Genomic DNA, 56,169 nt, shown 5'->3' on the forward strand with positions numbered 1-56,169 from the left:
TGCAGACCCTGGCTCCGAAGCGTGCTCCGAGTTACCGTGGCCCGCGCTGTCGGCCGTTGCGACGCTCGGTTGGACGATCTCGGCTGCTTCCGATGCGTTTGCTGAGGTCGAGGGTAAATCGTGCCCCGAATTGCCGTGCGCCACGACGGCCGGCTCTGTCGCCTGCACTGCCGCTGACACGCTCGCAGTGTCCGCAGCCGCAGCGTGGTTCTCGGCGCCCTTGCCGACGCCGTTGCCCGGTGCGGAATCAGCTTCAGCCGACTCCGTGGCTGCAGCCTTTGCAGACCCTGGCTCCGAAGCGTGCTCCGAGTTACCGTGGCCCGCGCTGTCGGCCGTTGCGACGCTCGGTTGGACGATCCCGGCTGCTTCCGATGCGTTTGCTGAGGTCGAGGGTAAATCGTGCCCCGAATTGCCGTGCGCCACGACGGCCGGCTCTGTCGCCTGCACTGCCGCTGACACGCTCGCAGTGTCCGCAGCCGCAGCGTGGTTCTCGGCGCCCTTGCCGACGCCGTTGCCCGGTGCGGAATCAGCTTCAGTCGACTCCGTGGCTGCAGCCTGTGCAGACCCTGGTTCCGAAGCGTGCTCCGAGTTACCGTGGCCCGCGCTACCGGCCGTTGCGACGTCCGGTTCGACGATCTCGGCTGCTTCCGATGCATTTGCCGCGTGCGCGGAGTTGCCGTGTTCCACGCCGCCTGCTTCCGCCTGCTTCGCTGACCCTGGCGAAGCCTCCGCAGCCGCAGCGTGGTTCTCGGCGCCTTTGCCGACACCGTTGCCCGGTGCGGAGTCAGCTTCAGTCGACTCCGTGGCTGCAGTCCTTGCAAACCCCGGCTCCGAAGCGTGCTCCGAGTTACCGTGGCTCGCGGTGTCGGCCGCTGCGACGCTCTCGGCTGCTTCCGATGCGCTTGCCGCGTGCGCGGAGTTGCCGTGTTCCACGCCGCCCGCTTCCGCCTGCTTCGCTGACCCTGGCGAAGCCTCCGCAGCCGCAGCGTGTTCGGCGCCATTGCCGACACCGTTGCCCGGTGCGGAGTCAGCTTCAGTCGACTCCGTGGCTGCCGCCTTTGCAGACCCCGGCTCCGAAGCGTGCTCCGAGTTACCGTGGCTCGCGCTGTCGGCCGCTGCGACGCTCTCGGCTGCTTCCGATGTGTTTGCCGCGTGCGCGGAGTTGCCGTGTTCCACGCCGCCTGTTTCCGCCTGCTTCGCTGACCCTGGCGAAGCGTCCGCAGCCGCAGCGTGGTTCTCGGCGCCTTTGCCGACGCCGTTGCCCGGTTTGGAGTCAGCTTCGGTCGACTCCGTGGCTGCAGCCTTTGCAGACCCTGGCTCCGAAGCGTGCTCCGAGTTACCGTGGCTCGCGCTGTCGGCCGCTGCGACGCTCTCGGCTGCTTCCGATGCGTTTGCCGCGTGCGCGGAGTTGCCGTGCTCCACGCCGCCCGCTTCTGCCTTCTTCGCTAACCCTGGCGAATCGTCCGCGGCCTCAGCGCGATGCTCGGCCCCATTTCCGGCGCCGTTGCCCGGTGCGGAGTCGGCTTCAGCCGACTCCGTGGCTGCAGCCTTTGCAGACCCTGGCTCCGAAGCGTGCTCCGAGTTGCCGGGGCCCGCGCTGTCGGCCGATATGACGCCCGGTTGGACGATATAGTTCTGCCCAGTCGGCGAAACGCCGGTGGCCGCATTGACCGGCTCACTCTTCGACGTGAGATTTTCAACAGCCGTGGCCGCCGCGCTATGAGCAAGTTCGATCGACGATACGTGAGCCGACACGCCAGAGGCGCCGTCGCTCTCGTCTGTGGCATTCGCCGAATCGTCCGTGGAAGTTCTGCCCCTCGTCGACGCCCCTAAGCCGGTCCGAGTCTGCCCGAATTGGAACCCGAAGCCGTCGTCGGACAGAACGCTCCAAACTCCAGCCGTCCCCAGTGTGCTCTCGCTCGCCGCGCCCATGGCATGGACTTTGTCCGTGCTCAGAGCAGTCTCATCGAGTGCGGTCGCCGATTTCAGCGCTTCTTCGAGTTGCTCCAGGGTGATCGCGACAGCCGCGGCTTCCGGCTGGGAGGCGGCATCCGACTCCGCAATGGATACAATCCCCTGCAGATGGACTTCCAGCAGGCCGCGATCCCCGATATCGAGAACATGATCGGTCGGATTCACGTAGACGATCGTCTCATTGCTTGCGGCGTTGTAGATCCAGGCAAGGGTATGTGGCGGTATGGACTTGATTGCTGCCGTCATTTGCAGCCAGGCAAGCACTCCGAAAGCCGCAAGATTGATCCTGCTCGCCCCGGATGCGAAATCGAAGCCAGACTGGGAAGAGGTCGAAACGGAATCGATCGAGGAACGATGAACAACGTTTTCATCAACGTTGCCGCCCGCCAGTTGATCGCTGCCATCTCCGGCAATACTGGCGTCGTGTCCAGGGTCCACCAAGCCGGGGGTTTTTTGGAGGTTGTCACCCGCGGCGCCATCCACAGTGCCGTGGCTCATCTGGCTCCGAGCGCCTTCTTCAGCGACGCTTTGGTTTCCAGTGGTCACAAGCGCGGAAGCCAGGCCGGCATCGTGCGCAAGGAAACCCGGGGCTGAGCTGTCGACATGATGAGCGTCAGCATTGGCGATCGCGGCCAGTTTTGTGGCCGCATTCTCTCCAGTGACGGCCAGGAGACTGTCGATCGGCGCTTTACCCGCCTCATGCGCCTGTGCGGCGATATGGGGGTCGTGCAGTGCGTAGATCAACGCACCGGCGACAGTGGCGAAGGTGCCATACCCTCCGTGAACCGATATCGGATTGGAAGCAAGCCGCGGGAGTTGATGTTCCGGGATCGGGTCACCTCCGATCTGTGGGTCGCTGGTTCCTCGCAGGAAAAGCGAGGGAAGATTGGGCGTGCTCGATCCAACAGGACCGTAGTCTTTCCACGGTTTCGGGCCTGCGGATTGCTCGGCCGCGCGCAACGCTTCCATTGCCGCCGCCGGGTTCGCGACTTGACCCATCTTGGCAAAGAAGTCTCTCAGTGTGGGCGGAGGCGTCTCGCCGGATTCCGAGACGATGAGGTGTCGGAGAATGGCTTTTTTCCAGGGCTCATAACCGGCGTGCTCGCCCGCGTGGCCGAAGCTGTTGTCATTCGGAAGCATTGCGTTCGCTTCCGAGGCCTTGAGTTCGTCCGCAACTACGAGCGCCAAAAGGGCCAGCGAGAGCGTGCTGAAGGCGGAGGTGCGCTGCAACAATGCGATGGTCGCGAGCACCGTCCTGTTGGTGATCTCAAGCTTCTGAAAGATATTGTACAGGTGGACTTTGACTGTCCCTTGGGAAACGTTGAGCTGGCGCGCGATCTCCTTGTTCGACATTCCTTCCGACACCAGTCGTGCTATTTGACGTTCCCGGCCCGTCAATAGCTCCAGCATCTTTTCAATTTTGCCGCCGCCGTCAGCGTCCTTGCCGATTGGCCAGAGATCGGACCGCTCCAGCGACACACCGCGCTTCGTCATCAGCCGCAGTGATTGCAGCATGGTGTCGGGCGAGGCGTACTTCGAAATTACGCTGCAGGCGCCGGCAGCAATGGCTGCAGTCAGATCGTGGTCGGTGTCGGACTCGGTAAAGAACACCAGGCGCGTGGGAAGCTTCTCGGCTTTCACGATCGCGAGGAGCTCGGATACCGTCAGATCCGGCAGGGTGTCAGCAAGAAGCGCGACGTCGGGTATCAAATTCCGAATTGCCTCGAGGCAGCCCGTCCCGTCGCTGGACGAGGCGACGACGTCGAAGTCCTGCTGTGCCCCGAATACCGACTTCAGCCCCTGCAGGACGATCGGTTGTCGATCCACGATCACAAGCCGGATGCGTGCGGTTATCCCCTGCTTCGCAGTCACGTCTAACATGGACTTTGCCTCGGCCCGGCGATCTATGTCCTTCGGCATATGGCCGGGGGCCGGGTCAGGGTATTAAATTACAATTAATCGTTTGGAGAAAGAGGCTTAGCGGGGTTAACCCGACCTAAAATTGCAGGATTTGACGGTATGCAGGTAGGAATTGTCTCCTTTGACCCGATGGGCGTCGCTGTTGACTGGCTCGATGCCTACCGCGCGGGCGATATCGAAGCGCTCTTGGACATGCACGCCGACGATGCCGTGGTTCACTGCGGCTGCGGCGGCGGCAAAACCATTACCGGCCGCGAGGCACTTCGCGCCTATTGGGTCGATCGCCTCCGGGAGTATCCGGCGAGCTCGCTGGACGATCTCAATCCCTGGCACAACGACGGGACCATTCTCTCTTACGTCACGAGTGCTGGCGTCATGAGCGCGCTTTTTGCGTTTGACGAGGTGGGCAGGATCAAGGAGCTGGACTGCAGTCCACCCCACTAGACCCGCGGCGTGATCCAAACCGGCAGCGGGACACGCGCAGGTTGACTACACGACCTGCCTCGCAGCCGCCGAGATCATCACCAGCCCGCCGGTGACGACGGCAACATCGAGGATCGCGGTGTGGATGTGCACCGGCATCCGCTCGACGAAGGCTTTTGCCAGGAACGCGCCGGGGATCGCAATCCCGCCGATCAGCAGCGCAAAGGCGAGCACCTGTGCCGTCACCACGCCGGCAAGACCGAACACCGAGATCTTGATGAGGCCGGTGCCGAGCGAGATCATCGCGTCGGTCGCGATCACGGCGGCGCCTTCGAGGCCCGCGGCCATCAGCAGCGAGAGCAGGATCACGCCGGAGCCCGACGTGCCGCCGACCAGCACGCCGTAGCCGACCGAGCCTGCGGCAAGACCGGCGTCTCCGATCCTGACCTGGCGACGGCGCAGCACGCGGCGCAGCGGCACGCTCAGGATCAGCATGGTGCCGATCACAAGCGCGGCGCCGGCATTGGTGAGGCGCGTATAGCCGTAGGCGCCGAGCGCAGTCGTCAGCGCCGCGCAGGCGAGCACGATCAGCGCCCGGCGGCGATCGGCATGGCGCAGATAGGCGACCGCGCGGCTCGCATTGGTGAAGATGGCGGAGATCGCGATGATCGGCACCACCGGTTCGGCGCCGACCAGCGGCACCAGCACCAGCGGCATCAGCGCCCCGGTGCCGTAGCCGGCGAGACCACCGATAACGGACGCAAACAACGCCATCAACGCGACCAGCAGGAGCTGGAAAATCGAGATGTCGGCGAAGCCCGAGACGATGGTCACGTTCTCTCATCGCGGCCGATGCGGGCCGCTGCTTGATCGGCGATGGAAGCGAGTGCGGCTTCCTCTAGGGGAAAATCCGCCGCAAGCCAAGCGTCCTCGGCCAGCGTCAACACATGCCCGAGCGCGGGTCCTTCCGCCAGGCCGCGCGCGATGAAGTCGGCGGCGCGGAGCGGAAATTTCGGCGCGGTCCAGCGCTGCGGCAGCTCGGCGAGCGCACGCCATCGCGGCGAGCCGACGTCGGCGCCGCCTCTCGCCCAGCTCAGCAACACACGATCGTGATAGCGCTCGGGGCCAAGCCGGTAGAGCAACCGCCGCGCATTGGCCTCGTCCTTGGCGGCGAAACGCCACCAGCGATGTCCCATCGAATCCAGCGCCTTGGTTTCCGCATTGGAGAGCCTCAGGCGCGTGGCGACGCGCTTGGCATCTTCGGTCACGGCGACCGTCAGCGCGGCGAGCCGCCGCGTGCTGCTTGCGGGCAGGCCGAGCTCGCGCTCGATCGCGATCATCGCCGCCAGCGGCCCGGTATAGGCGACGCCGCCGGTCAGCGCCTGCAGCAATCCGCCATCCGCCATGGCGAGCGCGGCGTCGGACGCACCGTGAGCGACCAGCAGCTTCAGCATCTCCATGCGCAGCCGCTCGGCCGACAGGCTGGCCAGGCCGGCGCGGCCGCGGATGCAGGCGAGATAGCCGTCGCGGTCTGGATCGCCGGCGCCGAACGCGGCGTGGATGCGGAAGAAGCGCAGGATGCGAAGATAGTCCTCGGCGATGCGCCGATCGGGGTCGCCGATGAAGCGCACGCGCCGCGCGGCGGCATCGGCGATGCCGCCGACATGGTCGTACACGATACCCGTTGCGCCGGCCGACAGGCCGTTCATGGTGAAGTCGCGCCGCTCGGCGTCCTTCACCCAGTCGCGGCCGAACGCGACCTTGGCCTTGCGGCCGAAGGTTTCGGTATCCTCGCGCAGCGTCGTGACCTCAAAGGGCTTGCCGTCGATGACCAGCGTGATCGTGCCGTGGTCGATGCCGGTCGGCACGCTCTTGATGCCGGCAGCCCTGGCGCGCCGCATCACCTCGTCCGGCAGCGCCGTGGTCGCGATGTCGATGTCACCGGGCACCAGACCGAGCAGCGCGTTGCGCACGGCGCCGCCGACCACCCGCGCCTCCTCGCCATCCGCATTGAGCAATTGCAGGACACGCGCGGTCCCGCCTGAGATCAGCCAGGGCGCATCGGCGAGTAACGGCTCCGCGCTCATCGTCCGGCCCTTATTTTTCCCTGCCCGGCACCAGCTTGCCGTTCTCGATATGGGCTGGAATGTAAGTCGAGTCCGGCGCCGCGCCGGAGAAATGCGCAAAGCCGATCAGTCCCGCGATCACCAGCACGAGCGCCGCCAGCATGAGGCGCGCGACGATGGTGATCGGCCAGGAGGATTGCACGAACAGGCCGGAACGGGTCGCGGCCAGGAACAGCGCATAGACGGCAAAGGGAACGAGGAAAATTCCGATCTCGGTCAGGATCGGCCGGATCATGACGAGTAGATCCGCTCATAAAGCACGCGCAGCATTCCGGCCGTCGCACCCCAGATGTAGCGTTCCGCGAATGGCATCGCATAGTAGGACCGCTCCATGCCGCGGAATTCCTTGCTGTGCACCTGGTGGTTGGCCGGGTTCATCAGGAAGGATAGCGGCACCTCGAACGCATCATCAACCTCGGAATGGTTGATGGTGAGCTCGAAGCCGGGCCGGACCCTTGCGACCGTCGGCAGGATGCGGAAGCCGAAGCCGGTGCCGTAGAGATCGAGATAGCCGATCGGCTCGACGAAGTCGCGCGACAGCCCGACCTCCTCCTCCGCCTCGCGCAGCGCCGCATCGAGCGGCGAGGAATCGGTCGCGTCGATCTTGCCGCCGGGAAAGGCGATCTGGCCGGCATGGTCGTTCAGATGCGCCGACCGCTGCGTCAACAGGATGGTCGGCTCGGGATGGTCGACCACCGCGATCAGGACCGCCGCCGGCCGCACCGGCTGCTCGCGCGCGATGATCTCGAGCATCTTGTCGGTGCCGGGATCGCCCGAAGCCGGAATGATGTTCGGATCGTACAGGCCGGGTGGAACGTCGAAGCCCAATCGCGCCGTGGTGCGCGCGAAGAAATCCGCGGCGCCGATCGCGACGGGCTCGTTCTTCAGGATAGGCTTGTTCAAAGCGCGGCCCTCACCTGCTCTGCGTCGGCCATGGCGAAGAATTCGCCGGCCGATTCGACGCCGAACATCGGCTGGCCATCGACCATCCGCTCCTCGCCCATGTCAACCAGATCGTAGTAGAGCGCGCGGGTGACCTTGGCCCAGAGCTCGGCGCGAACATGCAGGTATGGCGTCAGTCCGCCGTCTTTGGCCTGCTCGAAGCGCAGCCGGTGCGCGGCGTCGCAGGTGACCCAGTCGTCGACATTGGTGCGGAAGCGGAGCACGCGATGGTTGTCCTCGCCCTCCTTCTGCATCTCGACCGCCATGAACGGCGCATCGTCGACGCGAATGCCGACCTTCTCCACGGGCGTGACGAGGAAATGCTTGTCGCCTTCGCGCTTCAGCACCGTCGAGAACAGGCGAACCAGCGCAGGGCGGCCGATTGGCGTCCCCAAATAGAACCAAGTACCATCCGAGGCGATTCGGATATCGAGATCGCCGCAAAACGGCGGATTCCACAGATGCACCGGCGGCAGGCCCTTTTTGGCACCGTCGGCATCGGCAGCGCTTTTGGCGGCGGCAGTCAGCCCTTCGAGACCGCGATCGGCGCTCTGCCCTTGGTTCGCCATGGTTTGCCCTTTGTCATTTGGCACGATTGGTCATTTGGCACGATTGGTGCAGGTTTACGTTGTAGCCGGGTGCACGGTTCCACCCCGCATTAGTCCGGTGTGGAGGTCGCCACTTCGTGATGCCCTACATAACCCCAAGCCGATAAGGTGGGGATAGGTTAATTCAACGAATACATGGCCTTCGTGCAAGTCTAGCATAGGGCCCATGTGATGACTTGTGACGACATGACGATGCAAGCGAGCCGCATGGCAGGCTGAAGGAGCTAACGGATGGCGGAGAGTGTCGAGAAGCTCGAAGACGGAATCGTCCGTTCGGCTGAGCAGGTGTCGAGCCAGATTCGCGCGGCAAAGGAAGCGATCGCATCCGTCATCTTCGGTCAGGATCGTGTGATCGAGAACACGCTCGTCACCATCCTCTCCGGCGGCCATGCGCTGCTGATCGGCGTGCCGGGCCTCGCCAAGACCAAGCTGGTCGAGACGCTCGGCGTCACGCTCGGTCTCGACGCCAAGCGCATCCAGTTCACGCCCGATCTGATGCCGTCAGACATTCTCGGCGCCGAAGTGCTCGACGAGAGCACCACCGGCAAGCGCGCCTTCCGCTTCATCTCCGGCCCCGTGTTCGCGCAGCTCCTGATGGCCGACGAGATCAACCGTGCCAGCCCGCGCACGCAGTCGGCGCTGCTCCAGGCGATGCAGGAGCAGCACATCACCGTCGCCGGCGTGCGTCACGATCTGCCGAAGCCGTTCCACGTGCTAGCCACGCAGAACCCGCTGGAGCAGGAAGGCACCTATCCGCTGCCCGAAGCCCAGCTCGACCGCTTCCTCATGGAGATCGACGTCGATTATCCCGATCGCGACGCCGAACGCCGCATCCTGTTCGAGACCACCGGCGCGGACGAGACGCTGGCGCGGGGATCGATGAGCGCGGATGCGCTGATCACGGCACAGCGCCTGATCCGCCGCCTGCCGGTCGGCGATTCCGTGGTGGAGGCGATCCTGTCGCTGGTCCGTTCGGCCCGTCCGGGAGCGGAGAGCGGCGAAACCGGCAAGTTCATCGCCTGGGGTCCCGGCCCGCGCGCCAGCCAATCGCTGATGCTCGCGGTGCGCGCACGCGCGCTGATCGACGGACGCCTCGCGCCGTCGATCGACGACGTGCTCGATCTCGCCGAGCCCGTGCTGAAGCACCGCATGGCGCTGACCTTCCAGGCGCGCGCCGAAGGCCGCACGATTCCGGACGTGATCCGGCAATTGAAAACACGGATCGGTTGATGGCCGCAGAGAACGGGCACGCAGCGAAGGAGATCATCGCGATCCGACGTGCCGATGGCGAAAGCCGCACGCTCGCCGCTTCGCTGCCGCGCCTGGTGCTCGAGGCCCGCCGTGTTGCCGCCAACGTCATCCACGGCCTGCACGGCCGGCGCCGCGCCGGCTCCGGCGAAAATTTCTGGCAATACCGCCGCTTCGTCTCCGGCGAGCCGTCGCAGAACGTCGACTGGCGGCGCTCGGCCCGTGACGACCATCTCTATGTCCGCGAGCTTGAATGGGAAGCCTCGCACACGGTCTGGATCTGGCCCGACCGCTCGCCCTCGATGGCGTTCGCCTCGAAGACGGCGCGCGAGTCCAAGCTGGAGCGCACCCTGATCGTCGCCTTCGCGCTGGCCGAGCTGCTGGTCTCGGGCGGCGAGCGCGTCGGCATTCCCGGGCTGATGGCGCCGACCGCGAGCCGCAGCGTGATCGACAAGATGGCGCAGGCGATGCTGCATGACGATGCCGAGCGGCCGAGCCTGCCGCCGTCCTTCGTGCCCTCGGCGCTCGCCGAGACGATCGTGCTGTCGGATTTCTGGTCGCCGATCGACGAGATCAGAACGACGCTCGCCGGGCTTTCCGCGTCCGGCGCGCACGGCACGCTGGTGCAGGTCGTCGATCCCGCCGAGGAGTCGTTCCCCTATTCCGGACGCGTCGAGTTCGTCGAGCCCGAAGGGTTCGGCGTGATCACCGCCGGCCGCGCCGAAAGCTGGGCGCAGGATTACACCGCACGGCTGGCGCTGCACCGCGACCAGATCCGCGCCGAGACCTCGAAGCTCGACTGGCTTTTCACGACGCATTCGACCGACCGTTCCGCCGCCGAACTGCTGCTGTTCCTGCATGCCGGCATGCAGGTGAGCAAGTCGGGCGGGCGCACCGCGACGATCAAGGCAGGGCCCGCCGCATGATGGGATTCCCGCTCGCCTTCACCGAACCGCTGCTGCTGATCGGCCTCGTCAGCCTGCCCGTGCTGTGGTGGCTGCTGCGCGTGATGCCGCCGCGGCCGCGCCGCATCGAGTTTCCACCCACGCGCCTGTTGTTCGACATCGCGCCGCGCGAAGAGACGCCCTCGCGGACGCCGTGGTGGCTGACCGCGTTGCGTCTCCTGGCTGCGGCGCTCGTCATTTTCGCCGCCGCCGGTCCGATCTGGAATCCGCAAACGGGCATCGCCTCCAGCAAGGCGCCGCTGATGATCATGTTCGACGACGGCTGGAGCGCGGCCGCGAGCTGGGACGTCAGGATCAGGGCCGCCGACGAGCTGATCGCCAATGCCGACAACGACCGCCGCGCGATCGCGCTGGTGCCGCTGTCCGAGCCGGCCCGCGACATCACCTTGATGCCGGCGGGGGCCGCGCGCGTCGCGCTGCGGCAGCTCACGCCAAAACCCTATTCGATCGACCGCGTCGAGACCCTGACGGCGATCGATCGCTTCCTGAAGGCGACCGGCGACTGCGAGATCGCCTGGCTCTCGGATGGCGTCGACACCGGCCGTGGCGAGGAATTCGTCGCCGGCCTCGGCAAGACCATCGGCGATCGCAGCCTGACCGTGTTCGAGGGCGGGACCTCTTCGCCGCTGGCCCTCGTCGCGGCCGAGAACGCCGCCGCCATGATGACGGTGAAGGTGCTGCGCACCGACAGCGGCATCGCCGTCGGCACCGTGCGCGCGCTGGACCAGAAGGCCTCGCCGATCGGCGAGGCGCGCTTCTCGTTCGGCCCGCAGGACAAGGAAACTGAAGCCGCGTTCGACCTGCCGGTCGAGCTGCGCAACGACATCACCCGGCTGGAGATTGCGGGCGAGCGCTCTGCCGGCGCGGTGCAGCTGCTCGACAAGCGCTGGCGCCGCCGCGCCATCGGCATCGTCTCGGGCTCGACCAGCGAGACCGCGCAGCCGCTGCTGGCGCCGACCTTTTACCTGACCCGCGCGCTGTCGCCGTTCGCCGACGTGCGGCTCGCCGACAAGGGCTCGCCGCAGCAGGGCATCACGCAGTTCCTCGACCAGAAGCTGCCGATGATCATCCTCGCCGATGTCGGCACCATCGCGCCCGAGCTGCGCGAGCGTCTCAATGCCTGGATCGACCAGGGCGGCGTGCTGGTGCGGTTCGCCGGGCCGCGCCTGGCGCAGGCCGAGGACGATCTCGTTCCGGTCAAGCTGCGCAAGGGCGGCCGGACGCTCGGCGGCAGCCTGACCTGGGAGAAGCCGCAACATCTCGCCGCCTTCGCGGCCGACGGTCCGTTTGCCGGCATCGCGGTCCCCAAGGACGTCGCCGTAAGCCGCCAGGTGCTGGCCGAGCCCGACGCCGTGCTCGCCACCAAGAGCTGGGCCTCGCTCGAGGACGGCACGCCGTTGGTGACCGGCGAGCATCGCGGCAAGGGCGTGGTCAGCCTATTCCACGTCAGCGCCGACATGCGCTGGTCGGATCTGCCGATGTCAGGCACCTTCGTCGAAATGCTGCGACGTGTCGTCGACATGTCCGGTTACACCGCGAAGCCCGGCGCTGGTGTCGCGAGCGAAGCGACCGCCGAGACGGTGGCGCCGCTGCACATCCTCGACGGCTTCGGCGCCTTCGGCCCGCCGCCGGCCACCGCAAAGCCGCTGCCCGCGGATTATCGCGACCGCGCCACCCCCGATCATCCGCCGGGCTTCTATGGTCCTGCAGAAGGACCGCTCGCCGTGAACACGCTTGCCGCCGCCGACCGCATCGCAGCCTTGAACACCGCGAGCCTGAACGCCCGGCACGCCACCTACACCAATGCCGAGCCGCGCGACCTGCGCGGCTGGCTGCTGTCGACGGCGCTTGCGCTGTTCCTGGTCGACGCCATCATCGTCGCAGTGCTCGGCGGCGGCCTCGCAGCGCTGCTGCGCCGCCGCGCCGCGCCCGCAACGATCGTTCTGTCCATGGTGCTCGCCGGCCTGTTGTCGTTCGCGCCGACGCCGTCGCGCGCCGACAGCGCCGCGGACGATTTCGCGATGAAGGCGACGTCGCAGACCCGCCTCGCCTATGTCGTGACCGGCAATGCCGACGTCGATTCCATCGTCAAGGCCGGCCTGTCCGGACTGACGCTGTTCCTGGCGCAGCGCACCGCGCTCGAAGCCGGCGATCCCGTCGGCATCGATCCCGCGCGCGACGAGCTCGCCTTCTTCCCGCTGATCTATTGGCCGATCGTGCCCGGCGCGCCCAAGCCGCCGCAGGATGCCATCAACAAGATCGATGCCTACATGAAGCAGGGCGGCACCGTGCTGTTCGACACCCGCGACGCGATCGAGGCCCCGCCCGGCGCGAACGGCGCCGCGCAGACCCCGGCCATGCAGACGCTGCGCGAGATCCTGTCCTCGCTCGACGTCCCCGAGCTCGAGCCGGTGCCGCGCGAGCACGTGCTGACCAAGACCTTCTATCTGCTCCGCGACTTCCCCGGCCGCTTCACCACCGGGCAGACCTGGGTCGAGACCTTGCCGCGCGAAGAGGACGATGACAGCGCACAGCGGCCGGCGCGCGGCGGCGACGGCGTCTCGCCCATCATCATCACCTCGAACGATCTTGCCGGGGCCTGGGCCGTGCGGCCCGATGGCCAGGCCATGCTGCCGGTGACCGGCGGCGACCCCCGCCAGCGCGAATTCGCCTACCGTGCCGGCGCCAACATCGTGATGTACACGCTGACCGGCAACTACAAGGCCGACCAGGTGCACGCGCCGGCCCTGATCGAACGTCTGGGGCAATGAGCATGATCCGGAAAAGTGGAAGCCGGTTTTCCCTCGCGACAAACGCGGAACGCGTTTGCGCGGAGATCGCGCTCACAGCTAGTAGAAGCACAATATGAATTACGGCATCGCGTTCACGCCGCTCGTTCCAGCGATCGTCCTGTGGCTCGCACTGGCCGCGATCGTCGTCATCGCGCTCGTGCTGCTGCTTGCGCGTGCCCGCGGCGCTGCCGTGCGCGTCGCCGCGCTGGTGCTGTTCCTGCTGGCGCTCGCCAATCCCTCCTTCACCCGCGAGGACCGCGATCCCCTCACCTCGGTCGCCGCCGTCGTCGTCGACAAGAGCCCGAGCCAGAATTTCGGCAATCGCACCCGCGAGGCCGCAGCTGCGCAGGAAGCGCTGGTCGACAGCCTGAAGAAGATCAAGGGGCTCGAGGTCCGCGTCGTCGACGCCGGACAGGCCGACGGCGAGACCGACGGCACGAAGCTGTTCGGCGCGCTGGCCTCGGCGCTGTCGGACGTGCCGGTCGACCGCGTCGCCGGCGCTTTCCTGATCACCGACGGCCGTGTCCACGACATCCCGGCGAACGCCGCGGCGCTCGGCTTCCAGGCGCCGGTGCACGCGCTGATCACCGGGCAGAAGGACGAGCGCGATCGCCGCATTGCGATCACGGCCGCGCCGCGTTTCGGCATCGTCGGCCAGAGTCAGACCATCAGCTATCGCCTCGACGACCAGGGCGTCAGCGGCGAGCGCGCCAAGGTCACGGTGCGCAGGGACGGCGAAGTGATCAACGAGCGCACGCTCTCGAGCGGCCAGGCCGCCAGCGTCGACGTCGACATCAAGCATGCCGGCCCGAACATCGTCGAGATCGAGGCTTCCCCGCTCGAAAGGGAGCTGACGCCGGTGAACAACCGCGCCGTCGTCGCCATCGACGGCGTGCGTGACAAGCTGCGCGTGCTGCTGGTCTCGGGCGAGCCGCATTCCGGCGAGCGCACCTGGCGCAACCTCTTGAAGTCCGACGCCAGCGTCGACCTCGTGCATTTCACCATTCTGCGTCCGCCGGAGAAGCAGGACGGCACGCCGATCAACGAATTGTCGCTGATCGCGTTTCCGACCCGCGAGCTGTTCCAGCAGAAGATCAACGAATTCCAGCTGATCATCTTCGACCGCTACGCGCGCCAGGGCGTGCTGCCGATTGCCTATTTCGACAACATCGCGCGCTACGTCCGCTCCGGCGGCGCGGTGCTGGTCTCCGCAGGCCCCGACTATGCGTCGAATACCAGCATCTGGCGCACGCCGCTGGATTCGGTACTGCCGGCAGAACCCGTCGGCGTGACAGAAAAGCCGTTCTATGCTCACCTGTCCGACGTCGGCAAACGCCATCCGGTCACGCGCGGCCTCGAAGGCTCCGCCAGCGAGCCGCCGCGCTGGAGCCGGTTCTTCCGCACCGTCGATACGCGCAATGCCGTCAACCCGCCCGTCATGACGGGCGTCGACGGCAAGCCGCTGCTGTTCCTGTCGCGCTTCGGCGAAGGCCGCGTCGCGCTCTTGCTCTCCGATCACATCTGGCTGTGGGCGCGCGGCTATGAGGGCGGCGGGCCGCATCTGGATCTGCTGCGGCGGATGTCGCATTGGCTGATGAAGCAGCCGGATCTCGATGAAGAGGCGCTGCGCCTCCAGGTGCAGGGCAAGGATCTCGTCGTGGTGCGCCAGACCATGGCGGACAGCGTCCAGCCGGTCAGCGTGACCTCGCCGTCGGGCGTGTCGCGCGATCTGACGCTGAACCCGGGCGATCCCGGCGAGTGGCGCGCCAGCCTGCCGGCGAGCGAGCTCGGCCTGTGGCAGGCCACCGACGGCACGCTGAAGGCGCTGATCAATGTCGGCCCGACCAATCCGAAGGAGTTTTCGGAAGTCACCTCCACCATCGAGACCTTGAAGCCGCTGACACAGGCGACCGGCGGCAACGCCGTGCGCGTGGTCGACGGCACCAGTGTCGAGCTGCCGCGCATCCTGCCGGTACGCTCGGCGAGCGTCTTTCATGGTGACGGCTGGATGGGCGTGCGGATGCGCGACGCCAGCGTCGTCAAGGGCGTCGGCGTACTGCCGATCTTCGCCGGCCTGATCGGCCTCTTGCTGCTGCTCGGCGCGTTTGCGGCGACCTGGGTCCGCGAAGGGCGCTAGTTGCCCGAACGACACATCGCGCGGCCACCCACGCGAGATCGTCTGACTTCCGTTGACATGAGCCGATCGTTCCTGCGATGTTACATTATAACATCGCAGGAAGCCGAGAGGCTTGGCGCCTGGCGATGTGGAGTGGCGTTTCCAGATGAAGTGGTTCCGGTCGAATATCAGGCACGGTGCCCGGCTCGCGTTGTTCGCGCTGCTGGTGCAGTTCGCGCTGACGTTCGGCCACAGCCATTGGTTCGCCCAGGCCGCTCCCCTCGCCCAGGCATCGCTCCAGCAGACCGACAGCGCCAAGGGTTCGGCTGCGATCGACCGCGCCGCGGTCCAGAAGCAATCGCCAGGGAGCCACGACCGGGAGCATCCGGGCGACGACAATTGCGCGATCTGCGCACTGGTCGCGATGGCAGGCACCGTTCTGTTCTCGACGCCGCCTCTCCTGGAGCTGCCGCAGGCGATCGAACTGCTCTACCGCACCACCGATGCCGAATTCATCCACCTGAAATCGGCCGGCACGGCGTTCCAGCCCCGCGCCCCTCCCGCGTCCTGACTTTCAACATCGCTTGATCACGCCCGGGCTCGCCGCATGTCGGCGGCTGCCCGGGAGCAGTTGAAGTCGAATTCCGTCGCGCAGCGACGGCAGGCCGCCTCCGATCAACAATCACACATGCGGACGGCGCCTGACTGGAATCAGGACCATGTCATTTGAATTGCGACGCGTGCAGCATCTCGCCGGAGCAAGCCTGCTCCTGCTCGGCGCCGCCGCCACATCGGCGTTCGCCCAAGAGGTGGCGCAGGACAAGCTGGCCCAAGACAAACCCGCGCAGGACAAGTCGTCGACCGAGATCCCGGCCGTCACCGTGACGGCCCCGAGTCCCATCGTGCGTAGAGTGGTGCCGACCCGCAGCCCGGTCCGCGTCGCGCGCACCGGCCGGGCACGCAGCCACGAACGCACGGCGGATGCGACGCCGGGAACGTCCACGCCCGCCGCGCCTCAGCAAGGCGTGCTGCCGGTCGTGACCAACCAGTTCGCCACCGTCACCGTGGTGCCGAACGAGGAGATCCGCCGCGAGGGCGGCGGCCAGCTCGGCGACCTGCTGTTCTCGAAACCCGGCATCACCGGCTCGAGCTTCGCGCCCGGCGCCTCCAGCCGGCCGATCATTCGCGGCCTCGACGTCAACCGGGTCGGCATCGTCGAGAACGGCACCAATGCCGGCGGCGCCTCCGACCTCGGCGAGGATCACTTCGTTCCGATCGATCCGCTCGCGACCAACCAGGTCGAGGTGGTGCGCGGGCCTGCTGCGCTCCGCTACGGCTCGACCTCGATCGGCGGCGTCGTCAGCGCCACCAACAACCGGATTCCGGATGCGCTGCCTTCCTGCGCTCCATCGTTCCAGGCTTACGGCATGCCGACCAAGGCGCCGCTTGCGGCCGCAGCAACATCGCCTTGCGTCATGGCCGAGACGCGCAGCGCGTTCAGCTCGGTCGATCGCGGTATCGAAAGCGGGGTGCTGCTCGACACCGGCGGCGGCAATTTTGCGTTCCATACCGACGTCTACGGGCGAAACACCACCGATTACAGCATCCCGAGCTATCCGTATCTCGCCGACCAGACCCGCTCGGTCGCCAACGGGCGCCAGCCCAATTCGGCAACGCGCTCGGACGGCGCATCGATCGGTGGCTCCTACTTCTTCCAGGGTGGCTATATCGGTGCGGCCATCACCCAGAACGACTCGCTCTACCACATCCCCGGCATCGACGGCGCCGACCACAACACGCGGATCGACGGCCACCAGACCAAGATCAACGTCAAGGGCGAGTACCACCCCGACGCGGCCGCGATCGACGCCATCCGCTTCTGGGCCGGCGCGACCGACTACCGGCACAACGAGATCGGGCTTGCCGATCCCGCGGACCCCAACACCGACGGCGTACGGCAGACCTTCACCAACAAGGAGCAGGAGATCCGCACCGAGGTGCAGCTGATGCCATTCAACGCGCGCTTCGCCGAGGTGACGACGGCGCTCGGCTTCCAGGTCGGTCATCAGGAACTGAGTGCGCCGAGCCCGGACAATCCCGGCACGCTGTTCAACGGGCTGTGGGACCCCAACAACAGCACGCGCGTCGCTGGCTACGCCTTCAACGAGTTCAAGTTCACGGAGGCGACGCGGGCGCAGATCGCCGGTCGCATCGAGCATGTCGAGCTGCACGGCACGACGCCGGATTTTCCCGCCGACTTCCTGCCCGACGGCACGCCGCAGGCCGGCATCGCGCGCAATCCGTCCTACACGCCGAAGAGCGGCAGCATCGGCCTGCTGCAGGACCTGCCGGGCGGCATGGTCGGCAGCATCACCGCGCAATATGTCGAGCGCGCGCCGAAGGCGGCGGAACTGTTCTCGCGCGGCGCGCATGATGCGACAGCGACGTTCGACATCGGCAACCCGAACCTGACCATCGAGACGGCAAAATCCGTCGAGCTCGGCGTGCGCAAGGCGACAGGGCCGTTCCGGTTCGAGGCGACCCTCTACTACACGCACTTCAACAACTTCATCTATCGCCGTCTCACCGGCGTGATGTGCGGCGACGACTTTGCCTCGTGCGGCACGCCCGGCGCCGAGGTGAACCAGGCGGTCTATTCGCAGCGGGACGCGAACTTCCGCGGCGGCGAGTTCCAGTCGCAGCTCGACGTCGGCGCATTCCAGGGCGGCATCTGGGGCATCGAGAACCAGTTCGACCTGGTCCGCGCCACCTTCACCGACGGCACCAACGTGCCGCGGATTCCGCCCTTGCGGATGGGTGGCGGCCTGTTCTGGCGCGACGACAACTGGCTGATGCGCGTCAATCTGTTGCACGCCTTCGCGCAGAACAACGTCGCCGTGATCGCGGAGACGCCGACGGCGGGCTACAATTTGCTGAAGGCCGAGGTCAGCTACAAGACCAGGCTCGACCGCAACTGGTTCGGTGCGCGCGAGATGATTGCCGGCGTCGTCGGCAACAATCTGCTCAACGAGAACATCCGCAACTCGGTGTCCTACACCAAGGACGAGGTCTTGATGCCCGGCATCGGCGTCAGGGCATTTGCCAACTTCAAGTTCTAGCCTTGCTGCAGTCGGGGCCAAACGGCCTCGACTGCATTCGCCAACCTTGGCGCTGCCCTATCCTTCGATAGACGCGGCGGCCTTTGCGATGAATTCCCCGACGGCCTCGGGCTGGGACAGCATCGGCACATGCGAGCTCTGGAGCACGAGCGTCTCTCCGGTCATGCGACTGGCCGAGTCCCGCTGCACCTCCGGCGGAATGGTCTCGTCCTGTGCCGCGACGATGTACCATGACGGCTTCGAGCGCCAGGCCGCCTTGGAGATCGTGTCGCCGAAGCATCTGACCGCGAGCGGTCCCTGCGTTGCGTAGACGATGTCGGCTTCGTCCGCCGGGACATCCTGGACGAAGTGCTTGCGGACGCCCTGCTGCGTCAGCGCCACATAGCCTTCGCCATAAGGCCTGATCTCGGCCGCGCCGGGCGCCGGCTTGTAGGGCTTCCACCACGCGTCGAACGACTGACCGCTGTCCGGCGCACCCGCGGCGACATAAACGAGACCTTTGACCTTGGGATGATTGCCCGCCTCGGTGATCACGGCCCCGCCCCAGGAATGTCCGACCATGAGCACCGGCCCGTCCTGCATGTCCACGACGCGGTGGGCCGCCACGACGTCATCGGCAAGCGAGCTCAGGGGATTCTGAACGGCGAGTGCCCTCAGCCCCCGTTTGGTGAGAAGAGGAATGACCTTGGCCCAGCAAGAGCCATCCGCGAAAGCTCCGTGCACCAGCACGACGGTCCCGATTGCCATGGTGTGTCTCTCTTTCTTTCAAATTGGACGAGCCGGACTCGCGTCTTTTTGCGGCCGCGCACAGCGTCGGATTTTCGCGCTGTCGTCGTCCCGGTGAGTGCAGCAACATGCGTGGCCTGCGCGACAATACCGCTTGGGATTTATTGGTGAAGCCGCGCAAGCAGAGCGCGAAGCCTTTTCCGTGCGAACAGACAAAGGAAGGCGGAAAGAAGGGAGCGCGTCGCAGCCGGATGGCTGCCTGCGCACCGTCATTGCCGGAATATGTGGCGCAGCCGCGGGACTTCCAATTCACGGGGCTATGCGCGCTACGGCTAGCCCCGCGCCTTGCTCCAGTCGGGACCAACCTGCCCCGACACCCCCTCGAACGCGCCGTCGACGAGTTCGAACACCAGGACGCGCGCGGCGTCGACCGGGCCCGGCATGGTGACGCGGCCCTTTTCTACCCGCTTGAAGCCGACGCGGCTGTAATAGGGCTCGTCCCCGACCAGCAGCACGATGGCATGGCCCTTTGCCCTGGCGTCCTTCAGCGCGCGCTCCATCAACAGACGGCCGACCCCGTGCCTGCGGAACGGCGGCTCGACGGTGAGCGGTCCGAGCAGCAGCGCCGGCGTCTCACCGATCAGGATCGGCAGCTGCCGGACCGAGCCGACCAGGAGGGTGCCGATGCGGGCGGTGAAGGACAGGTCGAGCAGATGGTCGACGTGCTCGCGAATCCGGTAGGCGCTGAGCACGAAACGGCCAGGGCCGAAGGTGCGTTCGTGCAGCCGCTCGATCGCCTGGGCGTCTCCGGCGGCTTCGGGAAGGATGGTGAGCGAGAGATCGGTCATGTCAGCATAGCGTCTTCGAGCGAAGTGGATCCCGGTTCGCGTTAAGAAAACGCGTCAATGCAGGAAGCGGAGTAGCATCTGCGATTGTGGAGGTCCATGGGCGCGGTCCCCAAGTTCAACTCCTTTTCGGCGCGGGCTGGGACAAATAGGCCAGCATCTTCATCTCGCGCCGCCCCCGCGTCACGGTATCGAGCACGAGCCCGGACGAGACCGACAGCATGGCCATGATCATCAGGCCCATCGACAGGATGGCGGTCGGGAATCGCGGCACCAGCCCGGTCTCGACGAAGGTGATCACGATCGGGATCGAGAGCACGATCGATATCGCGGCCAGCAGGATTCCAATGGCGCCAAAGAAGCGCAGCGGCTTCTCGGCGCGATAGAGCTTCAGCATGGTGCCGAGGATGCGGGAGCCATCGCGCCAGGTGTTGAGTTTGGAGAACGAGCCCTCGGGCCGCGCGTAATAGGGCGTCTCGACCTCGGCGACCGGCAGCGACAATTCCAGCGCATAGACCGCGAGCTCGGTTTCGATCTCGAAGCCGTCCGACAGCACAGGGAAGGATTTGACGAAGCGGCGCGAGAACACGCGGTAGCCGGACAGGATGTCCTGGAAGTCCCGGCCAAACGTCCACGCCAGGAAGCCGGTCAGCATGCGGTTGCCGGTGCGGTGACCGAGACGATAGGCGGCCTGTGACTGGTCGATGCGAAGCCCGACCACCATGTCCAGATGCTCGTCGAGCAGCCTGTCGATCATGCGCGGCGCGCTCGGGGCGTCGTAGGTCGCATCACCGTCGACCAGCACGTAGATATCGGCCTCGACATCGGCGAACATGCGGCGCACGACGTTGCCCTTGCCCTGCCGCCGCTCGCTGCGCACGATCGCGCCGGCCTCGCGCGCGACGGAGGCCGTGCGGTCGCGCGAATTGTTGTCGTAGACGTAAATCTCGGCCGAGGGCAGCGCCGTCCGGAAGCCGGCGACGACGCTCGCGACCGCCGCCTCCTCATTGTAGCAGGGCACCAGCACGGCGATGCGAGGTTGCGCCGGTGTCATCGCGGCAGCGCTCCCAGATTGGCCGGCTCACGCCGGAAAGACGCGGCCTCGTACGCATCCGCCGGCTGCATCAGCCAGGCAAACGACAGGCTCCACAGCGACAGCATCGCGATCGGCAGGATGTAATAGGGCGTGAAGATCGGGTGGCTCAGGAAGAAAACGAGGTTGACGAGAAGATTGCCGGCGGCAACGAGGGCGACCTGCCGCGCGCTTGCCTCGCCCGCCCGCAACAGCCACGCCGTCAAACCGATCGCCAGCGCGATCAGCACGAACTGCATGTCGCGCAGATATTGGCCGAGCACGGCCAGGTCGAGGCCCGGGGCGACCACGTCGGCGCTGCCGTAGGTGGTCGCAAGCGGACTGCCGGCGTTGACGGCCTGGGCGATCAATGTCGGCGCCATGCCGACCAGCACGCCTGCACCGAAGCCGAGGCCTTGCACGAAATTGGCCGGCGTGCGCGACCACAGAAAGCGAATCCCGAGGAAGATGAAATAGCCGGCCGCGAGCAGCGCATTCGGCACTCTGAAATTGACGGACGCGCCGAGCAGGAGGCCAACCAGGACGATCGACGGTACGCTATACCTGCTCCTGATCAGCCATAGCGCCGTCAGGAATCCCGCGATGGCGCAGATCGCCAAGGTCGGCGGAATCGAATAGCTCGCCTTCGCCGGATTGATCATGAGATACACGGCAAGGGCGCCGAACACACCCGCCCCCACGATCGAGAGCGACGTTCGCGCCATCAAGATGCCGAGCAGCGCAAGGCCGCAGACGATCAGGCTGGCGGCAATGCAGAGCGGCACCACCTGGTGCCCTTCCGGAAACAGCGCCAGCAGCCATCCGGTGCCCGGCGGATATTGGATCACGATCTTGCCGTTCGGCATCGGATTGTGACAGGGCCAGCGGATCGGGTCGCGCCATTCGGGGAAACCGATCTCCTTCATCTTGCCTTCGAAATAGCGATCGTCGTCCCGGGCTGCGTCCGTGTTCAGCCCGTCGGCGCCGAAGCGCTGGAACAGATGCGCCTGCCGGAGATAGCAGATGTCGTCATAGACCCCGCGCGCCTCGCTCCAGCGTGACATCGTGACGATGTTGCTGGCGAGGATCGCGAGGCAGATCAGGCCGAAGGCGAGTTTGGCGATCTTCATCCGGTTTCCGTGGCGCGCCGTGCGGCGATTTACTAGCACAGGCCGTCCTCAGCGCCACGTCGCAATCAGGGGCTTTCCGTCGAGCACTTCCGCGATCCGCAGCCGCGTGCCGGGCGTGGTCCCCTCGGGCAGCGCGGTGACCGCGAAGAATCTGCATTCGACGATCTCGTGGTTGGGCGCGGGCTTGCGATCCTGCCTGAACTGCCTGACGACGTAGACCGCGACGTGGTCGCGGCGGGAGACGTGGTTGTTGAGGAAAATGCCGTGCAGCACCGCCTCGCCGGTGAGATCGATATCCCCCTCCTCCTTGAGCTCGCGCCGCATCGCCTGCTCCATGGTCTCGCCGAGATCGACGCCGCCGCCGGGCAGGTACCAGCCGGGAATGTAGCTGTGCCTGACCAGGAAGACCCTGCCGTCGGCATCCAGCACCACGGCGCGGACGCCGAGCGTCATGCCGCGGACGAGCAGGAAATAGGCGTGGAAGATTCGCCGCAGCAGCGGCTCGAATGTCCGTCGGACGTGATTCAGACGTTCCCCCATCAGGCTCCCAAGAGGCCCCCGCCCGGGCCCCGCTTGCACGGAGCCTGCGACCTTGCCATTACAGCGGTCGAATAGCGAGGCAATCGCGCGCCATGGCCCCCTTCACGCTCGCCCATCTGTCCGACCCGCATCTGCCGCCGCTGCCGCAGCCGCGGCTGATCGAGCTCGCGGGCAAGCGCGTGCTCGGCTATGTCAACTGGACGCGCAACCGCCACAAGTACCAGCGCCGCGAGGTGCTCGATGCCCTCGTCGCCGACATGCAGGCACAGGCGCCCGACCACATCGCGGTCACGGGCGATCTCGTCAACCTGGCGCTGGAGGCGGAGTTCGCGCCGGCGCGCGCCTGGCTCGACGGCGTCGGCCCGCCCGACCGCGTCACCACGATTCCCGGCAATCACGATGCCTATGTCCGCACTACCTTTCACCGCTTCGGCGAGACCTTTGCGCCCTATCTTGCGGGCGACGACGGCCGCATCGGCTTCCCCAGCCTGCGCCGGCGCGGACCGCTCGCGCTGATCAGCCTGTCCACGGCAGTGCCGACATTGCCATTGATGGCGACGGGCACACTCGGGCGCGATCAGCTCGCGTCCCTCGAAGAGATGCTCGAACGGCTCGCGGCCGAGGACGTCTTCCGCGTGCTGCTGGTGCATCATCCGCTCAAGTCCGGCGCGCGCCACAAACGGATGACCGATGCTGCCGCATTGCTGGCGCTGATCAGGCGCCACGGCGTCGAGTTGATCCTGCACGGTCACGACCACATTCATTCGACGATGTGGTTCGAAGGTCCCAACGGCAACATTCCGGCGCTCGGCGTGCCGTCGGCCTCCGCGCTCGCGCACGGGCACTACCCGGCGGCGGCCTACAATCTGTTCACGATCGAGAAGGACAATGCCGGCTGGCGCTGCGAGCAGACGGTGCGGGGCCTGGGGGCCGGATTTCAGATCGGGCAGATCAAGCATGCGCGGTTGATCTAGTTCGCCGTCATTGCGAGCGCAAAATTCACCAGCTTCGCAGCGCCGCCATTACGGCAACTCCGAACAGCGCGGCGGCACCGAGCACGAACCCCAGCACGAACGGCCAGACGCGCGAGCGGCGCGGCGGCTCGACGGCCGCGGGCTTCGGCTCGGGCGGGACCACCATCGCATGCTCGCGCTCGATCATGCGGCGCGCGACATAATCGGTCACGGCCTCGACGATGACGGAAGTGTCGTGGGATTCGGCGAGCACGATGCGGCCGAAGCGGGTATCCTGGACGAAGCGGTACATCCGCTTGTCGCGCCCCATCACGATGTGGGCGACGACGTCGATCCAGAGCCTGGGTGTGTCGCCCTGGCTGACGCCGCGGTCGAACAGGTCGATCTTATCCGGCACCTGGGCGAACAGCGGATCGAGCGCGTCGTTGAGGATCTCGAGCCGCGCCACCTCGGCATCGCGCAAATCGACGACCACGCCGGTCCGGTCCGCGGCCTCGATCCGCGCCCGCAACAGCGCATCGCGCAGCCGCACCGGGCGCGGCTGGCCGGGATGGGTCCCGCTGGTCTCGGGCTCTGACATGGTCGGCCTCGTCCTCACTTACCTCCATTAACCTATCAGCAACCAATCCCTCCGCAAAGGGTCCACAATTCCAGTCACTTACGGCGCCCACAGCTCCCTTCACCTGTGCCAAAAACAGACGATCCCACCCGGCTTGCGCCGGATGGGACCATCCGTCCTTGGACGTCTTCTTAATTCAGGCCCGCGGCAACGCCGTCAGGCCGAGACCCGCGACGGCTCTTCCACGATCGAGAAGCGGACGCCGGCCTTGTGGCGGTTCTCTTCCGAGACCGAGCGCCAAGCGTCCTCGGCCTCCTTGCGGGTCTTGAACGGACCCTGCACCTGGGCCGAGCCTTCGACGAGCTTGTGGAAGTTCATCGAGCCGAACTCGCCGCCGATCACCCAGAAATTGCTGCCTTTGGTCATTGTCGCTCTCCTCTCAAGAAGCCGTTCTGTATTAGCCGAACTGGTTCATCGTGTTGTGGGCGCCGCCCGCCTTCAGGGCAGCCTCGCCGGCGAAGTATTCCTTGTGGTCGTCGCCGATGTCGGAGCCGGCCATGTTCTGGTGCTTGGCGCAGGCGATGCCCTGACGGATTTCCGCGCGCTGGACGTTCTTGACGTAGCCCAGCATGCCCTGCTCGCCGAAATATTCGCGGGCCAGATTGTCGGTTGACAGCGCCGCCGTGTGATAGGTCGGCAACGTGATGAGATGGTGGAAGATGCCGGCACGCTTCGCCGAGTCGGCCTGGAAGGTGCGGATGCGCTCGTCGGCTTCGATGGCCAGGGGCGTATCGTCGTATTCCGGCTTCATCAGCTCGGCGCGGTTATACTTGCTGACGTCCTTGCCCGCTTCCTTCATCGCGTCGTAGACCTGCCAACGGAAGTTGAGCGTCCAGTTGAACGACGGCGAGTTGTTGTAGGCCAGCTTCGCGTTCGGAACCACCTTGCGGATCCGATCGACCATCTTGGCGATCTGCTCGATATGCGGCTTCTCGGTCTCGATCCAGAGCAGGTCGGCACCGTTCTGCAGCGAGGTGATGCTGTCGAGCACGCAGCGATCTTCGCCCGTTCCGGCGCGGAACTGGTAGAGATTGCTGGGCAGGCGCTTCGGACGCAGCATCTTGCCGTTGCGGTTGATGATGACGTCGCCGTTGCGGGCATTCTCCGGCGTCACTTCCTCGCAATCTAGGAAGCTGTTGTACTGATCGCCGATATCGCCCGGCTTGTGGCTGACGGCGATCTGCTGCGTGAGGCCGGCGCCGAGCGAGTCGGTGCGGGTCACGACGACGCCGTCTTCGATGCCCAGTTCAAGGAACGCATGGCGGCAGGCCCGGATCTTCGCCAGGAACACCTCGTGCGGCACGGTGACCTTGCCGTCCTGATGGCCGCACTGCTTCTCGTCCGAGACCTGATTCTCGATCTGCAGCGCGCAGGCGCCCGCCTCGATCATCTTCTTGGCGAGCAGATAGGTCGCCTCGGCGTTGCCGAAGCCCGCGTCGATGTCGGCGATGACGGGCACGACATGGGTCTGGAAGTTGTCGATCTTCTCGATCAACTCCTTCTCGCGGGTCTTGTCGCCTTCCTTGCGCGCCTTGTCGAGGTTGCGGAAGATGTCGTTGAGCTCGCGCGAGTCGGCCTGACGCAGGAAGGTGTAGAGCTCCTCGATCAGGGCCGGCACCGAGGTCTTCTCGTGCATCGACTGGTCGGGCAGCGGTCCGAACTCGGAGCGCAGCGCGGCGATCATCCAGCCGGAGAGATAGAGGTAACGGCGATCGGTCTTGCCGCCGAAGTGCTTCTTGATCGAGATCAGCTTCTGCTGCGCGATGAAGCCGTGCCAGCAGCCCAGCGACTGGGTGTACTTGGTGGGATCGGCGTCATAGGCCGCCATGTCGCTGCGCATCAGCGCCGCGGTGTAGCGGGCGATGTCGAGGCCGGTCTTGAAGCGGTTCTGCAGGCGCATGCGCGCGACAGCCTCGGCCGTCACCCCGTTCCAGGTCGGCTTGGTTTCAAGGAGCGCCTGAGCCGCCTCGATCTCGCTCTGATACGAGGCCGGGCGCTGGAGGGCGTTGATGCCACGGGGCTGGTAGTTCATCTGCTCGATCCTTTCGCTGATGACAAAGTTCTTGGCGTTGTCATCGACATTTTTGACAGTGCATTGCGAAATGCGTGTCTTGAGCTAAACGCGAGAAAGGGAAGTTCGTATAGAGGGCTTGTATTTGAATGGTGATGTCATGTAACATCAGAACATGTAATAGATGTTAATTTGTAATTATTGTCATAATACAGGACAGCAAGACTGCCCTATATGCCGCTGGGAGACCCGAGAATGCCCGCCGAGTCCGGGAAGAAGCTGTTCGTCGGCCCGCGCTTCCGGAGGATCCGGCAGCAATTGGGGCTGTCGCAGACCCAGATGGCCGAGGGGCTCGGGATCTCGCCGAGCTACGTCAACCTGATCGAGCGCAACCAGCGTCCGGTGACTGCGCAGATCTTGCTGCGGCTGGCCGAGACCTACGACCTCGACCTACGCGACCTCGCCACCGCCGACGAGGACCGTTTCTTCGCGGAGCTGAACGAGATCTTCTCCGATCCGCTGTTCCGCCAGATCGACGTCCCCAAGCAGGAACTGCGCGACCTCGCCGAGCTCTGCCCGGGCGTGACCCACGCACTGCAACGGCTCTACGCGGCCTATACCGAGGCCCGCCAGGGCGAGACGCTGGCCGCAGCGCAGATGGCCGACCGCGACGTCGGCACGCGCTATGAGGCCAATCCGGTCGAGCGCGTGCGCGAATTGATCGAGGCCAACCGCAACTATTTTCCGGAGCTCGAACAGGCCGCCGAAACCTTGCGCGACGAGCTGAACGTGCCGGCCGAGGGGCTCTATGCCGCGCTCGCCGCGCGGCTGCGCGAAAAGCATTCGATCCAGACCCGGATCATGCCAGTCGACGTGATGCGCGAAACGCTGCGGCGTTTCGACCGTCACCGCCGCCAGCTGCTGATCTCGGAACTGGTCGATCCGCCCGGCCGCGCCTTCCAGCTGGCCTTCCAGCTGGGACTCGGTGAATGCGCGCAGCATCTGGAGACCATCATCGGCCGCGCTGGCCCGCTCGACGACGCGCCGCGGCGGCTGTTCCGCATCACGCTCGCCAACTATTTTGCGGCGGCCGTGATGATGCCCTATCCGACCTTCCTGGCCGCGGCCGAGGCCTTGAGCTACGACATCCATTTGCTGGCGCAACGCTTCAATTCCGGTTTCGAGCAGGTCTGCCATCGCCTCACCACGCTGCAGCGGCCGAACGCGCGCGGCATTCCGTTCTTCCTCCTGCGCGTCGACAATGCCGGCAACGTCTCGAAGCGGTTCTCCTCCGGCACGTTCCCGTTCTCGAAATTCGGCGGCACGTGCCCGTTGTGGAACGTGCACTCGACCTTCGACACGCCGGATCGCTTGCTCAAGCAGGTGATCGAGCTCTCCGACGGCACGCGCTATTTCTCGATCGCGCAGATGGTGCGCCGTCCCGTGGCGCCGCACCCGCTGCCGCAGCCGCGCTTCGCCATCGGCCTCGGCTGCGAGATCCGTCACGCCTCACGCCTCGTTTATGCGTCCGGCATGGACCTCGAGAAGACCGAAGGCACGCCGATCGGCGTCAACTGCCGCCTGTGCGAGCGCGAAAACTGCGCCCAGCGCGCCGAGCCGCCGATCACGCGCACGCTGATCCTGGACGAGACGACGCGGCGCGTGAGCTCGTTCGCGTTCTCGAATGCAAGGGAGCTGTGAGGGGCGCGCATCCGCCTCCACGTCATTGCGACGCGCAGCAATCCAGACTGTCCCGGCAGTGACAGCCGGGATTGCTTCGTCGCTTCGCTCCTCGCAACGGCGAGAACTCACGCCAGCGTATGCACGATCACCGGCCCCGCGGCGGCGCGGGCGTCGCCTGCAAGCAGCGAGCCCAGATCCTTCTCGATCCAGGCGATCGCGCGCCTGTTCGCCTCCTCCGCCTGCTCGAACTTGTCGAAGATCGAGATCGCCGTGACGGTGTCGTCGCCGGCATAGACGACGTAATAGGCGCGGAAACCGTCGACATCGCTGATGATCGGAACGGCGCCGTCCTTGATGCGGCGCGCCAGCTCTTCGGCGCTTCCGCTTTTCGCCTTGGCCTGACGGATGGCGGCATACATGGCATCCTCCTTCCGGCTGTCCGGAGTTGCGGGCCCTCGGGCCCGGAGGGGATGCTACGCCGAAGCGCGCCGCCGATCCATGCTTGGTTAATCCGACACTAACCCGCCTGCGCGATCTGCAACCAACGGTTAAGCACGCCTCAACATCGGTGCCTTAGTCTCGCCCCACTCACTTTTCGCAAACAACGTCAGCTTATTCTGCCGCGTGAAGTGACATCAGGGGGTTCATCATGCGCATTGCGTTGCTGCTGACCGCGACCATTGTCGGCGCGCTCTTTGCCAATCCATCTAATGCCGGATCGCTCGATGCGTCCGCCGGCGCAGCGCAGGCGTTGCCGCCGGGCTTCCAGAGCTACCGCGGCTACATGTTCGACCTGTCGGAGAATTCCGACCGCAAGGACGTCGACAAGCTCGCCGACAATGTAAAGAGCCAGATCGACGTCGTCGAGGGGGCCGGCCTCTCGCCGCGCGTGCTGCGCTTCTTCCGCACCGTTCCGATCATCGCGAGCGAGCTCGCCTGCCTCGACGAAGGCGCCGCGACCGCGTGCTACGGCCGGGTCGCCCCGAACGTCGAGCGCAGCGTGCCGCGGACGCTGACGGTGTGGGACCATGCCACCCAGCGCTGGACCAATCCCAATGTCGTCGACCTCGCGGTCGATTCGGGGCTCGGCGTGATCATGCTGCGGCCGGACATGATGCGCTACGAGAAGGAGGCCGTGCTGCTGCACGAGCTCCTGCACGCCTATCACGCGCGGCTGTTGCCGGACGGCTATGCCAACAAGGGCGTGATCGGCTACTTCGCCCTTGCCAAGTCGAAGGACCTGCTGCCCAAGGACTCCTATGCGATGAAGAATCCGATGGAGTTCTTCGCCGTGACCGGCACCATCTTTCTGGTCGGAAAGAGCGAATTCCACGATCCGAAGTCGCGGGACGCGCTCAAGGAGAAGATGCCGGACTATTACAAATATCTGGTCGGCGTGTTCGGCTTCGACCCCGATCCGGCGCCGGCGAGCGGCCCGGTTGCCTCGTTGAAATAAGCCTGCCTGGCGCTTCCAGAGCCGAGGAGCCGCGCGAACAGCGCGGCTTTTTCGTTTTGGTAACCGGAAGCTGCGGATGACGTACAGGCGGGAATTGCCAAGGCGGGGCTCGATCTGCATAGTCCCGCCGCATCGATACCGTTTTCGAAGAGGATAGAACAACATGGCGGACGCCGACCTGGATGTCGTGATCCGGCAACTGGCCAGACAGCTGCATACGGGCTTGATGACCCGCGCCAAGGAGCGGCGGGATCGCTTCAACGGCCTCGCGGCCAAGGCCAAGGGCAAGGAGACCGGCGACCGCTTCAAGATGATGGCCAAGGCCACCATGGAGCAGGCCACGGCCGCCGCCAAGCGCCTGCAGATGTCCGCCGACAACGTCGCCGACAGCTACGCGCGGTCGATGCGGCTTGCCGCCAGCACGCCGATCGCTGCGAAGGTGGAGAAGAAGGCGAAGGAAAAGCCTGTGAAGAAGGTGGCGAAGGCGAAGAAGGCCAAGAAGGCGAAGTAGCCGGGCTTCTTCCTTCTCCCCTTGTTGTGGGAGAAGGTGGTATAGGCGAACGCAGCTCTATATTTTCACCGCCGCGGCGCTGAAATCTGGGCCGGCTCGGCGCTGGCGAGTTCGGCGAGCCTGGCGCGCGCCGCGTCGCGGGTGCGGGCGTCCTTGCCGGCCGGCAGCGCCAGCGCTGCCTCGAAATCGGCGCGGGCATCTTCGGCCTGACCGCGGGCGAGGAACGCAAGGCCGCGGTCGAGGCGGGCCTGCGCATCCGAGGGGTCGAGGCGGATCGCCGTATTGTAACTCAGGATGGCGCGGTCGAGATCGCCGCTGCCGGCAAGCGCGAGACCACGCTCGTGATAGGGCGCGGCGAGCTTTGGATTGTGCGCGATCGCTTCGTCATAATCCTCGATCGCGAGCTCAAGGTCGCCGTTCTGCCGGCGCGCCCGCGCCCGGTCGCGATACAGCGAGGCACGGTTCGGATTGAGGTGGATGGCCTCGTCGAAATCCGCGATCGCTCGCCGCCAGTCGCCATGGCGCAGCGCGATCCGCCCACGCCCTTCATAGGCGAAGGCAATCAGCGAGCCGCGCAGCGGCGAGAAGCCGATCACGGCCGAACAAATGTCCGGATCGTCCTCGTCCCCGCAATTGACGACCATGTGCGTGGACAGGCCAATGAGCACGCTCAGGACGATCAGCAATGGTACCGCAGCTCTTGTCATCCTCGACGGTGGCGGGCAGAGGGCCGGCCACGCATCCCCTTTCGAAGGAATAGTCTCGCCGGGGTGTTAACACCGGCCGGGATATTCCTGTGTGCGCCAGGTCACAAACCAGGCGCGCGATTCCAGCCGATTCCATCAGCCCCAAGGACCACGTGTAGACCCGCGAGAAGGCCCGCGCGAGGACGAGCGGCCCCAGGGGCCCTGCGGCGGATAGTTCTCGTTGGCGCCGACCGACGGCGCCGCCTGCGCGCCGAGCTCTGCCGCGAGCTGCTGAAGCGCCGCGATGCGATTCTGCGTCGAAGGATGGGTGGCGAAGAGATTGTCGACGCCGTGGCCGGACAGCGGATTGATGATGAACATGTGCGCCGTGGCAGGATTTCGCTCCGCCTCGAGATTCGGGACCTGATGCGCCGCGCCCTCGATCTTCACCAGCGCCGAGGCCAGCCACATCGGCTGACCGGCGATGCGTGCGCCGAGATTGTCCGCGGCGTATTCGCGCGTGCGGCTGATCGCCATCTGCACCAGCATGGCGCCGATCGGGGCGAGGATCATCATCAGGATCGAGCCGACGATGCCGGGACCGCTATTGTCACGATTTCCGCCGAAGAACATGCCGAACTGCGCCAGCATCGAGATCGCACCCGCAATGGTCGCGGTAATAGTCATGAGCAGGGTGTCGTGGTGCTTGATATGGGCGAGCTCGTGCGCGATCACGCCGGCGAGCTCCTCCCGGCTGAGCTGGTGCATCAGGCCGGTGGTGACGGCAACCGCGGCGTTCTCGGGATTGCGCCCGGTCGCGAACGCATTGGGCTGCGGCTCGTCCATCAGGAACACGCGCGGCATCGGCAGGCCGGCGCGGCCCGCAAGCTCGGCGACGAGCCCGACCAGTTCCGGCGCGGTCGAACGATCGACCTCATGGGCGCCGTACATCGAGAGCACCATGCGATCGGAGTTCCAATAGGTGAAGAGATTGGTTGCCGCCGCGATGACGAGCGCGATCATGGCGCCTGTGGCGCCGCCGATGAGATAGCCGACGCCCATGAACAGGGCGGTGAGGCCTGCGAGGAGCATTGCGGTACGAAGATAGTTCATGGCGACATCCCGTTGCTGACGCATAAACCAGTGCAGCGAATCCAAGCTGACCAATTTGAGCCAAGGATTCAGCAGAGAAGCTTGAGTTATGAAGTCGGCCCCCCGCGCTGCAAGGGCTGCGACTGCGTCGCGGCGACGCACAGCTAAATCTTGACGCGTATTCATATCAAAATACACGCCGGAACCGAGGACATTGGAAAGCGTAGCCCGGACTAAGTTCCGGAGACGCGGGCACGGGAGCGCGGCTCCCGCATTGGTCCGTTGCATTGCCTCCCCTCAGCCAGGTGACTGCCATGATGGACCGGTCGCAGGCCGCTCCCGTTCACGATGCATCCCCTCCTTCCTTAGGCGAAGCGGCTGGTTCCGCAGACGCGAAGGGCCTGCAGCAAGCGCTGCGCGAGGAGCTGCTTGCCGATGAGAAGCACCCACGGCAGCCTGCTGCCCGGGTCGAACCCACGGGGCCTCCGCGAGGCCGGCTCCTGTTGCGGCGAAGCTTGAAGATCGCAGCAGGCCTTGCCGTCATCGCCATATTCGGCTGGCTGCCGCTGCGCACGATGTGGCAGAATTCCAGCGTCGAGGCCGTGCTGAACTCCCGCCTCGTCACCCTGCGCGCGCCGATCGGCGGACGCGTTGCCGCGGCCCCCGCCGCGATCAAGGACCAGGCGCATCTCGACGCCGGCATGGTCGTGCTGCGTGTCGTGAATTCGCGCGGCGATCGTTCGCGGCTCGACGACCTGCGGCGGCAGCAATCGCGACTGGAGAACGAGCGGCCGAGTCTCGCAACCAAGCTCGAGACCGCCCGGGCCGCCCAGCAGGACCTCGCCCGGCAGGCCGCATTGTTCAGGGACGGACGCGTCCTTCAGCTCGAAGCGCGCATCGCCGAAATCCAGACCTCGATCGAGGCAGCCGCCGCGCGACGAGAGGAAGCAAACGCCGCGGTTGACCGGGCGTCGTCGCTCGCGAAATCCGGCAACGTATCCACGGTCGAGTTGTCGCGGCTGACTCGCGAGCTGTCGGTAGCGCAGCAGACCGAACTCGGCGCGCGCAAGCGGCTGGACGCCGCACAGGTCGAGCTGCGTGCGGCAAGGAGCGGCTCGTTCCTCGGCGACAGCTACAACGACCGACCGAGTTCCGTGCAGCGCGAGGAGGAGATGCGCCTGCGCGCCAAGGACCTGGAAGCCGATCTGGTGCACACCGACACCGAGATCGCCTGGCTTGCCAACGAGATCATCGTCGAAGAGGTCCGCTTCACCGACATGTCCGAGGCCAGCATCAGAACCCCGGTCACCGGCCGGGTCTGGGAAATGATGACATCGCCGGGCGAGGACGTGCAGATCGGCCAGCCTCTGCTCAAGGTGCTGGATTGCAGCGGTAGCGTGATCACGGCCAATGTCACCGAGAGCGTATATAACCGCCTGCAGCTTGGCGATCATACCACTTTCGAGCCGAATGACGGCGGTGCCCCGATTTCCGGCACGGTCGTCAATCTGACCGGGGCTGCGGGCGCCCCGGCCAATCTCGCCATCAACCCCGATGCACTAGGCAAGGAGCCTTACCGCGTGACGGTGGCGCCTGCCGACGCCGCCGCGCACGACTGCACGGTGGGACGGACCGGCCGCGTGATCTTCGCCCGGCGCGAGGCGGCACCATGATGGCGGCGCTGGCGCCCGGCTTTCTTGCGCTCGGTGCGTTCATGGTGGTGGTGCCGCTTCTCAGGCGCGAGAACACGCCGGCGCGTTCGCTGCTGACCGGCGTGTCGTTCGTCCTGCTGCTGCGCTACTTCCATTGGCGCGTCACCGAGACCGTACCGCCGCCCGGACTGACCGCAGATTTCCTGATCGGCCTTCCCTTCATGCTGGCGGAATCCGCCTCCCTGATTGCGGTCGCGCTGTCGATGCTGTTCCTCAGCCGAACCATCGACCGTTCGGGCGCCGCGAAGGTCGACAGCCGCGCCAGGGATCGCGCAGCTCCGTTGATCGACGTGTTCATCTGCACCTACAACGAGGACAAATCGATCCTGGAGCGGACGATCATCGGCGCGACCGGGATGCAGTACGGCAACTACCGTGTCTGGGTGCTCGACGACGGACGCCGCCTGTGGCTGCGGCGCCTCGCCCAGGAGCTCGGCTGCCGCTACCTCGCGCGCGCCGATAACCGGCATGCCAAGGCGGGCAACATCAACCATGCGCTCGGACATGTCCGCGAATTGCCGGAGCCGCCGGACTTCATCGCAATTCTCGACGCCGATTTCGTGCCGCGGCCCGACTTCCTCAGTCGGACCATCAGCCTGATGGATGACGCCGGCGTGGGCGTCGTGCAGACGCCCCAGCATTTCATCAACTCCGATCCAATCCAGAGCAATCTGGGCGCCACCGACGTCTGGCCCGACGAGCAGCGCTTCTTTTTCGACATCCTGATGCCGGCAAAGGACGCCTGGGGCGTCGCCTTCTGCTGCGGCACGTCGTCCCTCATCCGCTACGGCGCCCTGATGCGGATCGGCGGCTTTCCGACAGACTCGGTCACCGAGGATTATCTCGTCACGCTGCGGCTGAAAGAGCTCGGCTTCAACACCGTCTATCTCAACGAGCGACTGACCATCGGTCTCGCGCCGGAGGGGCTCAAGGAATACATCACCCAGCGCGGGCGCTGGTGCCTCGGCTTCATGCAAATCGTGCGCGGCCGTAGCGGACCGCTGTCGCGTGATTCGAACCTCTCTTTTATCGACCGGCTGTCGCTGGTCGATGCCTTCATGAGCTGGACGGCCGTCTACGGGACCAGGATGTTCGGGCTGGTGGTGCCCTGGCTGTTCCTGCTTTTCGGCATCAAGGCGGTGCAGGCCGACCTCTCCGAGCTGTTGCGGTACTTCCTGCCGTTCTACGTCTGGCATGGACTCACCATGGCGTGGCTGTCGCGCGGCCGTTCGCTTGCGATGATGACGGATGTGTCGCAACTCGTTGCAGCGCCCGCGGTCCTCAAGGCGGTCGCGACCGGCCTGTTGAAGCCGAAAGGACACAAGTTCCAGGTCACGGCCAAGGGCGGCGAGCGCGGCCGGAAATTCGTGGAGTGGCCGCTGCTCCGGCTTTATGGCAGTGCGCTCATCATTACGCTCGCGGCCATCGCCTACGCCTTCATCCTGCATCTGCGCGGCGAGAACATCGCCTATGGCGGCCTGGCGCTGGCATGGAGCCTCTACAACGCCCTTATCCTCACCGTCGTCTGCTTCGTCTGCATCGAGCAGCCGCGCAAGCGCAAGGCGGAGCGCTTCAACCGCAACGAGCCGATCCTGCTGCATCAGGGCGGCAAATCGTACCTGGCTCGGCTCGGCGATATATCCATCAGCGGCGCCCGCTTCATCGACCCAGATCCACCCGCGATCGGCAGCAAGCTTGAATGCCAGATCTATGGCCGTTCGATCGCCGGCGTCGTGGTGCGGCGGACGAGGAATGGATTTGCAGTGCGCTTTGAAGAAAGCATGGATATCCGCGTCCATGCGATCAGGGCCTTCTACGCCGGCGAATATGTGCGCGCCTACCGGGGGATCAGGGCCATTCCCGTCGGCAAGGCGCTGCTGCTGCGGCTGTTCGGTTAGGCCGGCGCGACATCCACCCGCTCGCATTCGGTGCGCTAACATGGCATGGAAAGGATGGCCTGAGGCCATCAGTTCACCTAAACTTCGGACGAATCCACGCCTGCCCTCCCCGCCGGAACCCTATGCTCCAGACCCGATTTGCGATCGCGGCCGTCACTGTTCTCGCGCTCTCCGCAACCGCCTCCGCCCAGCCTCTCCCACCTCCCGCCAAGCCCGCAGCGCCGAGGGCCACCGCGCCGTCGCCGCGCGCGGCGTCGTGCCACAACGGCGCGAGCTTCGATCGCTTCCTGGCGGACGTGAAGAGCCAAGCCGTTGCCGCCGGCGTGTCGCAGCGGACGATCGCGGAGGCTTCGCCCTACCTCGTCTACGACCAGGGCATCGTCAACCGCGACCGCGGCCAGCGGGTGTTCGGCCAGCTCTTCACTGAATTTGCCGGCCGCATGGCCGCGCCCTATCGCATGCAGAACGGCCAGCAGCACATCAAGACCCACGCCGCGGCATTCGCGCGCGCCGAAAAGGAATACGGCGTGCCGCCGGCGGTGATCGCCGCGTTCTGGGGCCTCGAGAGCGATTTCGGCGTCAACATGGGAAATCTGCCGACGCTGAAATCGCTGGTGTCGCTCGCCTATGACTGCCGACGCTCGGAGATGTTCGTGGGCGAGACCATCGCCGCGCTGAAGATCATCGACCGCGGCGATCTGCATCCCGACGAGATGGTCGGCTCCTGGGCCGGCGAGCTCGGGCAGACGCAGTTCCTGCCCGTGCACTACGTCAACTATGCCGTCGACTATGACGGCGACGGGCGACGCGATCTCCTGCGCAGCGAGGACGACGTGATCGGCTCGACCGCGAACTACATCGCCAACGGCTTGAAGTGGCGGCGCGGCGAGCCGTGGCTGGAGGAGATCAAGGTGCCGCAGAACCTGCCGTGGGATCAGACCGATCTCACGGTGCGAGAGCCGCGCTCGAAATGGGCGCAGCTGGGGGTCACCTATCCCGACGGCCGGCCGCTGCCGAACGACAATCTCGCGGCGTCCGTGCTGCTGCCGATGGGACGCTTCGGTCCGGCCTTCATGGCGTACCCGAATTTCGCCGCCTACACCGAGTGGAATAACTCGCTGATCTATTCGACGACGGCGGGCTATCTCGCCACCCGCATCGCGGGCGCGGCCCCGATGCGCAAGCCGGCGGGGCCGGTCGCGCAACTACCGTTCAACGAACTGAAGGCCTTGCAGCAGCTCCTGGCGCGCGCCGGCTTCAATGTCGGCAAGATCGACGGCGTGCTGGGCCAGCAGAGCCGCGCCGCGGTGAAGGCGATGCAGATCAAATACGGCCTGCCGGCGGATTCCTGGCCGACCGCGGAGCTGCTCGCCCGGATGCGCGGCGGCACGGCGCAGGCGCAGCCGGCGGGGACGATCCGGTAGAATTTTCGCACCGCACAAGCCGCTCCTGCGATTGCTTTTTTCCATGACGGCCCCATGTGAGTGGCTCAGGTTTTCTCCTGAAATTTCCCACCATGAGAGCGAGCATCACATGTCTTTTTACGACACCGTCGTCCCCGCCTATCTGCAGATGCTGAACAGCCTCACCGGCTTGCTCACGAAAGCCGAGGCGCATTGCGCGGCCAAGAAGGTCGATCCCGCCGTCCTGCTCGGCTCCCGCCTCTTTCCGGACATGCTGCCGCTTTCGAAGCAGATCCAGCTGGTCAGCGATTTCGCCGCCAAGGGCTGCGCGCGGCTGACCCATAGCGAAGTGCCCTCCACGCCTGACACCGAGACGACGATTGCGGAGTTGAAGCAGCGGCTGGCCAAGACCATCGACTATGTGAAGTCGTTCAAGCCGGAGCAGTTCGAGGGCGCCGAGACCAAGGACGTCAGCTTCCCCGGCGGCCCCGACAAGACCATCACGATGAAGGGGCAGCAATTCCTCAGCGCGTTCTCGCTGCCGAACTTCTATTTCCACGCCACCACCGCGCACGGCATCCTGCGTCACAACGGCGTCGAGATCGGCAAGCGCGACTTCCTCGGCGCGAACTGACGTATCGCGCGGCCGCCGCAGTCGGAATCCGCTGCTCCGGCCCCCAATTGCACACGAATTATGCTACGCGGCCCCTGCCGCGTAGCTTGTCTGCACTTTCCGTATGGCTCATCCCTTGCGCCGATTGCCGCGATGCACAAGTGTTCCGGACCTCTCACCGCCTGGAAGCACTCCCATGAGCCGCCCGACCAAATTGTTTGAAACCTACAAGCTCGGCCCGATTACGCTGGCCAACCGTTTCGTGATGGCGCCATTGACGCGCAACCGCGCCGTTCCCGGCACCTTCGTACCCGGTGCGCTCGCTGCCGACTATTACGCCCAGCGGGCCTCCGCAGGGCTTCTGATCACCGAAGCGAGCCAGGTCTCGCAGCAGGGCCAGGGCTACCAGGACACCCCCGGCATTTACTCCAAGGACCAGGTCGCCGGGTGGCGCAAGGTCACCGACCGTGTCCATGAGCGCGGCGGCAAGATCTTCATCCAGCTCTGGCATGTCGGCCGCATCTCGCATGTCGATCTCCAGGCCAATGGCGCAGCCCCGGTGGCGCCGAGCGCGATCCGCGCCAAGGGCAAGACCTTCGTGAACGGCGGCTTTGCCGATGTCTCCGAGCCACGCGCGCTCGAGCTCTCCGAAATTCCCGGGATCATCGACGACTTCAAGCGTGCCACGACAAATGCAATCGAGGCCGGCTTCGACGGCGTCGAGATCCACGGCGCCAACGGCTATCTGCTTGAGCAATTCGCCAAGGACGGCACCAACAAGCGCACTGACGCCTATGGCGGCTCGATCGAGAACCGCGCGAGGCTGATGCTGGAGGTCTCGAAGGCCGTCGTGGCCGAAGCCGGTGCCGAGCGAACCGGCATCCGCATCTCGCCGGTGACGCCGGCCAACGACATCTCGGACTCGAATACGCAGGCTCTCTACGACCATATCGTCGACGGCCTCAGCGCGCTGAAGCTCGCTTATCTCCATGTCGTCGAAGGCGCCACGGGCGGCCCGCGCGACATCGCACCTTTCGACTATGCCGGCCTGCGCAAGCGCTTCGCCGGTGCCTATGTCGCCAACAACGGCTACGATTTCGAACTCGCGACCAAGGTGCTGGACGCGGGCGCGGCCGACCTCATCGCCTTCGGCAAGCCGTTCATCTCCAACCCCGACCTGGTCGAGCGGTTGAAGACGGGCGCGGCGCTCAACGACTGGGACAAGAACACGTTCTACGGCGGCGGCGCGAAGGGATACACGGATTATCCGGCGCTCGCGGCTGAGGCGGCGGAGTAAGGCTATCGTCGCCGCTCCATCCTCCGTCATTGCGAGGAGCGAAGCGACGAAACAATCCAGACTTCCTCCGCGGAAAGATTCTGGATTGCTTCGCTTCGCTCGCAATGACGTTGTGGAAGCAGAATCCACGACAATGAAAAGAAAAAGGCCGGGATCGCTCCCGGCCTTTCGTCGTTATGTGATGTGCCTTATTGCAGCGAGGCGCGCTTCGGGGGCTGTGCCGGCCACGACTTGATCAGCGTGTCGTAGTCGACCGTCTCGCCCTTCGGCTTCTCGTTGGCGAGCTTGCGCTGGGGAGCAATCGTGCCGTCCTTCTGGGCCTTGGCGAACCAGTACTCGGCCGTCTCCTTCTTGTGCAGCTTCGGACCGCAGGCGCCCTGCACGCCCGACTTCTCCAGGCGCTCCATCACGGAGTCCTGGGCCGCGGCGAGCGAGTCCATCGCGGCTTGCGGCGTCTTCGCACCGGACGACGCATCGCCGATGTTCTGCCACCACAACTGCGCCAGCTTCGGATAGTCGGGCACGTTGTTGCCGGTCGGGGTCCACTGCACGCGCGCGGGCGAGCGGTAGAACTCGATCAGGCCGCCGAGCTTCGGCGCACGCTCCGTGAACGACTTGTCCCAGATGTCGGATTCACGAATGAACGTGAGACCGACATGGCTCTTCTTCAGCGACACCGTCTTGGAGATGATGAACTGGAGATAGAGCCAGGCCGCCTTGCGGCGATCCGCCGGGGTCGACTTCAGCAGCGTCACCGAGCCGGCGTCCTGGTAGCCGAGCTTCATGCCTTCCTTCCAGTACGAACCGTGCGGCGACGGAGCCATACGCCATTTCGGCGTACCGTCCGCGTTCATCACGGCGATGCCGGGCTTCACCATGTCGGCGGTGAAGGCGGTGTACCAGAACATCTGCTGGGCGATGTTGCCCTGCGCCGGCACCGGACCCGACTCGGAGAAGGTCATGCCCTGAGCCTGCGGCGGAGCATACTTCTTCATCCACTCCAGATACTTGGTGATCGAGTAGACCGCGGCCGGACCGTTGGTGTCGCCACCACGCTCGACCGAAGAGCCGACCGGACGGCAGCCTTCCATGCGGATGCCCCACTCGTCGACCGGCAGACCGTTCGGAATGCCCTTGTCGCCGTTGCCGGCCATCGACAGCCAGGCGTCGGTGAAACGCCAGCCGAGCGACGGGTCCTTCTTGCCATAGTCCATATGGCCGTAGACCTTGACGCCGTTGATCTCCTTGATGTCGTTGGTGAAGAACTCGGCGATGTCCTCGTAGGCCGACCAGTTCACGGGAACGCCGAGCTCGTAGCCGTACTTGGCCTTGAACTTGGCCTTGTAGTCGGGGTTGGTGAACCAGTCGTAGCGGAACCAATAGAGGTTGGCGAACTGCTGGTCGGGCAGCTGGTAGAGCTTGCCGTCCGGCGCGGTGCCGAACGACTTGCCGATGAAGTCGTTGACGTCGAGCATGGGGTCGGTGACGTCCTTGCCCTCGCCGGTCATGTAGTCCGACAGCGCGATGGTCTGGCCGTAGCGGAAATGCGTGCCGATCAGGTCGGAATCGTTGATCCAGCCGTCGTACACGTTCTTGCCGGACTGCATCTGGGTCTGCAGCTTCTCGACCACGTCACCTTCCTGGATGATGTCGTGCTTGAGCTTGATGCCGGTGAGCTCGGAGAACGCCTTGGCCAGCGTCTGCGACTCGTATTCGTGGGTGGTAATGGTCTCGGAGACCACGTTGATCTCCATGCCCTTGAAGGGCTCGGCGGCCTTGACGAACCACTCCAGCTCCTTCTTCTGGTCCTCCTTCGACAGCGTCGAGGGTTGGAATTCCGCGATCCACTTCTGGATCGCGGCGTCGTCGGCGGCGCGAACCGGCGCCGAGACGGCGAACGACACCGCGACGATGGCGGCGACGCTGGACATCGTCAGAAAACTGCTCTTGGTCAATGGACGTTCCCTTCTCCTAAACTGCCGCATGTTGTTCCTCCGTTGCAGCGACAAACTTTCTACAGGCCCGGGTTGCTCCCGGATCTGGCCGTCCCTTCGCGAGCTTCAGACCGTGCGGAAAATGAGCACGGCCGTGACCAGCGAAATTCCGCTTGCGAGCCACAGGCTCGAAATTTCAAGACCTTCCTCACCGATCGGAAGCGTGGCGAGTGCGTCGGTGCCGGCGAAGGCGATCCACAGGAGGTGGATGACGGCCGCCGTGATCAGGGAGATGAACAGGCGGTCGCCCCGCGTCGTCGGAATACTGAGCACGCCGACGCGCTCGGCTTCGGGATAGACCGCGGCGAGCCAGGTCATGACCGCGAGGGTGCTGGCGAGCGCCACGAAGAAGATCGCGGTCGGCAGCGTCCAGGCCATCCATGCGATGGATTCCATAGCAGCCTCCTAAACTCGGCCGAGCGCAAAACCGCTCGCGATGTAATTGCGGACGAACCAGATCACGAGCGCGCCCGGAATGATGGTGAGCACGCCGGCAGCCGCCAGCAGGCCCCAATCCATGCCGGCCGCCGACACCGTGCGCGTCATGATCGCCGCGATCGGCTTGGCCTGCACCGACGTCAGCGTCCGCGCGAGCAGCAGCTCGACCCAGGAGAACATGAAGCAGAAGAAGGCGGCGACGCCGATGCCGCTCGCGATCAGCGGCACAAGGATCTTGATGAAGAAACGCGGGAAGGAATAGCCGTCGAGGAAGGCGGTCTCGTCGATCTCGCGCGGTACGCCGGACACGAAACCTTCCAGGATCCACACCGCCAGCGGAACGTTGAAGATGCAGTGCGCCAGCGCGACCGCCCAGGGCGTATCGAACAAGCCGATCGCCGAATAGAGGTTGAAGAACGGCAGCGCGTAGACCGCGGCCGGCGCCATCCGGTTCGACAGCAGCCAGAAGAATAGATGCTTGTCGCCGAGGAAGCGGTAGCGCGAGAAAGCGTAGGCCGCCGGCAGCGCCACCGAGATCGAGATGATGGTGTTGAGGACGACGTATTCCAGCGAGTTGATGTAGCCGGAATACCAGCTCTCGTCGGTGAAGATGCGCTTGTAGTGCTGCAGCGTCGGCGCGTGCGGCCACAGCGTCATCGTCGAGACGATCTCGGCGTTGGTCTTGAAGCTCATGTTGACGAGCCAGTAGATCGGCAACAGCAGGAAGATCAGGAACAGCGCCATGATAAGGCGACGGCCGGGAATCGAGTGCATCACGCGGCTCCTTCCTGCGGTTTCCGATCGCTGCCGGCATTGGTCATGACGGTGTAGAAGATCCAGCAGACGATCAGGATGATCAGATTGTAGACCAGCGACAGCGCGGCGGCCTTGCCGAGGTCGAACTGGCCGAGCGCGATCTTGACCAGCTCGATCGACACGAAGGTCGTCGAATTGCCCGGGCCGCCGCCTGTGACGACGAACGGCTCGGTATAGATCATGAAGCTGTCCATGAAGCGCAGCAGCACCGCGATCAGCAGCACGCGGTTCATCTTGGGCAGCTGGATCGCCTTGAACACGGCCCAGCGCGAGGCGCCGTCGATCTGCGCGGCCTGGTAATAGGCTTCGGGAATCGACTTCAGGCCGGCATAGCAGAGCAGCGCGACGAGACTGGTCCAGTGCCAGACGTCCATCACGATGACGGTAACCCAGGCGTCGATGTCGTTGGAGACATAATTGTAGTCGAGGCCGATGTGGTTGAGGACATAGCCCATCAGGCCGATGTCGGGCCGGCCGAAGATCTGCCATATCGTGCCGACCACGTTCCACGGAATCAAAAGCGGCAGCGCGAGGATCACGAGACAGGCCGCCACCGTCCATCCCTGCCGCGGCATCGATAGTGCGATGACGATGCCGAGCGGGACCTCGATGGCGAGGATCACCAGCGAGAAGAACAGATTGCGGCCGAGCGAGGCGAGGAAGCGGCCGCCGAGATCGGTCGAGGGATCGAGCAGCTCCTTGAACCAGCCGACGCCGTTCCAGAAGAACTGGTTGTTGCCGAAGGTGTCCTGCATCGAATAGTTCACGACCGTCATCAGCGGCAGCACCGCCGAGAACGCGACGACCAGGAACACCGGCAGCACCAGGAACCAGGCTTTTTGGTTGACGGTCTTGTCCATCAGGCGGCTCCCTCCACCAGAAGGCTGTCGGCATAGACGTGGACGTATGACGGATCGAACTTCAGCCCGGCGGTGCCGTCCGCGCTGGTGAAGCCTGCCGGCGCACGCGCGGCGAGCTTTGCGTCACCGAGGCGCGCGCGCGCAAAACGGATGCGGCCGAGATCGTCGATGCGCTCGATCTTCGCCGTGAGCAGGCCCGGCGCAGGCGCGACGACCTCGACGAATTCGGGGCGCACGCCGATCTCGATCTTCGCGCCCGCCGGTAGAGCGTCATAACTGCGGTTCAGCGCGATGACGTGGCCGCCGATCCTGGCCTCGCGGCCCCTCACCTCGGCCGGAATGATGTTCATGCCGGGCGAGCCGATGAAATAGCCGACGAAGGTATGCGCCGGCTTGTCGAACAGCTCGGCCGGCGTGCCGCTCTGCACCACGCGGCCGTCATGCATGACGACGACGGTGTCGGCGAAGGTCAGCGCCTCGGTCTGGTCGTGGGTGACGTAGATCATCGTGAGGTCGAGCTCGCGATGCAGCGCCTTCAGCTTGGAGCGGAGCTGCCATTTCAGCTCGGGGTCGATCACAGTCAGCGGCTCGTCGAACAGCACGGCGGCGACGTCGGAGCGGACGAGACCGCGGCCGAGCGAGATCTTTTGCTTGGCATCCGCCGTGAGCCGGGTCGCCTTGCGATTCAGATAGGGCTCGAGGTCGAGCAGCCGGCCGATCTCGGCGACGCGCTTGTCGATCTCGGCCTTCGGCACGCCGCGGTTCTTCAACGGAAACGCCAGGTTCTGCCCCACCGTCATGGTGTCGTAGATCACCGGAAACTGGAACACCTGGGCGATGTTGCGCTTCTGGGTTGACAGCGGTGTGATGTCCTCGCCGTCGAACAGGATTTTCCCCCGCGACGGCGTGATGATGCCGGAAATGACGTTGAGCAGCGTGGTCTTGCCGCAGCCGGACGGCCCGAGCAGCGCATAGGCGCCGCCCTGCCGCCAGGTCATGGTCACCGGCTTCAGCGCAAAGCTTTCCTGCGGCGCGTCATTGCCGCCGTAGGAATGGGCGAGATCGACGAGGTCAATGCGGGCCATGGCGCATCTCCCTCAAGAACCAGGTGCCGCGACGAGGCGATCGGCCGCGTCGAACACAAAAACATCGTTGGGATCGAGCACGGCGTCGATGGTCTGGCCCGGCTCGAACTCGTGCACGCCGTGCAGCACCGCAACCCAGTTCGATCCGTCGCGGGTCAGATGCACGAAACTCTCCGAACCGGTGATTTCGGTCACCGTCACCGTGGCATGGAAGGCGTGGCGGTCAGTCTCGCCATTGGCGAGCGCGAGCTGATGCGCGCGAAAGCCGACGCGATAGGCGCCGTCGGCCAGCGATGAATAGAGACCGGACGCCGGCGCGGCGATGCCTCCCGCATATTGCACGGAGCCGTTCTTCTTCTCGATGCCGACGAGGTTGAGCGGCGGATCGGAAAACACCTGCGCGACACGCAGGGTCTGCGGACGCCGGTAGACGCTCGGCGTCTCGCCGATCTGGAGCGCCTGCCCCTCCCACATGCACACCGTGTTGCCGCCGAGCAGCAGCGCTTCGGTCGGCTCGGTGGTGGCATAGACGAAGATCGCGCCCGAGGCCTCGAAGATGCGCGGCAGCTCGGTGCGCAGCTCTTCGCGCAGCTTGTAGTCGAGATTGGCGAGCGGCTCGTCGAGCAGCACGAGATCGGCGCCCTTGACCAGCGCGCGCGCCATCGCGGTGCGCTGCTGCTGGCCGCCGGAAAGCTGAAGCGGCGTGCGCTTGAGGAACGGCTCGAGCCTGAGCAGCCGGGCGGCCTCGGCGACGCGCTTCTCGATCTCCTCGCGCGGCTTGCCCTGCACGCGCAAGGGCGAGGCGATGTTCTCGTAGACGCTCAGGGAGGGGTAATTGATGAACTGCTGATAGACCATCGCGACCGAGCGCTGGCGCACGTCGACACCGGTGACGTCCTTGCCGTTGACCAGCAGCTTGCCCGTGGTCGGCTTGTCGAGCCCGGCGAGCAGCCGCATGATCGAGGTCTTGCCCGACAGCGTCGGCCCGAGCAGCACGTTGAGCGTCCCGCTCTCGAGCGTCAGCGAGACGTCGCGGATGTGCGGGACCCCCTCGACGGTCCGGGTCACATGATCGAGTGTCACGGTCATGGGCGTCCTCCCGCTTCCAGCAGGGGACTTTGCGGCACGGCGTGGGATGCAATCCAGTCGTTCAATGCAGCGATCTCGTCGGCAGATAGTCGCAGGCCGAGCTTGGAACGGCGCCAGACGACGTCCTCGGCGGTGACGGCCCATTCGTTGGCCATGAGATAGCGGACCTCGCGTTCGGTCAGCGTCGCGCCGAAGGCCTGGCCGAGATCGGCGGCGGATTTCGCGTCCCCGAGCAGCTTCACGGCGCGGGTACCGTAGGCGCGGGCGAGGCGCCGCGCATGCTCGTGGCTGAGGAACGGATAGCCGCGCTGAAGCTCGGCGATCAGCCCGTCGACATCGGACACGCCCATGTCGCCGCCGGGGAGCGGCCATTTGCCGGTCCAGCCCTCGCGCGCTTTCGCACTGCGAAGATGAGGCGCGAGCCGCTCCAGCGCTTCCTCGGCGAGGCGGCGATAGGTCGTGATCTTGCCGCCATAGATCGAGAGCAGCGGCACGCCGCCGGGCATGTCGAGCTCGAACACGTAATCGCGTGTAGCGGCCTTGGCCTCGCTGGCGCCATCGTCATAGAGCGGACGCACGCCGGAATAGGTCCAGACCACGTCGCCGGGGGTGACGGGCTTGGCCAGATATTCGCTCGCCGCCGTGCAGAGATACTGGATCTCCTCGGGTGTCGCCTTCACCTTGGCGGGGTCGCCGTCATAGTCGCGGTCGGTGGTGCCGATCAGCGTAAAATCGTCCTGGTACGGGATCACGAAGATGATGCGGCCGTCGGCGTTCTGGAACATGTAGGCGCGATCGTGGTCGTAGAGCTTCTTGACCACGATGTGCGAACCCTGCACCAGCCGCACCTTGGCCTTCGCATTGACGCCGGCGCCGCGGCCGAGCACGTCCTCGACCCAGGGGCCACCGGCATTGATGAGCGCGCGCGCCTGGACCTGCGAACGCGCGCCGGTCAGCGTGTCGACCATGCTGACGGTCCAGACGCCGTCGGATTGCTTGATATCCGTCGCGCGGGTGCGGGTGCGGATCTCGGCGCCCTTGTCGGCGGCATCGCGCGCATTGAGCACGACGAGGCGGGCGTCATCGACGAAGCAGTCGGAATATTCGAAAGCGCGGGTATAGCGATTCGGGATCAGCGGGCGGCCGACCTCGTCGCGCCGCAGATCCACCGAACGGGTCGCAGGCAACAGATGACGGCCACCGATGTGGTCATAGAGGAAGAGGCCGAGCCGGAGCAGCCAAGCCGGGCGGAGGCCGGCATGATGCGGCAAAACGAAACGCAGGGGGCGGATGATGTGGGGTGCGATGCCCCAGAGGATCTCGCGCTCGATCAGCGCCTCGCGGACCAGGCGAAACTCGTAATATTCGAGATAGCGCAGGCCGCCATGCACCAGCTTGGTCGACCAGGACGACGTCCCGCTCGCCAGATCGTTCATTTCGCACAGGAAAACCGTGTTGCCACGGCCCACCGCGTCGCGCGCGATGCCGCAGCCGTTAACACCGCCTCCGATGATGGCGAGGTCGAAAATACGCTCCAACAGACGCATCCCCCGGCGACCACTCGTTCCGTCGAGTGGTTACTTTCGTTTTTGATTAGATCACACCGCAAAACGAAAGCAAGATGAAAGAGAGACGAACGGAAGCGAAAGCGGAACTTTTTATTGGGCAGCTCGGCGCAAAAAATGAGCAGGGTCCGACCGCAATCCGAGAAGCAATATCACTCTTGAATAGCCATCTAGGGCAAATATAGTCATAATAGTCATATTGGTTCTATCTGTCATGACCGACCACAACACATCACCCGACGCACCGCCGACTGACACCTGGACGCTAGCCAACGCCAAGGCGCGGCTGTCCGAGGTGATCGACCGTGCCCAAAGCGGGCCCCAGATCATCACCCGTCACGGCAAGCCCAATGCCGTGATCGTTTCCGCCGAGGAATGGGCACGCAAGTCCGCCCGCAAAGGCACGCTCGCCGAATTCCTGCTGGCTTCGCCGCTGCGCGGCGCCGACCTCGAACCTGAACGCGTGCACGACGCGCCGCGCGACGAGATACCGTGAACCTGCTGCTCGACACCAACGTATTGTCGGAGGTTCAGCGGCCAGCGCCGTCGCCTAAAGTCTTGGCGTGGCTCGATACGATCGATGAGGACCGTGCGTTCATCAGCGTGGCTTCGATCGCCGAGCTGCGCCGCGGCATCGCGTTGCTGGAGGACGGCCGTCGCCGCGCAGCACTTGCCGCCTGGCTCGCCCTCGATCTGCCGGAGCGCTTTGCCGATCGCATCCTGCCGATCGACCGCGCGGTGGCCGAGCGCTGCGGAGACCTGATGGCTCAGAGCCGCAGGAGCGGCATCGCGCTGTCCGTCATGGATGGCTTCTTCGCCGCCACCGCGCTCGCAAACAACATCACGCTCGTCACGCGCAATGTGAAGGATTTTGCGGCATTCGGCGTAACGCTGCTCAACCCGTGGGACGACCCATAGTCCTACCTCAGCCGCACCACCGGCGCCGATTCGGGTGCTGCATCCTGCGCATCGGCCTGAGTCTCATCGATATCCCCCGCTGCCTTCGGCATCGCCGCCATCACCTCGATGCCCTTGCTGTGGCAGATGGTGGCGAGGCGCTCGGGCAGTTCCTGGTCGGTGACGAAGGTCTGGATCTGGCTGATATGGGCGATGCGCACCGGCGCGCTGCGCCGAAGCTTCGTCGAGTCCGCAACCAGCATGACGCTGCGGGCGTTGGCGATGATGGCCTGCGCCACCTGCACCTCGCGATAGTCGAAGTCGAGCAGCGCGCCCTCCTCGTCGATCGCGGACGCGCCGATGATGGCGTAGTCGACCTTGAACTGTCCGATCAATTGCGTCGCGGTCGAGCCGACCACGGCGCCGTCGGCGCGCCGCACCGTGCCGCCGGCGACCACCACCTCGATGCGGGGATGGCGGTAGAGCAGCATCGCGACATTGAGGTTGTTGGTGATGACGAGGAGATCCTCGTGCGAGGTCAAGGCGCTTGCGACCTCCTCCGTCGTGGTGCCGATGTTGATGAACAGCGAGCAGCCGTTCGGGATCAGCGACGCCGCCGCGGCCCCGATCGCCTTCTTCTCGTCGGCGGCGACGAAGCGGCGCGCCTCATAGGCGAGATTCTCGACGCCGGAGGCGATGATGGCGCCGCCATGGATACGGGTCAGCGAGCGGCGCTCGCAGAGATCGTTGAGATCCTTGCGAATGGTTTGCGCCGAAACCTCGAACCGGCGCGCCAGCTCCTCGACCATGACGCGGCCCGAGGCCCGCGCGATGTTGAGGATTTCGGCTTGGCGATGGGTCAGTCCGGTCACGGCGATGGCCTCAAATCAGGAAGCTGCATGGTGCGGCGGTTCGCGCATCCGGTCAATGCGCGCGCCGATCACGGTTAACGGACGAAGCTACTCACCAGGCCATTGCGGCGGCGAGGCGCGCCAGCAGATCCGGATCGTCGAAGGCACTCGCGGACGCGACCGCGCCGGCGGCGACAAGGTCGCCATGGCCGAGGCTCGTCCGGATGCCGATGGTCGGTATCCCCGCCGCAGTGGCCGATTGCACGCCGGTGCGGGAGTCCTCAAAAGCGATCGAGGCGACCGCGCCGGCGCCGACAAAGCGCAGCCCTTCCTGATAGGGCAGCGGGTGCGGTTTGCCGTGCGGCAGCTCGTCGCCGATCACGAGCGCCTTGAAGCGGTGCGCGATGCCGAGGCCGGACAACAGCAGCTCCGCATTGAGCCGCGGGGCGTTGGTCACGGCAACCATGGGAATGCCGGCAATATCGGCTCGGTCGAGCAGCGCCATCAGGCCCGGCAGCGGCTCGATCTGGCCGGCGACGAGCTCGCGGAAAACCTGCTCCTTTTCAGCGAGGATCAAGACGCGCTGCTCCACCGGTTCGTCGGGCAGAAAGCGCTCGCCGATCGCCGCATTGGCAAAGCCTTGCAGCTCCCTGGAGAAGCGCGCGTGATCGAACACGTGGCCGCGAGGACCGAGCACCTGATTGAAGGCCTTCAGGTGCAGCGGGTCGGTGTTGGCCAGCGTGCCGTCGATGTCGAACAGCAACGCTCTGCCCAACGTGTTGATCATGTCCGTACTTTCCCAAATGCGCCGCGCATCGATGCGGAAGACGTATCAATACGGCCTCTGTCGCGCAATGACGCATCCGCATGACGACGATGCGACACTCGACAAAGTCGCGCGCGGCTGCAACACTCCGCGCAAGATCAAAAAGGAGGAAACGATGACGATCAACCGACGCGATCTGGCTCTCTCGACTCTTGCTGTCTCGACTCTTGCCGCCTCAGCTGTTGCGCTCACGACACCGGCGCTGGCGGCCTCGGCGGACGAGGAAGCCGTAGCAAAGAAGGTCGAGACCTTCCGCCTCGCCCAGATCGCGGCCGATCCCAAGGCGCTCGGCGCGCTCTGCGCCGACGAGGTGAGCTATAGCCATTCCAGCGGCAAGGTCGAGGACAAGGCGACCTTCGTCACCAACGCCACCGACGGCAAGTCAAAATTCCTGTCGATCGAATACAAGGACCCGACCATCAAGGTCGTCGGCCCCGCCGCGATCGTGCGCTTCCACTGGGTGGCGGAACAGGAGATGGCGGCCGATGGGAAGAAAGTGCCGACCAACCTCCACATCCTGATGAACTGGCAGAAGCAGGGCGACGACTGGAAGCTGTTGTCGCGGTCGGCGACGAAGTTGTGATCGACGGTGTCGTTCCGGGACGCGCCGAAAGGCGCGGGCCCGGAATGACCAGCGAAACTACGCCGCTTCCCTCACATCGCCGTTAACCAGTTTGCGGGCGGCGCGCTCCGCTTCGCGGGCGTTGCGGAAGAGCTGGCCTTCGAGGCGATTGAACTGGTGGGACGAGGCGAAGAAGCAGTAGCCGCCCTGACCGCGAACGACGATACCCGCGGTCTGTGAATTGACTTCGATGATGTAGCTGTCCGGCATGGCCCGTGGATTCCTCAATGCGGGCAAATAACCGGATCTCTGCCCAAAAGTTCCTCAGGCAAATCAGCCGGTTTCCACCCCGAATCGACGTGCAATTGAGTACGCGGAGACCTCATCCGTTTTATGACTGGTTGTTGGCGAAGCCGCGACGCGTTGACTCAGTCGCGCCGCGTTTGGCGTTGCCGCACATCTCCGTGAGATGGGACAGAGCGCCGCGCGCGGTTACGTCGCGATCGGCGGATCGTCTCGGCGGATCGCTTGCGGACGGCCGTCGTCGTCGATCGAGACATAGGTAAAATTGCCGTCGGTCACCAGGATCGGCTGAAGCTCCCGGCGCCGCAGCGCCCAGGCTTCGAGATGCACGGTCATCGAGGTGCGGCCGACGCGTACGAGATTGGCGTAGACGGAGACGAGATCGCCGACATAGACGGCCTTGCGGAAATTCATGGCCTCGATCGCCACCGTCACGGTGCGCGATCGCGCGGCCTTCGATGCGAACACGCCGCCGCCGACATCCATCTGGCTGAGCAACCAGCCGCCAAAGATGTCGCCATTGGCGTTGGTGTCGGCGGGCATCGCCAGCGTGCGGATACAGAGATCGCCGCTCGGTTCGGTGTCGGACCTTTCAGTCATATGGCTCTCACTTGAAATTGTCCCAGCCCGGATCGGACGCAAAGCGTGCGCCGAATCGCTCGGCCAATGCGCGCATGGTGGATACGACATTCTCCACCCCGCGCGTGCGCGCATAATTCAGCGGGCCACCACGGAACGGCGCATAGCCGGTGCCGAAGATCATGGCACCGTCGACCGCATCGGCATCGTCGACGATGCCTTCACGAAGCGCCGCCACGCAGACATTGGACATCGGCAGCACCAGGCGGTCGATCATCTGGTCGGTGACGCGCGGGCCGGTCTCGGGCAGCCGCGCCTTCACCGCCTTGCCGTCGTTCCAGACGTAAAAACCCTTACCGGTCTTACGGCCAAGTTCGCCCCTCGCGACCTTCTCGCGCAGCCAGGATGGGGTCGGCGGCAGGAGATCGCCGAATTTGGTGCGCAGCATGTCGCCGACGTCGAGACAGATGTCGAGCCCGACCTGGTCGGCCAACTCGATCGGCCCCATAGGCATGCCGAACTGTTCGGCGGCGGCGTCGATCAGGCGCTGGTCGGTCTTCTCGTCCAGCATCACCATCGCTTCCAGCATATAAGGCGTCAGCGCGCGGTTGACGAGGAAGCCGGGCGAGCTCTTCACGGGGAGCGGCAGGCGATCGATCGCGCCGACGAATGCGAGTGCCTGCTTCAGCACCTGTGCGTCGTTGCCGTCATGGCTGACGACCTCGACCAGCTGCAGCCGCGACACCGGGTTGAAAAAATGCAGGCCGACGAGGCGCTCCGGCCGCGCCAGCGTCGTGCGCAAATCCTGGAGCGGAATGCTCGAGGTGTTGGTCGCAAGGATCGCGCCCGGCTTCATCCGCGGTTCGAGGCCGGCATAGACCTTCTGCTTCAGTTCGAGCTTTTCCGGCACCGCCTCGATGATCAGATCGGCGTTGCGGACGCCCTCTCCGTCCATGTCCGGCATCAACCGGTCGAGCGCATCGCGCACCTCGGTCGGCCTGCGGATGATCTTGCCATAGAGCTCGGCGGCACGCTTGACCGCGCCCGCGATCGGCTCGGCCTTCATGTCGGCCAGCGACACGCGCAGCCCCTGCCCGGCGCACCAGGCCGCGATGTCGCCGCCCATGGCGCCGGCGCCGATGACGTGGACATGCCTGATCGTGTTGCCGCTACCGGCCGCCTTCTTCATCTGTTCGCGCAGGAAGAAGACGCGGATCAGATTCTGCGCGGTCGGCGTCACCATCAGCTTGGCGAACGAGGCCTGCTCCGCCTTCAGCATCGCGGCCTTGCTGCCGCCATGGGTCTCCCAGAGATCGATCAGCGCGTAAGGCGCCGGATAGCGCTCGCTCGACGCAGCCTTCGCGGCCTGCGAACGCATCCGCTTGGCGAGCAGCCCGCGCACAGGTCCGAAATTGGCCGCGCGCGTGAGCAAGCCCGGACGCACCCGCTTCAGGCGGCCGAACAGGGCATCCTTCACCGCGCCTCGGACGTGGCGCTCCTGCGTCACGGTATCGACTAGGCCGAGCGATTTGGCGCGGCGCGCATCGATGGTGCGGCCGGTCAGCATCAGCGCCATCGACTGGGTCGGATTGACCAGCGCGGTGAAACGCACGGTGCCGCCGAGGCCGGGATGCAGGCCGAGCATCACCTCCGGAAAGCCGAACCGCGCGCCGTCGACGGCGATGCGCGACTGGCAGGCCAGCGCGACCTCGAGCCCGCCGCCGAGGCAAAAGCCGTGGATCACCGCGACCGTCGGCAGCTTCAGCGCCTCCAGATGATCGATCACCGCATGCGCGGCGCGGATGCGCGTCTCCACCATCTCGGGATCGGATGCGCCGCGGAATTCGTTGACGTCGGCCCCCGCAATGAAGCCGGAGGGTTTTGCCGAGCGGATCACGAGGCCGGCGGGACGCTCGGTCTCGATGGCCGCAAGCACGGCGTCGAACTCCTCCATCACGTCGGAGGAGAGCGTGTTGGCGCTGGCGTCGGCGCGGTCAAACAGCAGCCAGGCGACGCCGTCGGCATCGCGCGTCAGCTTGAAGTGCTTGAAGGCACCGTCTGCCGCCGGCGGCGGCCCGAGCTCCAGCACGCGGTCGCCGAGCGCGGTCATGATCTTCGAATCCATGGTCACACCGCCTCGATCAGCATGGCGCCGCCGAGCCCGCCGCCGATACATTCGGTGGCAACACCACGCCGCGTGCCGAGCCGCTTCATCGCATTGACCAGATGCAGCACGATACGGTTGCCGGAGGTGCCGACGGGATGGCCGAGCGAGATGGCGCCGCCATCGACGTTGAGCTTGTCACGATCGATCTCGCCGGCGGCGCCGTCGAGCTTCAAAATCTCGCGGCAGAATTTGTCGTCGTTCCAGGCGGCGAGGCAGCCGAGCACTTGCGTGGCAAAAGCCTCGTTCAGCTCCCAGGTCTCGACGTCCTGAACCGAGAGGCCGTTGCGCTGGAGCATCGGCGTCGCCGACATCACGGGACCAAGCCCCATGATGGAAGGATCGAGCGCAGCCCAGTTGCTGTCGACGATGGCAGCCTTCGGCGTCAGCTTGTGCTTTGCGACCGCTGCGTCCGAGGCGAGGATCACCCAGGAGGCGCCGTCGGTGATTTGCGAGGAGTTGCCGGCGGTGACCTGGCCCCAGGGACGCTCGAACACCGGCCGCAGTCTTGCGAGCGTCTCGGCCGTCGAGTCCGGACGCACACCATCGTCATGGTCGAAGAATTTGCCGTCGCGGGTGAACGCGGTCTCGACCTCGCCCTTCAGGAAACCCGCGCCTTGCGCATGCGCGAGCCGGCGATGGCTCTCGGCGGCATAGGCGTCGGACTGCGCGCGGGTGATGCCGAAGAGATGGCCGACGACCTCTGCGGTTTGCCCCATGTTCAGTTCGGTGATGGGATCGGTCAGCCCGCGCTCGAGGCCGATGATCGGCTTGAGATAGCGTGGGCGCAGCTTGAAGGCCGCGGCAAGCTTCGCGGCCACGCCCTTGGCCGTGGCGAGGCCGGCGAACCAGCGCACGCCGGAATTCGGCCAGACCAGCGGCGCGTGGCTGAGCGCCTCGGTGCCGCCGGCGAGGATCATGTCGGCATGGCCTTCGCGGATGTAGCGGTAGGCGGTGTCGATCGACTGCATGCCGGAGCCGCAATTGATCTGCACGGTGAAGGCGACCAAGTCCTCGCCCATGCCGAGCCGCAGCGCCGCGACGCGGGCCGGATTCATCTCGTCCGCGATCACGTTGACGCAGCCGAGGATGACCTGGTCGAAATCATCAGGAGAAAACGGCTGCCGCGCCAGCAACGGCCGGCCGCATTGCACGGCCAGATCGACCGGCGTGAACGGTCCCGGCCCCGAACGCGCCTTCAGAAACGGCGTCCGGCTGCCGTCGACGATGAAAACCGGTCGTGCCATCAGCTCGCCGCCCTCTGCTCACCGAGTTCCTGGAAGAACTGATGCACGTCGCCGGTTTTCTTGTAAATCGGCGACAGCGCCTCCGGCGCAAAATCGTCGACCTCGATCACTTTTGCGACGGCTTCGCGGGCCGCTGCAAGCTGCTCGCCTTCGGCCTGCGTGATCACGCCCTTGGCGACCGCCTCCTTCCAATCGCTCAAATGCGCCGCGCGCATGCGTTTGGCGATCGCATCGGTTCCGACAGCCAGCTTGAACGCGCGCTCGAGCCGGGCAAAGCCGCCGTCGTCATCGACATGGGCCAGATCCGGCGTAAGGCGCTCGCGCGCAGCCGAAGGCTCTAGCACGATGCCTGCACATTGGTGCACGACGCGGTCGGAGGGGCCGAGCACGCGGGCGCCGAACGGCTGAACCACGAGCTTGAGGAAGATCGCGACAAAGCGGTTGGGCAGGTTGGCGAGAATCTCGGCAAGCCGGTTCTCGATGGTCTTGAAGCCGGTCGCCATGCACCATTCCAGCGCGGCAAAATCCTCCTTCTGCCGCCCTTCGTCCTGCCAGCGCTTTAGCGCGGCGGAGAGCAGATAGAGCTCGGAGAGAATGTCGCCGAAGCGCGCCGAGAGCATCTCCTTGCGCTTCAGTGCGCCGCCGAGCGTGAGCAATGCCATGTCGGCACAGAGCGCAAATGCCGCCGAATAGCGCGCGAGCTGGCGATAGAACGGCGTCGCGTCGCCGGCATCCGGCGCCAGCGCAAACGCGCCAAACGTCCAGCTCCGGCCGAAGGCGCGGAGCAGCGTCTGAAAACTATGGCTGACATGTTTCCAGAACGCCTTGTCGAAGGCGGCGAGCCCGCGCTCGTGGTCGGTGTCGGCGAGCGCGTTCATCTCTTCGAGGAGATAAGGATGCGCGCGGATGGCACCCTGCCCGAACACGATGAGGTTGCGGGTGAGGATGTTGGCGCCTTCCACGGTGATGCCGACCGGCACGGCGCGGTGCAGATTGCCGAGATAGTTTTGCGGACCGTCAATCACGGCCTTGCCGCCATGGATGTCCATGGCGTCGTCGACCGCCGTCCGCATCCGCTCGGTCGCATGCAGCTTCATGATGCCGGAGATGACGGCGGGATGGACGCCGGCATTGAGCGCCGCGCAGGTCAGCCGGCGCGCCGCGTCGAGCTGATAGGCGGTCGCGACGATGCGCGCGAGCGGCTCCTCGACGCCTTCGAATTTGGAGATCGAGATACCGAACTGCTCGCGGATGCGGGCATAGGCGCCGGTGGTGCGGGCAGCGTAGGCGGCACCGGCGGCGGACAGCGACGGCAGCGAGATGCCGCGGCCGGCGGCGAGCGCCGTCATCAGCATCTTCCAGCCCTGACCGAGGCGCTCTTGGCCGCCGATGACGTAATCGAGTGGAATGAAGACGTCGCGGCCCCAGTTCGGGCCGTTCTGGAAGACCTGCATCGACGGCAGGTGGCGTTTGCCGATCTCGACGCCGGGCAGGTTGGTCGGGATCAGCGCCACGCTGATGCCGAGCTCGTGCTGGCTTCCGACCAGATGATCGGGATCATAGGCCTTGAAGGCAAGGCCGAGCAGCGTCGCGACGGGACCGAGCGTGATGTAGCGCTTGTGCCAGTTGAGCTTGAGACCCAGCACCTCGCGGCCTTCGAAGGTGCCCTTGCAGATGATGCCGGTGTCGATCATCGAGGCGGCGTCGGAGCCGGCCTCGGGGCTGGTGAGGCCGAAGCAGGGAATGTCGCGGCCGTCGGCCAGCCGCGGCAGCCAGCGTTCCTGCTGCTCCTTGGTGCCGAAGCGCATCAGGAGTTCGCCGGGCCCGAGCGAGTTCGGCACCATCACGGTGACGGCCGCGGCGATCGAGCGGGTCGAGATCTTGCGCACCACTTCCGAATGCGCATAGGGCGAGAAGCCGAGGCCGCCGTACTCCTTCGGAATGATCATGCCGAAGAACTTTTCGCGCTTGACGAAGTGCCAGACATCGGGCGGCAGGTCTCGCCATTCCCAAAAGATCTTCCACTCGTCGAGCATGGCGCAGAGCTCGTCGACGGGGCCGTTCAGGAAAGCCCGCTCCTCGTCCGTCAGCGTTGCCTGCGGGACCTTCAGCAGCTTCGACCAGTCGGGATTGCCGGTGAAGAGGTCGGCGTCCCACCAGACGTCACCGGCCTCCAGTGCCTCGCGCTCGGTATCCGACATCGCCGGCAGCACGCCGCGCGCCCAGGAGAAGATCGGCTTTGTGATGGTGTCGCGGCGGAAGCTCATGGCGGACCTCATGCATCGGCGCGGTTTCGGGCATTTTAGCTGAAAGTGGCCGGCGGGGGTGAACACTTCACCCGCAAAATTGACGCGGCCGGGCGGCCGCCCAGGGCCATAACGGCCGGGGCGTG

The 56,169-nt window shown here is 65.5% G+C and carries 50 protein-coding genes; 19 read left to right on the forward strand and 31 right to left on the reverse strand.

The genetic code is table 11. The annotated features are described in order from the left end of the window. A partial coding sequence (locus JQ572_RS32615; RefSeq protein ID WP_211386941.1) for a response regulator transcription factor occupies nt 1-3,855 on the reverse strand: 3,855 nt, incomplete at its 3' end. A 138-nt stretch (nt 3,856-3,993) separates the two neighbouring features. Between JQ572_RS32615 and JQ572_RS32620 the strand changes: the two genes are divergently transcribed. Continuing rightward, nucleotides 3,994-4,338, forward strand: coding sequence for a nuclear transport factor 2 family protein (locus JQ572_RS32620; protein WP_249129633.1), 345 nt, complete (start codon nt 3,994-3,996; stop codon nt 4,336-4,338). Between the two features lie 45 nt (nt 4,339-4,383). Here JQ572_RS32620 and JQ572_RS32625 read toward each other — a convergent pair whose 3' ends face one another. Genes JQ572_RS32625 through JQ572_RS32645 form a run of 5 tightly spaced genes read right to left on the reverse strand, consistent with a single transcriptional unit; the run spans nt 4,384 to nt 7,954 of the window. Further along, complete coding sequence (locus JQ572_RS32625) at nt 4,384-5,151, reverse strand: sulfite exporter TauE/SafE family protein (protein ID WP_211386942.1); 768 nt, start codon at nt 5,149-5,151, stop codon at nt 4,384-4,386. Beyond that, the gene (locus JQ572_RS32630; protein ID WP_211386943.1) at nt 5,148-6,404 is read right to left on the reverse strand and encodes a CCA tRNA nucleotidyltransferase; all 1,257 of its coding nucleotides are present in this window, start codon (nt 6,402-6,404) and stop codon (nt 5,148-5,150) included. The genes JQ572_RS32625 and JQ572_RS32630 overlap by 4 nt, the downstream gene beginning before the upstream one ends. 10 nt (nt 6,405-6,414) lie before the next feature. Next, nucleotides 6,415-6,678: a DUF6111 family protein gene (locus JQ572_RS32635; RefSeq protein WP_211386944.1), complete on the reverse strand. Its 264-nt coding sequence runs from the start codon at nt 6,676-6,678 to the stop codon at nt 6,415-6,417. Beyond that, a complete protein-coding gene (locus tag JQ572_RS32640; RefSeq protein WP_211386945.1) occupies nt 6,675-7,346 on the reverse strand; it encodes a CoA pyrophosphatase in 672 nt (223 codons plus the stop codon). Before JQ572_RS32640 ends, JQ572_RS32635 begins: the two co-directional genes overlap by 4 nt. After that, nucleotides 7,343-7,954 carry a DUF1285 domain-containing protein gene (locus JQ572_RS32645; RefSeq protein ID WP_211386946.1) on the reverse strand — a complete coding sequence of 204 codons (612 nt, stop codon included), beginning with the start codon at nt 7,952-7,954 and terminating at the stop codon, nt 7,343-7,345. The genes JQ572_RS32640 and JQ572_RS32645 overlap by 4 nt, the downstream gene beginning before the upstream one ends. Before the next feature lie 270 nt (nt 7,955-8,224). Between JQ572_RS32645 and JQ572_RS32650 the strand changes: the two genes are divergently transcribed. The 6 genes from JQ572_RS32650 to JQ572_RS32675 all read left to right on the forward strand — a co-directional run bounded on the left by JQ572_RS32650 (nt 8,225) and on the right by JQ572_RS32675 (nt 18,233). Further along, complete coding sequence (locus JQ572_RS32650; protein ID WP_211386947.1) at nt 8,225-9,223, forward strand: AAA family ATPase; 999 nt, start codon at nt 8,225-8,227, stop codon at nt 9,221-9,223. Continuing rightward, nucleotides 9,223-10,167, forward strand: coding sequence for a DUF58 domain-containing protein (locus JQ572_RS32655; protein ID WP_211386948.1), 945 nt, complete (start codon nt 9,223-9,225; stop codon nt 10,165-10,167). The genes JQ572_RS32650 and JQ572_RS32655 overlap by 1 nt, the downstream gene beginning before the upstream one ends. Beyond that, nucleotides 10,164-12,977, forward strand: coding sequence for a DUF4159 domain-containing protein (locus JQ572_RS32660; protein ID WP_211386949.1), 2,814 nt, complete (start codon nt 10,164-10,166; stop codon nt 12,975-12,977). The genes JQ572_RS32655 and JQ572_RS32660 overlap by 4 nt, the downstream gene beginning before the upstream one ends. A gap of 94 nt (nt 12,978-13,071) precedes the next feature. Next, entirely contained in the window at nt 13,072-15,135 is a 2,064-nt protein-coding gene (locus JQ572_RS32665) for a hypothetical protein (protein WP_211386950.1), read from the forward strand. Nucleotides 15,136-15,280: 145 nt separating this feature from the next. Beyond that, nucleotides 15,281-15,685: a DUF2946 domain-containing protein gene (locus JQ572_RS32670; RefSeq protein ID WP_211386951.1), complete on the forward strand. Its 405-nt coding sequence runs from the start codon at nt 15,281-15,283 to the stop codon at nt 15,683-15,685. Between the two features lie 148 nt (nt 15,686-15,833). Continuing rightward, complete coding sequence (locus JQ572_RS32675; protein ID WP_211386952.1) at nt 15,834-18,233, forward strand: TonB-dependent receptor; 2,400 nt, start codon at nt 15,834-15,836, stop codon at nt 18,231-18,233. 57 nt (nt 18,234-18,290) lie between these two features. Here the strand turns inward: JQ572_RS32675 and JQ572_RS32680 are convergent, their stop codons facing one another. The 5 genes from JQ572_RS32680 to JQ572_RS32700 all read right to left on the reverse strand — a co-directional run bounded on the left by JQ572_RS32680 (nt 18,291) and on the right by JQ572_RS32700 (nt 22,546). Next, nucleotides 18,291-18,980: an alpha/beta fold hydrolase gene (locus tag JQ572_RS32680; RefSeq protein ID WP_211386953.1), complete on the reverse strand. Its 690-nt coding sequence runs from the start codon at nt 18,978-18,980 to the stop codon at nt 18,291-18,293. Between the two features lie 311 nt (nt 18,981-19,291). After that, entirely contained in the window at nt 19,292-19,807 is a 516-nt protein-coding gene (locus JQ572_RS32685; protein ID WP_211386954.1) for a GNAT family N-acetyltransferase, read from the reverse strand. A gap of 115 nt (nt 19,808-19,922) precedes the next feature. After that, nucleotides 19,923-20,858, reverse strand: a complete 936-nt coding sequence (locus JQ572_RS32690) for a glycosyltransferase family 2 protein (protein WP_211386955.1) — start codon at nt 20,856-20,858, stop codon at nt 19,923-19,925. After that, complete coding sequence (locus tag JQ572_RS32695; RefSeq protein WP_211386956.1) at nt 20,855-22,006, reverse strand: hypothetical protein; 1,152 nt, start codon at nt 22,004-22,006, stop codon at nt 20,855-20,857. The genes JQ572_RS32690 and JQ572_RS32695 overlap by 4 nt, the downstream gene beginning before the upstream one ends. Before the next feature lie 48 nt (nt 22,007-22,054). Further along, complete coding sequence (locus JQ572_RS32700) at nt 22,055-22,546, reverse strand: NUDIX domain-containing protein (RefSeq protein ID WP_211386957.1); 492 nt, start codon at nt 22,544-22,546, stop codon at nt 22,055-22,057. 92 nt (nt 22,547-22,638) lie between these two features. Between JQ572_RS32700 and JQ572_RS32705 the strand changes: the two genes are divergently transcribed. Then, entirely contained in the window at nt 22,639-23,520 is an 882-nt protein-coding gene (locus tag JQ572_RS32705; RefSeq protein WP_211386958.1) for a metallophosphoesterase family protein, read from the forward strand. A gap of 25 nt (nt 23,521-23,545) precedes the next feature. Here the strand turns inward: JQ572_RS32705 and JQ572_RS32710 are convergent, their stop codons facing one another. The 3 genes from JQ572_RS32710 to JQ572_RS32720 all read right to left on the reverse strand — a co-directional run bounded on the left by JQ572_RS32710 (nt 23,546) and on the right by JQ572_RS32720 (nt 26,171). Next, entirely contained in the window at nt 23,546-24,100 is a 555-nt protein-coding gene (locus JQ572_RS32710) for a hypothetical protein (protein ID WP_211386959.1), read from the reverse strand. Between the two features lie 195 nt (nt 24,101-24,295). After that, nucleotides 24,296-24,505 carry a DUF4170 domain-containing protein gene (locus JQ572_RS32715; protein ID WP_008137787.1) on the reverse strand — a complete coding sequence of 70 codons (210 nt, stop codon included), beginning with the start codon at nt 24,503-24,505 and terminating at the stop codon, nt 24,296-24,298. A 31-nt stretch (nt 24,506-24,536) separates the two neighbouring features. Then, nucleotides 24,537-26,171, reverse strand: a complete 1,635-nt coding sequence (locus JQ572_RS32720; RefSeq protein ID WP_211386960.1) for an isocitrate lyase — start codon at nt 26,169-26,171, stop codon at nt 24,537-24,539. A 234-nt stretch (nt 26,172-26,405) separates the two neighbouring features. Here JQ572_RS32720 and JQ572_RS32725 point away from each other — a divergent pair, with 234 nt between their 5' ends. Then, complete coding sequence (locus tag JQ572_RS32725) at nt 26,406-27,851, forward strand: helix-turn-helix domain-containing protein (protein WP_211386961.1); 1,446 nt, start codon at nt 26,406-26,408, stop codon at nt 27,849-27,851. Between the two features lie 107 nt (nt 27,852-27,958). Here the strand turns inward: JQ572_RS32725 and JQ572_RS32730 are convergent, their stop codons facing one another. Beyond that, nucleotides 27,959-28,252, reverse strand: coding sequence for an antibiotic biosynthesis monooxygenase (locus JQ572_RS32730; RefSeq protein WP_211386962.1), 294 nt, complete (start codon nt 28,250-28,252; stop codon nt 27,959-27,961). Nucleotides 28,253-28,482: 230 nt separating this feature from the next. On the opposite strand from JQ572_RS32730, the gene JQ572_RS32735 reads away from it, so the two are divergent. Together JQ572_RS32735 and JQ572_RS32740 are read left to right on the forward strand one after the other, a co-directional pair. Continuing rightward, nucleotides 28,483-29,289 carry a hypothetical protein gene (locus JQ572_RS32735; RefSeq protein WP_211386963.1) on the forward strand — a complete coding sequence of 269 codons (807 nt, stop codon included), beginning with the start codon at nt 28,483-28,485 and terminating at the stop codon, nt 29,287-29,289. 163 nt (nt 29,290-29,452) lie between these two features. After that, on the forward strand, nt 29,453-29,800 hold the full coding sequence (locus tag JQ572_RS32740) for a hypothetical protein (protein ID WP_211386964.1): 348 nt from the start codon (nt 29,453-29,455) through the stop codon (nt 29,798-29,800). Nucleotides 29,801-29,865: 65 nt separating this feature from the next. On the opposite strand, the gene JQ572_RS32745 is transcribed toward JQ572_RS32740, so the two are convergent. Together JQ572_RS32745 and htpX are read right to left on the reverse strand one after the other, a co-directional pair. After that, entirely contained in the window at nt 29,866-30,507 is a 642-nt protein-coding gene (locus tag JQ572_RS32745; RefSeq protein WP_211386965.1) for a tetratricopeptide repeat protein, read from the reverse strand. Between the two features lie 135 nt (nt 30,508-30,642). Then, the gene (htpX, locus tag JQ572_RS32750; protein ID WP_211386966.1) at nt 30,643-31,599 is read right to left on the reverse strand and encodes a zinc metalloprotease HtpX; all 957 of its coding nucleotides are present in this window, start codon (nt 31,597-31,599) and stop codon (nt 30,643-30,645) included. Nucleotides 31,600-32,093: 494 nt separating this feature from the next. Between htpX and JQ572_RS32755 the strand changes: the two genes are divergently transcribed. The 5 genes from JQ572_RS32755 to JQ572_RS32775 all read left to right on the forward strand — a co-directional run bounded on the left by JQ572_RS32755 (nt 32,094) and on the right by JQ572_RS32775 (nt 38,501). Beyond that, nucleotides 32,094-33,251, forward strand: coding sequence for an HlyD family secretion protein (locus JQ572_RS32755; protein WP_249129634.1), 1,158 nt, complete (start codon nt 32,094-32,096; stop codon nt 33,249-33,251). Beyond that, nucleotides 33,248-35,188, forward strand: a complete 1,941-nt coding sequence (locus JQ572_RS32760) for a glycosyltransferase (RefSeq protein WP_211386968.1) — start codon at nt 33,248-33,250, stop codon at nt 35,186-35,188. The genes JQ572_RS32755 and JQ572_RS32760 overlap by 4 nt, the downstream gene beginning before the upstream one ends. Nucleotides 35,189-35,310: 122 nt before the next feature. After that, nucleotides 35,311-36,612, forward strand: coding sequence for a lytic murein transglycosylase (locus tag JQ572_RS32765; RefSeq protein ID WP_211386969.1), 1,302 nt, complete (start codon nt 35,311-35,313; stop codon nt 36,610-36,612). A 109-nt stretch (nt 36,613-36,721) separates the two neighbouring features. Further along, on the forward strand, nt 36,722-37,225 hold the full coding sequence (locus JQ572_RS32770) for a DUF1993 domain-containing protein (RefSeq protein WP_211386970.1): 504 nt from the start codon (nt 36,722-36,724) through the stop codon (nt 37,223-37,225). Nucleotides 37,226-37,400: 175 nt separating this feature from the next. Further along, nucleotides 37,401-38,501, forward strand: a complete 1,101-nt coding sequence (locus JQ572_RS32775) for an alkene reductase (protein ID WP_211386971.1) — start codon at nt 37,401-37,403, stop codon at nt 38,499-38,501. A gap of 188 nt (nt 38,502-38,689) precedes the next feature. Here the strand turns inward: JQ572_RS32775 and JQ572_RS32780 are convergent, their stop codons facing one another. From JQ572_RS32780 to glpD, 7 genes are all read right to left on the reverse strand, one after another. Then, nucleotides 38,690-40,432 carry an ABC transporter substrate-binding protein gene (locus JQ572_RS32780; RefSeq protein ID WP_211387033.1) on the reverse strand — a complete coding sequence of 581 codons (1,743 nt, stop codon included), beginning with the start codon at nt 40,430-40,432 and terminating at the stop codon, nt 38,690-38,692. A gap of 129 nt (nt 40,433-40,561) precedes the next feature. Further along, nucleotides 40,562-40,891: a DUF2160 domain-containing protein gene (locus JQ572_RS32785; protein WP_211386972.1), complete on the reverse strand. Its 330-nt coding sequence runs from the start codon at nt 40,889-40,891 to the stop codon at nt 40,562-40,564. A gap of 9 nt (nt 40,892-40,900) precedes the next feature. Then, entirely contained in the window at nt 40,901-41,707 is an 807-nt protein-coding gene (locus JQ572_RS32790) for a carbohydrate ABC transporter permease (RefSeq protein ID WP_007606994.1), read from the reverse strand. Further along, a complete protein-coding gene (locus tag JQ572_RS32795) occupies nt 41,707-42,609 on the reverse strand; it encodes a carbohydrate ABC transporter permease (protein WP_211386973.1) in 903 nt (300 codons plus the stop codon). The genes JQ572_RS32790 and JQ572_RS32795 overlap by 1 nt, the downstream gene beginning before the upstream one ends. Next, nucleotides 42,609-43,694: an ABC transporter ATP-binding protein gene (locus JQ572_RS32800; protein WP_211386974.1), complete on the reverse strand. Its 1,086-nt coding sequence runs from the start codon at nt 43,692-43,694 to the stop codon at nt 42,609-42,611. The genes JQ572_RS32795 and JQ572_RS32800 overlap by 1 nt, the downstream gene beginning before the upstream one ends. A gap of 12 nt (nt 43,695-43,706) precedes the next feature. After that, nucleotides 43,707-44,783, reverse strand: coding sequence for an ABC transporter ATP-binding protein (locus JQ572_RS32805; protein WP_211386975.1), 1,077 nt, complete (start codon nt 44,781-44,783; stop codon nt 43,707-43,709). Further along, entirely contained in the window at nt 44,780-46,330 is a 1,551-nt protein-coding gene (gene glpD / locus JQ572_RS32810) for a glycerol-3-phosphate dehydrogenase (protein WP_211386976.1), read from the reverse strand. Before glpD ends, JQ572_RS32805 begins: the two co-directional genes overlap by 4 nt. A gap of 232 nt (nt 46,331-46,562) precedes the next feature. Here glpD and JQ572_RS32815 point away from each other — a divergent pair, with 232 nt between their 5' ends. After that, entirely contained in the window at nt 46,563-46,844 is a 282-nt protein-coding gene (locus JQ572_RS32815; protein ID WP_211386977.1) for a type II toxin-antitoxin system Phd/YefM family antitoxin, read from the forward strand. Continuing rightward, on the forward strand, nt 46,841-47,266 hold the full coding sequence (locus JQ572_RS32820; protein WP_211386978.1) for a type II toxin-antitoxin system VapC family toxin: 426 nt from the start codon (nt 46,841-46,843) through the stop codon (nt 47,264-47,266). The genes JQ572_RS32815 and JQ572_RS32820 overlap by 4 nt, the downstream gene beginning before the upstream one ends. Nucleotides 47,267-47,268: 2 nt before the next feature. Here JQ572_RS32820 and JQ572_RS32825 read toward each other — a convergent pair whose 3' ends face one another. Both JQ572_RS32825 and JQ572_RS32830 read right to left on the reverse strand, forming a co-directional pair. Further along, complete coding sequence (locus JQ572_RS32825) at nt 47,269-48,117, reverse strand: DeoR/GlpR family DNA-binding transcription regulator (protein WP_211386979.1); 849 nt, start codon at nt 48,115-48,117, stop codon at nt 47,269-47,271. 91 nt (nt 48,118-48,208) lie between these two features. After that, complete coding sequence (locus tag JQ572_RS32830; RefSeq protein WP_211386980.1) at nt 48,209-48,883, reverse strand: HAD family hydrolase; 675 nt, start codon at nt 48,881-48,883, stop codon at nt 48,209-48,211. A gap of 154 nt (nt 48,884-49,037) precedes the next feature. Between JQ572_RS32830 and JQ572_RS32835 the strand changes: the two genes are divergently transcribed. Further along, nucleotides 49,038-49,505, forward strand: a complete 468-nt coding sequence (locus tag JQ572_RS32835) for a nuclear transport factor 2 family protein (protein ID WP_211386981.1) — start codon at nt 49,038-49,040, stop codon at nt 49,503-49,505. A gap of 57 nt (nt 49,506-49,562) precedes the next feature. Here the strand turns inward: JQ572_RS32835 and JQ572_RS32840 are convergent, their stop codons facing one another. The 5 genes from JQ572_RS32840 to JQ572_RS32860 form a co-directional block, all read right to left on the reverse strand. Then, on the reverse strand, nt 49,563-49,754 hold the full coding sequence (locus tag JQ572_RS32840; protein ID WP_015688044.1) for a hypothetical protein: 192 nt from the start codon (nt 49,752-49,754) through the stop codon (nt 49,563-49,565). A gap of 222 nt (nt 49,755-49,976) precedes the next feature. Continuing rightward, entirely contained in the window at nt 49,977-50,387 is a 411-nt protein-coding gene (locus JQ572_RS32845) for an acyl-CoA thioesterase (protein WP_211386982.1), read from the reverse strand. 7 nt (nt 50,388-50,394) lie between these two features. Further along, a complete protein-coding gene (locus JQ572_RS32850) occupies nt 50,395-52,491 on the reverse strand; it encodes a 3-hydroxyacyl-CoA dehydrogenase NAD-binding domain-containing protein (RefSeq protein ID WP_211386983.1) in 2,097 nt (698 codons plus the stop codon). 2 nt (nt 52,492-52,493) lie between these two features. Continuing rightward, nucleotides 52,494-53,777 carry an acetyl-CoA C-acetyltransferase gene (locus JQ572_RS32855; RefSeq protein WP_211386984.1) on the reverse strand — a complete coding sequence of 428 codons (1,284 nt, stop codon included), beginning with the start codon at nt 53,775-53,777 and terminating at the stop codon, nt 52,494-52,496. Continuing rightward, entirely contained in the window at nt 53,777-56,044 is a 2,268-nt protein-coding gene (locus JQ572_RS32860; protein ID WP_211386985.1) for an acyl-CoA dehydrogenase, read from the reverse strand. The genes JQ572_RS32855 and JQ572_RS32860 overlap by 1 nt, the downstream gene beginning before the upstream one ends. Nucleotides 56,045-56,169: the final 125 nt, after the last annotated feature.

This window comes from Bradyrhizobium sp. SZCCT0153 (genome assembly GCF_018129995.1).
Classification (GTDB): Bacteria; Pseudomonadota; Alphaproteobacteria; order Rhizobiales; family Xanthobacteraceae; genus Bradyrhizobium; species Bradyrhizobium japonicum_G.

What these genes read in the sequence shown, in the direction of transcription:
- JQ572_RS32620 (WP_249129633.1), top strand. Translation starts at nt 3,994, where the DNA reads ATGCAGGTAGGAATTGTCTCCTTTGACCCGATGGGCGTCGCTGTTGAC.
- JQ572_RS32630 (WP_211386943.1), bottom strand. Translation starts at nt 6,404, where the DNA reads ATGAGCGCGGAGCCGTTACTCGCCGATGCGCCCTGGCTGATCTCAGGC.
- JQ572_RS32635 (WP_211386944.1), bottom strand. Translation starts at nt 6,678, where the DNA reads ATGATCCGGCCGATCCTGACCGAGATCGGAATTTTCCTCGTTCCCTTT.
- JQ572_RS32645 (WP_211386946.1), bottom strand. Translation starts at nt 7,954, where the DNA reads ATGGCGAACCAAGGGCAGAGCGCCGATCGCGGTCTCGAAGGGCTGACT.
- JQ572_RS32650 (WP_211386947.1), top strand. Translation starts at nt 8,225, where the DNA reads ATGGCGGAGAGTGTCGAGAAGCTCGAAGACGGAATCGTCCGTTCGGCT.
- JQ572_RS32655 (WP_211386948.1), top strand. Translation starts at nt 9,223, where the DNA reads ATGGCCGCAGAGAACGGGCACGCAGCGAAGGAGATCATCGCGATCCGA.
- JQ572_RS32660 (WP_211386949.1), top strand. Translation starts at nt 10,164, where the DNA reads ATGATGGGATTCCCGCTCGCCTTCACCGAACCGCTGCTGCTGATCGGC.
- JQ572_RS32665 (WP_211386950.1), top strand. Translation starts at nt 13,072, where the DNA reads ATGAATTACGGCATCGCGTTCACGCCGCTCGTTCCAGCGATCGTCCTG.
- JQ572_RS32670 (WP_211386951.1), top strand. Translation starts at nt 15,281, where the DNA reads ATGAAGTGGTTCCGGTCGAATATCAGGCACGGTGCCCGGCTCGCGTTG.
- JQ572_RS32675 (WP_211386952.1), top strand. Translation starts at nt 15,834, where the DNA reads ATGTCATTTGAATTGCGACGCGTGCAGCATCTCGCCGGAGCAAGCCTG.
- JQ572_RS32680 (WP_211386953.1), bottom strand. Translation starts at nt 18,980, where the DNA reads ATGGCAATCGGGACCGTCGTGCTGGTGCACGGAGCTTTCGCGGATGGC.
- JQ572_RS32685 (WP_211386954.1), bottom strand. Translation starts at nt 19,807, where the DNA reads ATGACCGATCTCTCGCTCACCATCCTTCCCGAAGCCGCCGGAGACGCC.
- JQ572_RS32690 (WP_211386955.1), bottom strand. Translation starts at nt 20,858, where the DNA reads ATGACACCGGCGCAACCTCGCATCGCCGTGCTGGTGCCCTGCTACAAT.
- JQ572_RS32695 (WP_211386956.1), bottom strand. Translation starts at nt 22,006, where the DNA reads ATGAAGATCGCCAAACTCGCCTTCGGCCTGATCTGCCTCGCGATCCTC.
- JQ572_RS32700 (WP_211386957.1), bottom strand. Translation starts at nt 22,546, where the DNA reads ATGGGGGAACGTCTGAATCACGTCCGACGGACATTCGAGCCGCTGCTG.
- JQ572_RS32705 (WP_211386958.1), top strand. Translation starts at nt 22,639, where the DNA reads ATGGCCCCCTTCACGCTCGCCCATCTGTCCGACCCGCATCTGCCGCCG.
- JQ572_RS32710 (WP_211386959.1), bottom strand. Translation starts at nt 24,100, where the DNA reads ATGTCAGAGCCCGAGACCAGCGGGACCCATCCCGGCCAGCCGCGCCCG.
- JQ572_RS32715 (WP_008137787.1), bottom strand. Translation starts at nt 24,505, where the DNA reads ATGACCAAAGGCAGCAATTTCTGGGTGATCGGCGGCGAGTTCGGCTCG.
- JQ572_RS32720 (WP_211386960.1), bottom strand. Translation starts at nt 26,171, where the DNA reads ATGAACTACCAGCCCCGTGGCATCAACGCCCTCCAGCGCCCGGCCTCG.
- JQ572_RS32725 (WP_211386961.1), top strand. Translation starts at nt 26,406, where the DNA reads ATGCCCGCCGAGTCCGGGAAGAAGCTGTTCGTCGGCCCGCGCTTCCGG.
- JQ572_RS32730 (WP_211386962.1), bottom strand. Translation starts at nt 28,252, where the DNA reads ATGTATGCCGCCATCCGTCAGGCCAAGGCGAAAAGCGGAAGCGCCGAA.
- JQ572_RS32735 (WP_211386963.1), top strand. Translation starts at nt 28,483, where the DNA reads ATGCGCATTGCGTTGCTGCTGACCGCGACCATTGTCGGCGCGCTCTTT.
- JQ572_RS32740 (WP_211386964.1), top strand. Translation starts at nt 29,453, where the DNA reads ATGGCGGACGCCGACCTGGATGTCGTGATCCGGCAACTGGCCAGACAG.
- JQ572_RS32745 (WP_211386965.1), bottom strand. Translation starts at nt 30,507, where the DNA reads ATGACAAGAGCTGCGGTACCATTGCTGATCGTCCTGAGCGTGCTCATT.
- htpX (WP_211386966.1), bottom strand. Translation starts at nt 31,599, where the DNA reads ATGAACTATCTTCGTACCGCAATGCTCCTCGCAGGCCTCACCGCCCTG.
- JQ572_RS32760 (WP_211386968.1), top strand. Translation starts at nt 33,248, where the DNA reads ATGATGGCGGCGCTGGCGCCCGGCTTTCTTGCGCTCGGTGCGTTCATG.
- JQ572_RS32765 (WP_211386969.1), top strand. Translation starts at nt 35,311, where the DNA reads ATGCTCCAGACCCGATTTGCGATCGCGGCCGTCACTGTTCTCGCGCTC.
- JQ572_RS32770 (WP_211386970.1), top strand. Translation starts at nt 36,722, where the DNA reads ATGTCTTTTTACGACACCGTCGTCCCCGCCTATCTGCAGATGCTGAAC.
- JQ572_RS32775 (WP_211386971.1), top strand. Translation starts at nt 37,401, where the DNA reads ATGAGCCGCCCGACCAAATTGTTTGAAACCTACAAGCTCGGCCCGATT.
- JQ572_RS32780 (WP_211387033.1), bottom strand. Translation starts at nt 40,432, where the DNA reads ATGTCCAGCGTCGCCGCCATCGTCGCGGTGTCGTTCGCCGTCTCGGCG.
- JQ572_RS32785 (WP_211386972.1), bottom strand. Translation starts at nt 40,891, where the DNA reads ATGGAATCCATCGCATGGATGGCCTGGACGCTGCCGACCGCGATCTTC.
- JQ572_RS32790 (WP_007606994.1), bottom strand. Translation starts at nt 41,707, where the DNA reads ATGCACTCGATTCCCGGCCGTCGCCTTATCATGGCGCTGTTCCTGATC.
- JQ572_RS32795 (WP_211386973.1), bottom strand. Translation starts at nt 42,609, where the DNA reads ATGGACAAGACCGTCAACCAAAAAGCCTGGTTCCTGGTGCTGCCGGTG.
- JQ572_RS32800 (WP_211386974.1), bottom strand. Translation starts at nt 43,694, where the DNA reads ATGGCCCGCATTGACCTCGTCGATCTCGCCCATTCCTACGGCGGCAAT.
- JQ572_RS32805 (WP_211386975.1), bottom strand. Translation starts at nt 44,783, where the DNA reads ATGACCGTGACACTCGATCATGTGACCCGGACCGTCGAGGGGGTCCCG.
- glpD (WP_211386976.1), bottom strand. Translation starts at nt 46,330, where the DNA reads ATGCGTCTGTTGGAGCGTATTTTCGACCTCGCCATCATCGGAGGCGGT.
- JQ572_RS32815 (WP_211386977.1), top strand. Translation starts at nt 46,563, where the DNA reads ATGACCGACCACAACACATCACCCGACGCACCGCCGACTGACACCTGG.
- JQ572_RS32830 (WP_211386980.1), bottom strand. Translation starts at nt 48,883, where the DNA reads ATGATCAACACGTTGGGCAGAGCGTTGCTGTTCGACATCGACGGCACG.
- JQ572_RS32835 (WP_211386981.1), top strand. Translation starts at nt 49,038, where the DNA reads ATGACGATCAACCGACGCGATCTGGCTCTCTCGACTCTTGCTGTCTCG.
- JQ572_RS32840 (WP_015688044.1), bottom strand. Translation starts at nt 49,754, where the DNA reads ATGCCGGACAGCTACATCATCGAAGTCAATTCACAGACCGCGGGTATC.
- JQ572_RS32845 (WP_211386982.1), bottom strand. Translation starts at nt 50,387, where the DNA reads ATGACTGAAAGGTCCGACACCGAACCGAGCGGCGATCTCTGTATCCGC.
- JQ572_RS32850 (WP_211386983.1), bottom strand. Translation starts at nt 52,491, where the DNA reads ATGGATTCGAAGATCATGACCGCGCTCGGCGACCGCGTGCTGGAGCTC.
- JQ572_RS32855 (WP_211386984.1), bottom strand. Translation starts at nt 53,777, where the DNA reads ATGGCACGACCGGTTTTCATCGTCGACGGCAGCCGGACGCCGTTTCTG.
- JQ572_RS32860 (WP_211386985.1), bottom strand. Translation starts at nt 56,044, where the DNA reads ATGAGCTTCCGCCGCGACACCATCACAAAGCCGATCTTCTCCTGGGCG.